This is a genomic window from Sinorhizobium fredii USDA 257, assembly GCF_000265205.3.
Lineage (GTDB): Bacteria > Pseudomonadota > Alphaproteobacteria > Rhizobiales > Rhizobiaceae > Sinorhizobium > Sinorhizobium fredii_B.
Map to the genome: position 1 here is coordinate 1 of NT_187163.1, position 56,709 is coordinate 56,709.

Consider the following 56,709-nt stretch of genomic DNA (forward strand, 5'->3'; position numbering starts at 1 on the left):
GTAACCATCCGGTCAGGACCGCAGTAGCCGAGGCTTTTTGCGATTTCTTTCTGCCACTGGTTTCGATGGCGGGTCGCCAATTCCGCGAAGATTGCGGATAATCTGTTGAAGGTTTTCGATCCCCACTTGGGTGAACAAGATGATGTGCTCGCTGAGCTCCGAGGCCGGATAGTCATCATATGCCCACAAGCAGCCATCTTCAGAGAACATCTCAATCGAACATTCTCGCAAGAAGTCTTCGTCCTCATCAAGCATCGCGGCGACATATTTCAGGGTGTAGAGGGCAGAGTTGCGGTAGCCCATGATGCCTCGTTCTGTGTTTTCAGATTTGGTCAGTGCTGCTGGTTTTGGCTCTTCGCAAATCCAGCTTTTCCAAGTGTCCGACGGCGGGCAATTTTAGCGACACGGTCTTGAATGATATCAACGCTTAAATCTTCTGGGTCGAAGCGGCCACCATACCAACGCACGAACTCTCGATGCTGCGCATGCCGTGGCTTCGCCATGACGTTCAGGAATTCCTCGAACCCCGAGGTGCTGCCAACATCTTCCGGCGGCGCTCTGCGCTCACCATCGATGAAGCGCGGATATTCGATGCTGGGGTTTCCATCCTCCACTGCCTCGACCGTGATAGTGTGCCGCCAGTTATCACCAAAGTCATAGGTGTAGCTAAAGGTCGCGATCCCACGCTCGATGAGTGCCGCTATGCGGACGTTGCGAGCAGCAAAGGTTTTGCGTTCGTAGAGGTCTTCTGGATCCGGCACATCGTAACATCGCCCACCAGCCTCGAACTCGAACAGATGATAATCCTCGAACAGCATCACGGCCTGAATGACATCGTGGAGCCCCTTCAAGCTCATCGTGAGTGGAACCTCGACCCTGCGCCAGATCAAAGGCTCGATATCGTCGAGTTGGATATGTAGCCTGGCGATGCGATCGACGGTCATGATGCCAAAGCCATCATAGGCCGCGGACCTGTCCAATTCCACGGCAGCAGCTCTGCAAGCTTTGTTGTCGGCGTGTCAGCGATACGCGCGAGAACGTCGGCAAGCCAAGCCTGCGGATCGACGTCGTTGAGCTTGGCCGTCATGATCATCGTCGCCATGAAGGCGGCGCGATCAGCACCACGATCAGAACCCGCAAACAGCCACGACTTCCTGCCGAGAGCGAAGCCGCGCAGAGCGCGTTCGGCGGCATTGTTGGTCAGGCAAATCCGACCGTCGCCCAGGAAGGACGTAAAGCCCTCCCAGCGCTTTAGCATGTAGTCGATCGGCTCGGCGACCGGAGAGCTGCGCGACAGCTTTGTCCGCTCGGCCCGCATCCAGGCCTCAAGCTCTTCGACAAGACGACGGCTGTCCCGCTGGCGTCGCGCCAGTCTTTCACTTGCAGCGAGACGATTGATGTCACGCTCGATATCGAACAGGGCATCGATCCGTTTCACGGCCTCGAGCGCCACCGGCGAGATCGGCGTGGCGTTCTTTCCCCGTTTGGCGTTGGTGGCGATGTCGGCAAGCACGAAGAACTTGCGACGCGAATGCGACCAGCACAATGCCTGGGTCAGCGGACCAGAATCGCGGTCCATTTTGAAGAGCGGGTTGTAGCCGCCATAGGCGTCGGCCTGCAGAATGCCGGTGAAGGTCTTTAGATGGCGCTCGGGATGTTCCTGCCGCCGATCGCGGGAGGCATAGTAGAGGGCGGCTGGCGGCGACGTTCCGCTGAACGGCCGATCGTCCCTGACATAGGTCCAAATCCGCCCGGTATCGGTCTTGCCCTTCGCCAGGATCGGCACGGTCGTGTCATCGCCATGTAGACGCTCGGCGGTCAGCACATGCGCCTCGATCAATCCGTGCAAGGGCTTCAAGACCGCGGCGCAAGCCCCCACCTGGTCGGCAAGCGTCGAGAGGCTGAGGTCGACACCCTCGCGGGCATAGCGTTCACTTTGCCGGTTCAGCGGTTGATGCTGGCCGAACTTCTCAAACAGGATCATCGCCAGCAGGTTTGGCCCTGCAAAACCGCGCGGCGTCACATGGAAAGGGGCCGGTGGCTGGGCGATCTTCTCGCATTCGCGGCAGGAGAACTTCTCGCGCACCGTCTGGATGACCTTCCACTGGCGCGGGATCACTTCCAGCGTCTCGGCAATGTCCTCGCCCAGTTTCGCCAGCTTGGCCGAGCCGCAGCATGGGCAGCTTGTTGGCGGAGCAATGACGACGCGTTCGCGCGGCAGGTGCTCCGGAAACGGCTTGCGCGATGGACGCTTGCGCTCGAAGGCCCGAACCGTCGAGGATCGTGCCGCCAGTTCAGCGGCCAATTCGTCCTGGCTGGCGTCCGCCTCCAACTCTTCGAGCTGCAATTCCATCTGCTCAAGAAGCCGCGCCTTGCGCTCCGAGCGGCTGCCATGAATGTCGCGCTTGAGCTTCTCGATCTCCAGCCTCAACCTGGCAATCAGCGCATCCGAATGCGAGTTCACTGCCTGGGCTCGGGCAGCAACGGCCTCGGCTTCACGGCGTGCCGCGCGCTCGGCGAGGATCATCGCATGCGCGCTGGCAAGGTCGTCGGGAAGCTGATCGGCCGCATCGGTCATGGCGAGATGGAATCATATTCGCTCCGACCTTTCCAGCCATTTCCACTATCCAGCAGAGCTCGGACGCCAGGTTTTTTGCGGCATTCGCCAGTCGATTCCTTCGAGCAGATAGCCGAGCTGCGCCGGCGTGATCACCACCGTGCCGTCGGCCGCTGACGGCCAGATAAAGCGGCCGCGCTCAAGCTTCTTCGTGAACAGGCAGGCACCCTGGCCGTCGTGCCAGATCACCTTGATTAGGCCGCCCTTCCTGCCGCGGAAGCAGAACAAATGGCCGCTATGCGGATCACGCTTCAGTGTCTCCTGCACCATCAGCGACAGGCCAGGAAATCCCCTCCGCATGTCCGTATAGCCCGTCGCCAGCCAGACCTTTACGCCGCTCGGAACCGGGATCATCGCCGTTCCACGACATCGAGGATGCGGCCCAGAGCTTCGGTGTCAACATCACTCTCCACTCGAATGCGCCGGCCGCGGCCAAGCTCGATCGTCACGATACTTGGCTTCTTGCGCGCCCGTGGTGCCGGTGTCGTCTCCAAAGGATCAGGCGCTGGCAACGCCGCGACGACCTCAATCGGAATGAATGGAGGCACGGACGGCGCTGACATTTGGCAGAGCTCTTTGCGCCACCGGAATAGCTGACTGACATGAATCCCGGCCGAGCGCGCCACATCCGAAACAACGGTTCCAGGCTCTAACGCCGCCGCTACCAGCCGTTCTTTCTCTTCGCGAGACCAATGCCGGCGACGCTCGACCGACGTGATCACCTCAATATGCTGCTTCGTCATAGGACTACTCCCAGTGCTACCACCAGGACTTCCAATGTTCGGCATCACATCACAAGACGGCCGTCACCGTGGGGATACATTCAGTTCCGCATCGATCTCATAAAACGCCCCAATGATACCTTCCCAAAGCAACGCGTAACACGGAGTGCCCTTCGGTACGTTAGACATCCCAAACGCGCACAGAAGGTGCGATCGTTCATGGGACGATGAGAAGAAATCGATGGTCTTTCCCAAGAAGCGCTTCTTGCTGACGATCACCTGATCGCTACCGCGGTAGTCAGCCGCTGCTTCACCTACGCGCGGAGAGTCGCCGGGCCACCAACCCCCTTCACATAGAACGTCGGGAACGGCATGTAGTTCGGCAAGTGCGTCGAATGCATCGAGGACAGATAACGACGAATGTCGGTACTTCGAACTCTTCTCGGCCTCGATGGAGAATACCAAGCGGCCTTCCTCGACATACGCAAATGCGCCATCATGGCCTGGGTTGTAAGAAAGTATTTTCATATTGAAAACCCGCTGATAGCTGCCTCGTTTGAATCTAGGAGAACCCTCTCGCTCTTATCGAGTACCAATGGGCCGTGGCCGGAAGCCTGCGGGTCTTAAGGCGGCCCGCAAGGTCGGAGGAGCGAGAGGCCAAGCGTTGAAATGCAGTTTCATCGGCAAATGGGGGATCGGGGTTGGGTTCCAAAGAACCCGCCGGTGGACCAGATCGTGTCCCGTGAGGTGGTGTAGCAGACGGCATTGGTCGCCGTGCTCTCCGGCATAGGCCGGGATGATCAGCGCGCCACGGCGGGCAGGCTGATGAGCGGATCATCGCTCATCTGGCTGATGGTTTCCAGATGCTATGGGGGAGCACCGCGTCATTGTACGCTGGTGCCTTTGATTAGTTCATGGAGATGCCCCATGCTGCAGCAGCGCGACATTGGCCGCTCGACGGCCGCCTTCGCTCCGGATGAGACGCTTGTCGTTGTCGTAGAGATGAGCCGTTCCACATGGCTCATCGCCGGACTCCTCCCGGGTGTTAATCGCCGTCCTCTGAAGAAGCTCAAACCAGACGAGAATGTTCTGATGCGCCTGCTGGAAGGCTGGCGCCAAGAAGCTCTTGCCGCTGGTCGGACGATCGCGCGCGTGGTGGTTGCCTACGAAGCGGGACGTGACGGCTTTTGGCTGGCCCGATGGCTGCGAGCCCACGGGATCGAGGCCCACGTGATCCACGCAACCAGTGTCACCGTGTCCCGCGATCGCCGGCGCGCCAAGACCGACCGACTCGACACCGCCCTTCTCATGCGTGTTCTTCTCGGCTGGCTTCGGGGCGAAGTAGGGCACTGCACGATGGCCGCCGTCCCGGAGATCAGCGAGGAGGATGCCAAGCGCCCGACAAGGGAACGCGAGAACCTCGTCGCCGAGCGCACTCGCCTGGTGAACCGGATGAAGGCAGCGCTTGCCCGCCTCGGCATTCGTGACGTCAACCCGGCCCTGCGCAAGACGGCGGGTCGTCTCGACACGCTACGGACTGCGGAGGGAACAAAGATCCCTGGCAATACCCTGGCGGAGATGCGCCGCGACATCGCGCGGCTGCGGCTCGTTGAAGATCAGATCGCCGAGATTGAGCGTGAGCGGCTACAGCGGCTTGCGAAGCTCAATCCGGAACGCAGCCGCGCCGCCGCTATGGTTCATATGCTTTCGCGCGTCGTCGGCCTCGGCGTGGAAACGGCCGACATGCTGGCACACGAGATCCTGCTTCGCGATCTGCGCGACCGTCGCGCTGTCGCCCGCTACGCTGGGCTCACTGGGTCGCCCGATGATAGCGGTGCTCGCCGACGTGAGCGCGGATTATCGCGCGCCGGGAATGCCCGGGTCCGCAGAGGCATGGTCCAACTGGCTTGGCGGTTCCTTGTCTTCCAGAAGGAAAGCGCCCTGGTTGCGTGGTACCGAGAGCGAGGGAGTGCGCGTTCGACCGCATGCCACGGCAGCTGCCGCATAGTCGCGAGAGGACAGGCGAAGAGTTCCGTCTGCCTGTTAGCGAGCCCGAGGTGGCGGGCGCCCGTTACATGACATGGTTCCAATACCGCTTTCCAGATGGGGACCGCCGCCCGGAGCCTGGTCGTCGATGCGGATGACTGCATCATGGTTCGGGCTTCCCTACGGCCCACCGAATACAAGGTCGCAGCGCACCTTGTGCGCCTCGCAAACCGGCTCCGCCTTTGACCACCTCGGCCCGTTCGACCCGAGATTGAAGCGCCGTGCTCAGGACCGTCAAGGACGCTTCGCGCTGCTGTGCAGTGCCCTGCGGGCCTCCTTGACCGCCCCTGCGCGCGGCGCTGGTGAGAAGTCAGGCCGGAACGAAGGAATGCCCGCCCCGGCCGAACAAGGAATGGAGGTAACGATGCAGGCGTCTTGACTTCGAGGTCCCCATACAAGCGTCATGTATCTGGCGCGCTGGACGGCCCATTCGTCGTTTTGCTCGAGCAGGAGCGCGCCGACGAGGCGGACAATGGCGTCATCGTTGGGGAAGATGCCGACGACCTCGGTCCGCCGCTTGATCTCACCGTTGAGCCGCTCGATCGGATTTGTCGAGTGCAGCTTGGCGCGATGCTCTCTGGGGAAGGTCATGTAGGCCAGCACGTCGGGCTCGGCGTCATCCATGATGGCGGCGAGCTTGGGCACCTTCGGCCGGATCTGATCGGCGACGGCGCGCCATTGTGTGCTCGCGGCTTGCGGCGTCTCCTGGGCGAAGGCCGTGGCGATGAAGGCGGAGACGACACGCCTGCCGCTCTTTCCGGCATGCGCCAGCACATTGCGCATGAAATGAACCCGGGGGCTGTTGAAGAACCAATCGTCGGCGGAGCTATGCGGAAGCCACCGACAAGCCAATTCCAAAAACTTTCCTTTGCCTGAAGGGATGTCGGGCTGAACTGGTAGCTTCTTGGCTGTACACGAACAGCAAAATTGACAGAAAAGCACTCGCCAGTCGTTTCAAGTTGACTGCCGCAGCCGTCAGATAGGCTTGGATTTTCATATTTATGAGGCCGCGCCGGATCGCTCTCGATAGCCCGTGCCAAGTCTTCGCTTCGCCGTGATATCCCTCTGAGCGCCAGCGGTGACGCTGGTACAAAGCTCGGTCCTCGTCCGACCATCGTTCTCTTCGGCGACGAGCTCGCAGGAGTGCCGGATAGTCATCGCCGAGCACTACCGCCTTGTTCACACGGCCATTGGAAAGGCAAAGTCGCGCCAGATCGCAGTGCCGACAGTCGGCCGCGCGAGATGTAAAGAAGCGCCCATGTTTAACGGCACGGCCCGCCTTCAGCATCTTGCCACGCGGACATTTAAGGGTGTCGTGCTTGGCGTCATAACGAAAGCGGCGCATAGGCACAGGGCTACGGATTGGCTCTGCCTTTGCCGGAATAACCGCTTCGATCGCGCGTTGCTCCATTCCTGCGAACACCTTAGCATACGCATAGCCGGCGTCGGCCGTTGCCGTTTTGATTATCGTGCCGGTCATCGCGGCGACCGCGTCGAGACGACTGAGTATGACTTGCCCCTCATTAATCTCGCCTGTGGTGACCTCCACATCTAAAATTACGCCGCAAGCATCATCCACCACGGCATGTTGCTTGTAGGCCGGCTCCAGTCTCCGATTACGCCCGTTGGTCGCCATGGACGCGTCAGGGTCGGTGACGCAGACTTTCTTGTATTTGCCTGTTTTGCGGCTTTTTCGTTCGCTCTCAGCGGCTTCGTTGGCGTCGGTGACCGCATCTATATGGCGGACCGCAAGACTTTCCCAACTGACGTCGGCCCGAATGAGTGAGGCGTCGACATGAACGACCTCACCCTTGGCGACTTTGGCCGCTACGCAGACCTTTACCGTCCGCTCAAAGATAGTTCGGAAACGTTCTGCACCCCAGCGCTGACGGATACGGGTCAACGACGAATGGTCCGGGAGAGCTTCGTGCAGACCGAAGCCGATAAACCAGCGAATAGCGATGTTTACCTGAGCCTCGCGCATCAGCCGACGGTCATGGACAATTCCGAGAAGAAAGCCTGCAAGCATCAGCCGGACTGCTACTTCCGGGTCGATGCCGGGTCGGCCGAAGCCCGCCGCATAAAGCTCAGCCACCTCCTCGTGTAGCCAGGAGAGGTCGAGAACTCGATCGACCTTTACCAATACGTGATCGTCAGGGACCAGATCCCGAAGCGAGCCGCACATGTACAGTTCAAGCTGATCGCGTTCCTTACGGCCGAGCATCGTGGAGGCTCCAGAGAATCAACGACTGCTCAATTGAATCAGATACATAGCACTTCTTCAACAGCCCCACCCGGCAACGTTGCCATGTGGCGCTGAGAACCTTGGTGACGGCCGCCTTGAGGCCTTCGTGCGCATCGGAGACGACGAGCTTGACGCCGCGCAGTCCGCGCCGGGTCAGCTTGCGCAGGAACTCGGTCCAGATCGGCTCGGCCTCCGAGGTGCCGATCTCCATGCCCAGCACCTCGCGCCGGCCGTCTGAGTTGACGCCGACGGCGATGATCACGGCGACCGAGACGATGCGGCCGCCCCGGCGGACCTTCAGGTAAGTGGCATCGATCCACAGATACGGCCAGTCGCCTTCGATCGGTCTTTCGAGGAACGCTTTGACCTTGCCGTCGATCTCCTCGCACAGCCGGCTGACCTGGCTCTTCGAAATACCGCTCATGCCCATGGCCTTAACCAGGTCGTCGACCGAGCGGGTCGAGATGCCCTGCACATAGGCTTCCTGGATGACCGCCGTCAGCGCCTTCTCGGCCATGCGCCGCGGCTCCAGGAACGAGGGGAAGTAGGAGCCTTTCCGGAGCTTCGGAATGCGCAGCTCGACCGTGCCGGCCCGCGTCTCCCAGTCGCGCTCGCGGTAGCCGTTGCGCTGGGCCAGCCGCAGCGGGGTCTTCTCGCCAAAGGCGGCGCCGGTGGCGGCCCCCACCTCAAGCTCCATCAGGCGCTCGGCGGCGAAGCCGATCATCTCGCGCAGGAGATCGCAATCCGGGGTCTTCTCCACGAGCGCGCGCAGGCTCATCATGTCGTCGGTCATCGATGGTTCCTTCGAATCAGGTTGGTGTCAGCAACCCGACCCTACCGGGGAACTTCGATGACCACCGCTACGCCGCTCGCTCGCTACGGCGCTATCGAGGGCGCGCTCGCGAGCGGCTTGGCTACCGCCCAGCTACACCACTGGTGGGGACGCGACCGAGTTGTCGGTCTAGACTTAAACCCTGGCATGCTTGCAGTGGCCCGAGCTGCGGCTGACTCGGAATTACCGATCGAATGGGTCGAAGGGAGTGCTCTTGGTCTTCCATTTCCCGGACGCCTCCTTCGATGTCGTCCTCTGCCAACTCGGACTCCAGTTCTTCCCGGACCGGTTGCGAGCCCTTCGCGAGATGAGGCGGGTACTGGTGGCCTCCGGTCGGCTTGCCCTCAGCGTCTACAGTGCCATCGAGCGCACGCCTGCGCGCATCTTGGCGCAGGAGCGTCAAACACGAAGCGCGCTGAACATATCTTTGCTGAGGCGGAGGAGCTGCGCACCCTAGTCTCAGGCGCAGGCTTCGATCAGGTGGAAATTCACACTGTCACCCAACAGGTTGCGTTCCCGTCTGTCCTCGACTATGTGCGGTTTCAATTGACGGCGACGCCGATGGCGGTGCTTTTGTCGGAGCGTTCTCAGTTCGACCGCGAAGCTGTGATAAACGCTATCGCTTCAGACGCTCAGTCCGTGTTGCTGGACTCATACGTGCTAGCAGATGGCCGGTTGCGATTTCCCCAGGAAGGGTATGTGGCAACTGCAGTGAGCGGCGGTTAGTCGGCGATTTGTCCGCTTTCCCCCCGATGCTGCCATTCCCCGCACAAAAACAAACCTAAACGCAGCGACACCTAGAGCTGACAGTATTTTGACCGTGAGCGCGGCCGTCTGAAGGATTAATATGGATCAAGGAGCGAATGTCTTTATCTTGACGAATCCGGGACGAGGAGGCTGTCCATGTCCACGAGCAATGTCGACCGTCCACTCTGTGCCGTACGGCAAAGTTCCCCCCCGATGCGGACCTTCGCGATATCTGGATGCTCACCATTGTTATCTGGCCACATCTCCCGCTTGCGTTCATCAAAGCCGAGGACGCGTTTGCTATCGGTCCACCGTGCGACCTCGCCCTCCATTCCATCCGGATCCCTGAAGGTAACGAGGCGGATGGCGCCGAAATCCGTAATGGTCCCATCCGACGCGCCAGCCTTCACCAGACGTCGTCTGACTTCTTGTAACCGCACTTCATCGTCTACGTTCAGCGCGAGATGATCTATGTGGCCTCTCTTCCCCATCTGCATCGAGCCGTCTTCATACCCCGTTGGTTCCGGCATTTGGAATGAATGGAGGGCGAAGCCTCCTCCAAGGTCGATAAGCGCGTGACGAACAGCGCCGCCACCGGGACCGGGCTCGGAGAGATCGAACTTGGTCTCTGCATCGAAGACTTCTTCGTAGAAGCGAATGAAACGGTCCATGTCGCGTGTGAACACCGTGAGATGGTGTGCACCGACGGTTACAGGAATACCGAGCCTCCCTTGCCGACATGCAGAACATAGCAAATCGCATCGAACCGGGCGACCTGAAGTCGCGACACGTCACCGACGCGAATGACCAATTTTGTCTGCAATAAGGCCATTGGGGGTTGTGGCTGCCAACTTCCGCTTCCCCCCGATAGTGTTGAAGAAGTCAGGCTTTTGGCCGGAAAGGTGGTTCGCTCATGACGTCGCAATTGAGGTCGACGTGACCTCCTCGCGCTAACTGGCCGGGATTACCGTCCGCCGGCTGCAGATCTTGGCCAACTTCCTCAGGTTCTGGGCAATGGCGGCGAGGTGGAACTCATCGCGGGCACCGCAGGGGCCGCGTAGTCGCAATCTATCGAGCTTCAGAATGCGTTTGAGGTGCGCGAAGAGCATCTCCACCTTCTTTCGCTGATAGCGTGACGTCTGGTACGCGTCGGTTTTGGCGATGTCGCGAGCCATGTCGCGAGCGCCCTCATAGATTGAACGCGTTACCTTGCGCGCCGGCGTCTTCGGACAACAGCGGGGCTTAAGTGCGCAGGCGTCACAATCATGCTTGCTCGCCAGATAACGTAGCGTGTTGTCCTTTCCCACACCGGTCCGCGGTGTCGAGAATCGCCGATGGTAGTGCTGAAGAAGCTTACCACCTGGGCAGCGGTAGGTATCGCTTGCATGGTCGTAGGCGAAGTCCTCACGCGAGAAGGTGCCGTCCTTGCGCTTGGACTTATCGAACACCGGGATATGCGGCTCGATCCCGCGCTCATGCACCAGCCAGTTCAGCATCTCGGCCGAGCCGTAGCCGGTGTCGGCAATCAGCCGTTCCGGCCACAGGCCGAGTTCGTCGTGAGTACGCTCGATCATGGTCTTTGCGGCCGTCACCTCGGCCTGACGCACGGCAGTCGAGGGCTCCACGTCCACGATGATGGCGTGCTCTACATCGATCAGGTAGTTGGTGCAGTAGGCGTAGACAGCCGGGCCGCCCCAAGAGGCGGTCCAGCGTGCCGCTGGGTCGACCGGCGAGATGAACTTGGGCTCCACCGGCGTGGCGGCTCCGAAGGCGGCATCATCCAGGGTGGCGAGATACTCTCCCACAGCCCACTTGGCTTTGGGGTCGAGCTCCTCGGCTGTCTCGATCCCGCGCTGACGATGCGCGTCCGCGACGATCAGGCTGGCATCAACGGCAAAGCCTTCGCCGCCGACGAGACCTTCTCTCATGCAGCGCCGCACGACGCTCTCAAACAGCTCACGCAGCAGATCGGCATCACGGAAGCGGCCATGGCGCGTCTTGGAGAAAGTCGAATGGTCCGGCACATCGCCCTCGAGGCCAAGCCGGCAGAACCACCGATAGGCCAGGTTCAGGTGGACTTCCTCGCACAGCCGCCGCTCCGAACGGATGCCGAAGCAGTAGCCGACAATCAGCATCCGGATCAGCAGTTCGGGGTCGATCGACGGGCGGCCGATCGGGCTGTAGTAGGGCGCGAGGTGCTGGCGGACACCGGAAAGGTCAACGAAGCGGTCGATGGCCCTGAGAAGGTGGTCCGCCGGCACGTGCCGTTCCAGACTGAAGCCATAGAAAAAGCTCCTCCTGCATCACACTTTGCTCGCCCATCATCGACTCAATCTCCTTCCGGTAAGAAGACTGAATCAGTGCTTCAGGACTGTTTCAAGCGGGACTTTTTCAACACTATCCCCCCTTTGCAGACGCTCGGCGGACCCGGCAAAGCCGCCGTGTCCGACACTTTTAATCCCACGCCTTGATGGGAATCGAACAGCAGACCCTGTGCCGCTGCCGCGGGCTTAATGCTTAAAGCAGTTTTCCCGGTGCCATCGAAGGAACTGCGGATGCGGCCTTTCGTGAGGCCGCTGCGGAACGATTGCACGTCCCGTTCTATTGATGAGCGACTGGATGCTTTCCGGATCGTTCACCTGTCGCGAAATCAGGATGTCCAGTTCGTCGGAGAGGCTGATCAGACCCCGGTCGAACATCCAGTGGGCGGTCCCGGAAAGCGCGATGCCATTGCTCAGGATATCAGGACCGTTTGTTTCCACCGAACGAATATGCGCAGCGTCCACTTCGGCACGGCCGCCGCCGTTAATCAGCTTCAGTCCGGTGATCGCGCATCGCTTGTCCTAAGCTTTGAGGACAAGCCGGCGGAAAAGACGATTGCGAACGATTCGAGACGTGAGCTGAGTGACGCGATCACGCTCCTGCTGAAAACTGAAGAGTGACTGCGGTTGCTCGCCAAATCCGCGCGCCTGATCGACGATCTCCGGCTCGCCGATCCGTGGCAATTCCGGCTCCCGTTCATCGAATCCAAGCGAGAGAATGCGATTGAAATCACCCGGAGAGATCGGCCTCACAGCGGCGCCCGTCCGGAAATGCGGCCGTCGTCATTCAGCACGCCGCGTTCGACCACCCCTTCGGCATTGCTGAAGGGAACCGCCTTGATGAAATCGAGATAGGTCCCCGGCTCAATCAGCGCGAGGTACATGCCGGGCGCATTGCGATCCGGAATGACCTCAGCGACCTTGGCGATGGCAAAATACCCACGTGTCGCGGCAACCTTCCTCGGCTAAGGATGGTGATGCCGCTTCTGACGCCGTTGGAAGGGCGTGTTGTCGAGACGGTCTTTACGAAGCTGTCTCCTCCGCCGGAAACACAGGAACCTGGTATTCCGCAGGCATCACCGACATTGAGACCGCCGCCGCCGAAGCGCTCATGTTGGACTTCTATCTCTGGGCTTTTACTCCGCACGAAACACCTCGTTTGCCCTGAAGACGCCCACACTCGTAGGTCAAGAACGCGTGGCGAATCCGGAACGAAGGATGATGCCACGGACTACGATCGTTCGGACAGCGCGTCGAGATACTTTGGCTTGAGGATGGGAATCACGAGTTAAAGTCCCGCAAGATGATCTCGGGGTTCTCCTCCCCTAATATGGCTGCCGCGGTGAGGGTCTGGGCTGGACCTTTCAGCCATATTTCCCCGCGCTATGCCGGGACTTTCGCGCCACACATGCCCTGGGAATTCAACTGCTTCGTTCAAGGCTTTGGAGAATCTGCCGCTGAACTTGCTCATCCTGGTCTCGTATCGCATCCGTCAACGCTTGTAGCTTGGAGCGCAGACCGTGGACCTGATCAACGAGTGCCATGATGACGTCGATACCCTCGTGGTTGACCCCCATGGTTTCGCTGAGATCGAGGATCAAGAGACCACGCGCCACGTCGGCGTCATGAAACTCTCCCCGTCCATCGTTTTTGGCCGGGACGACCCAGCCCTGTTCCATCCATATGCTGAGCGTTGAGTGCTCGATGCTAAGTCGTTCGCAAAACTCCGAATGTCTCATATCAACCTCCCCAAGCTCTGCGAGGATTTTGGGCCTCTCCCGCCGACCATGATGTGGCGAATGCTGCAAGGTCAGGGTCTGCGGGATCGGGAAGAATGACCTTGACGGTAATGTACTGGTCGCCGCTGCCGCCGCCCCGCTTGGTGACCCCCTTGCCCTTTAAGCGCAGCGTTTTCCCGGTGCTCGAATTGGGCGGCAGCGTCAGTGTCACATTGCCAGATATCGTTGGGACCAACACCTTTCCCCCGAGGATCGCTTCACGAAGGGAGATGGGCATCTCAATCCGGATGTCGTCACCATCGCGGGTGAAGATCGGGTGAGGCCGTACGTGAACTTCAATCAAGGCGTCACCAGCCGGCCCGCCGCCGGGGCCAGGTTCGCCTTTACCTCGAAGCCGAAGTGGCTGCCCGTCCTGAGTGCCTGGAGGGATCTGCAGGTCAAGCGTGGTTCTGTCCGGCAGCGTGATCTGCTTCTTCGCGCCGTTGACTGCTTCAAGGAAATCTACCTCCATGGCGAAATGAAGATCTCTTCCGCGCGCATGCGTTTGCCCATGGCCTCTTCGCGAAAAGAAGCTCGAAAAAATGTCGTCGGCCTCGCCAAAATCCGAGAAGCCGCTCGTACTTTGGTAGCGCGTGTCAGCACCCGGAGTCGCTGCATACTCCTTGTAGTAGTTTCGAGCGGCCTGCTCTGCCCCGGTCGCATCTATTTCGCCTTTGTCGAAGCGTGCGCGCTTCTCCTCGTCGCCCAGCAACGCATAGGCCGCGGACGCCTCCTTGAACCGGTCCTCCGCGTTCTTGTCGCCAGGATTCAGGTCAGGATGGAGTTTCTTCGCAAGCTTGCGATAGGCGCTCTGAATCTCTTTTTGAGTCGCGTTCTTTGCCACCCCGAGGGTTTCGTACGGATCGTTGGCCATTTACCTCCCGCCGCCACGTTATCAAGAACAGAGAAATAGATCAGGGGCCGTGTCCATCAAGCGCGATAGGGCATAACAGGCGTCACCTCCATCATCGTCGCCAGCCGGACAGCCCACTGGAAGCGCGCGGGCACCGTTCTCCTGCTGCCGGCTTCGCCAAGGGCTTACGGACACTCGACACATTCCTGGCAGATGCCGTACCCGTCGGGGTCGTCTCCCATTGGGCGCTGACAATACGAGCACCGCATGCTTCCCTTCACAGCGCATCTTTTGGGCTCAGGCGGGATTATCTCGACCGCCTCCTGATCCAATTCCACGGTGTCGGTTTCCATCTTTTTCCTCCGATGCGACCGGCAACGTTTACAGGCGCGCGAGCAGCAAGATATCGGTGCCGCCGGCGTTCGATCTCGACGCGTTCTCTTTTGCAGATGTCGCAGATGTCATCGAATTCGGCGCCGGCAATGCCGGCGACGCGGATTGTCTCGCGGTTGCGCACGACGGTCGGCTCGCTGCCGTCGATCACTGCCCCCATCGCGAGTTCCGGCTCCCGGGGTACCCCGATCTTGCGCACTAACTAGCAGAAGGTCGAGGGGGCGCGCCGAGATGGCTTGCGACCTCGGCCGCGACAGGCACGGCCCACGTGGCAGCGCGAGCACAACGACGTCTTCGCCCCGAAAATGTTCGAGCGCCTTCGCCAACTGTTTTCCAGCCTCAGTACGGTTCGAGAAACGCACGCGCCTATCTCCGTTCCTGTTCGACTTCGCGCTGACGGCAGTAGTGACCGAACCACTCCGCTGCGGCGGCGGCCACCGCATCGAGCGCTCCCGGTTCCGAGAACAGGTGGGAGGCGCCCGGAACAATCTGCAGCTTCTTGGAACCGGCAAGCATCGCCAAGGCTGCCCGGTTCAACCCGAGAATGTCACGATCCGATCCCCCCACGATTAGGAGCGTCGGCATCCTGACCTCTTCGAGCGCCCCCGCGAGGTCCGGGCGACCGCCTCGCGAGACCAGTGCAGACACCTGGTCGCCGAGCTCGGCCGCCGCTTGAAGAGCCGCAGCTGCGCCGGTGCTCGCGCCGAAAAGACCGATTGGCAGCCCTCGAGTCCAATTGGCAGTCGAGGCCCACTTGCATGCACTAACCGTCCTCTCGGCCAGAAGCGGGATATCGAAAACATTGGCGCGATTTTCAGCTTCCTCTTCACTGAGGAGGTCGAAAACCACGGTTGCAAACCCCTGCTCCCGCAACGCTTCCGCAACATAAACGTTGCGCGCGCTGTTGCGGCTGGAACCACTGCCATGAGCGAAAACGATGACTCCGCGCGGGTTTGGCGGAAGGCGAAGGCGACCCGGCAAGCCGTGCGGCGCGATCTCGATATCGATGACTTCGGATCTGTTGATTGTTGTCTGCGCAGTGCCGGATGTCATGGCTCGCCTCTTCAAGAAGGAAATGCGATGGCTTCACAGAAACAGTTGCAGTGTTGCACAACGTCGCAGAATGACTTTGATCCTGCTCAATCCACGTCGGCAACGGCTGCCAATACGAGGGCAAGGAACGGAGAGAGCCGCACAAGCCCATGTCGGCGCGTCGTAGCGATGCGCTCAGCAAGCCGCGACAGACGATCTTTGACCATAATCAATGCTGCCCGCCCGCATTCCGGTCATTCTTGGTTTGAGGAGAAGGAGGCGGTAATGGCAGCGGGTATCGACATCGGGAGTGACAAACAGCGGTCGTCGCCGAACCTTGCTGACTATGACGCAGTCCGGCATGGCTTTGTCTGGCCCACGCCGGAGGAGACTTTCGGTCGCCGCGTTGACGCGCCCGGCTGCTTCAATATCGGCTACGAAGCGACCGATCACCATGTTGCCGCTGGACGTGGCCGGCGTATTGCCGTGCGCTCGATCGCTGCGGAAGGTCTGGCGACGACATTGACGTATGCAAGGCTTGCGGAAGACAGTGCCCGTTTTGCCAATGCGCTCGCCGATCTGGGGATTGTGCCGGGCGAACGCGTCTTCACCCTTCTCGGTCGCGTGCCGGCACTTTACATCGCTGCCCTCGGAACCTGGAAAAGAGGTGCCGTGTTCAGTCCCCTTTTCTCCGCCTTCGGCCCGGAGCCGATCAGGGCGCGCATGCAGATAGCGGAAGCGAGGGCGCTTGTTACCACTGCGCGACTGTTCGAGCGTAAGGTGAAGCCGGTACTTGGTGACCTGCCGAGCCTGAAGACGATCATCCTGGTCGGCGGCGGCGATGGTGGGGTGGATTTCGATTTGGCGCTCGCCGGACAGCCGAACACTTGCGACATCGCCCCAACCCGTGCAAATGATCTCGCAGTCATCCATTTCACCAGCGGCACCACGGGGCGGCCGAAGGGAGCAATGCACGTGCACGGCGCGGCCGTCGCCCACAAGCTGACGGCGGCCTACGCGCTGGACCTGAAACCGGACGACATCTTTTGGTGCACCGCCGACCCCGGCTGGGTGACGGGCACCTCCTACGGCATCATTGCGCCGCTCCTGATCGGCTCTACGCTCATCTCAGACGAGGAGGAATTCGACGCTGAAAGATGGTACGTCAATCTCGAGCGTGAGCAGGTGACCGTCTGGTACACCGCCCCCACGGCGGTCCGCATGCTCATGAAAGCCGGCAACGACCTACCGCAGCGGTACGACCTCAGCCGCCTACGCCTGATCGCCAGCGTCGGCGAGCCGCTCAACCCCCAAGCGGTGATCTGGGGGCGCGATGTCCTGAAGCGGCCGATCCACGACAACTGGTGGCAGACCGAGACGGGCGGCATCATGATCTCCAATTTTCTGTCGATGCCGATCAGGCCGGGCTCCATGGGTCGGCCGGTTCCAGGAATTGAAGCGGCTGTGGTGAGGCGTGAGACCTCCGGTGCCGTGACTTTTGTCGAAACGCCGGGCGAGCAGGGTGAACTGGCGCTGAAGGCGGGATGGCCGTCGATGTTCACCGGCTACCTTCATGAGGAGGAACGCTATAAAAAGTGCTTCGTCGATGGCTGGTATCTCACGGGCGATCTCGTTAAGCGCGACACCGACGGCTATTACTGGTTCGTCGGTCGCGCGGACGACGTCATAAAGTCCGCCGGACATCTGATCGGCCCTTTCGAGGTCGAAAGTGCTTTGCTGGAGCATCCCGCCGTGGCCGAGGCCGGCGTGATCGGCATTCCGGATCCGGTTGCGATGGAGGTGGTCAAGGCGTTCGTGGCGCTTCGCCCCGGCTACACGCCCGACGAAACCTTGCACAAGAATCTGCTCGCCCATGCCCGCAAGCGGCTCGGGCCTGCCGTCGCGCCCCGCTATATCGACTTCTGCGGCAGCCTTCCGAAGACCCGGTCCGGAAAGGTGATGCGGCGGCTCCTGAAGGCTCGTGAGCTCGGCCTGCCTGAAGGCGACACCTCGACGCTTGAGGTGGAGAAATGAGGAACATAGCTGATGATCGCGTCCACCTGACCCGCGAGCATGCCTTCGAGCTGTTGCGCCAGATGACGCGCATCCGCCGTTTCGAGGAAAAGTGCGCCGAGCTCTATACGCAGGAGAAAATCCGGGGCTTCTTGCACCTCTACATCGGCGAGGAGGCAAATGCCGTCGGTGTGATCTCTACGCTTTCGGAAGACGAGGCCATCGTCGCAACCTATCGGGAGCATGGCCATGCCCTGGTGCGCGGCCTTCCGATGAACGAAGTGATGGCCGAAATGTTCGGAAAGGCGGCCGGCTCCAGCCGCGGCCGCGGCGGTTCCATGCATATCTTCTCCGCGCGCCACCGCTTTTTCGGCGGCAACGCGATTGTCGCAGGCGGGCTGCCGCTCGCCGTCGGCCTCGCACTCGCCGACAAGATGGTGGGAATCGAACGGGCGACCTGCTGCTTTTTCGGGGAGGGAGCGGCCGCGGAAGGCGAATTCCACGAGTCGCTGAACCTCGCAGCCCTTTGGCACCTACCGGTGCTCTTCGTCTGCGAGAACAATCTCTATGCCATGGGCACGGCCCTTGCCCGGTCGCAATCCAACCCTTCCATCAGCGAACGCGCCGCCGTCTACGGTATTGAATCGGAAGCGGTCGACGGGATGAATGTCGTGGATGTCGAAGCGGCGGCGCGCCGCGCCGTTCATGCTGTTCGCCGGGGCGAGGGTCCGCGCTTCATCGAAGCCATGACCTATCGCTTCCGCGCGCACTCGATGTTTGATCCAGATCTCTATCGCGAGAAGGCGGAGATCGAGGAATGGAAGAAGCGGGATCCAATCATGCTGTTCGCTGACTGGGCCTTGTCCGCCGGTATCCTTCACCAGGACGACCGACAGGAGATCGAGGCGGGTGTCGCGCAGGAAATCGACGCTGCCGTCGCTTTCGCCGAAGCGGCGGATTGGGAGCCGGTCGAGGACCTTGTGAAAGACGTCATCTCGCCGCCGGAGACCGTGCCATGACCACACGCCGCATGACCTATCGCGAAGCCGTGCGGGAAGCGCTGCGAGAGTCCCTCACCAGGGACAAGCGCGTCTTTCTCATGGGCGAGGACGTCAACCGCTATGGCGGCGCCTATGCCTGTTCGCTCGGTCTGCCCGCCGAGTTCGGCGACGAGCGCATTCGCGATGCGCCGCTCTCGGAATCCGCTTTCGTCGGCGCTGGTATCGGAGCCGCTCTCGGTGGCATGCGCCCGATCGTGGAAATCATGACGATCAATTTCAGCCTGCTGGCGCTCGACCAGATCGTCAACAGCGCCGCGACGCTCCGGCATATGTCGGGCGGACAATTCTCGGTGCCGATCGTCATCCGCATGGCGACGGGTGCCGGACGCCAGCTTGCGGCGCAGCACTCGCATAGCCTGGAGGGCTGGTACGGCCACATTCCCGGCATCCGGGTTCTGGCGCCGGCGACCGTCGCCGACGCGCGCGGCATGCTCTGGCCCGCCCTGATGAATCCCGATCCCGTGGTCATCATGGAACATGCGACGCTCTACAATGAAGAAGACGAACTCCCGACCGAAGGTGACATGTCCGTCGATATCGGCAAGGCGGCGAAGCGACGCGAGGGCGCCGATGCGACCGTGATCGCCCACAGCGCCTGCGTCAAGAAAGCACTGGACGCCGCGGACATGCTCGCCAGCGAAGGCATTAATTGCGAGGTGATCGACCTTAGAATCCTGCGTCCGCTCGATGATGAGACAATCATCGCCTCGGTCAGGAAGACGCATCGCGCCATCATCGTCGACGAAGCCTGGCGCAGCGGCAGTCTTGCGGCGGAGATTTCCAGCCGCATCACAGAGCAGGCCTTCTACGATCTCGATGCCCCGGTGGCGCGGGTCTGCGGCGCAGAGGTGCCGATCCCCTATCCGAGGCATCTCGAACTCGCGGCGCTTCCTCAGCCGCAGTCGATCGCCGCTGCCGTCAGAAAGGCGATGCGACGATGATCGAGTTCAAGATGCCGTCGCTTGGCGCCGATATGGAAGCCGCAACACTGGTCGAATGGTTCAAAGCGCCGGGCGATCGCGTCGAACGGGGCGACATCATCGCGCTCGTCGAGACGCAGAAGGGCGCGATCGAGATCGAGGTCTTCAATGAGGGCATCATCGGCGAGCAGCGGATTCAGCCGGGACGAAAGGTTCCTGTCGGCACCGTGCTTGCAACGATCGTTGGCCCCGCGGAAGAGGAAGCATCTATTCCCGCCGTGAAGACGACCAAGCCGGTCGAACCGAGACCACAAGAGCGACTCACGAGAGCTGAAGAGGCGCCGGCCCCGGCAACACCGCCTTCCTTGCGGATCACGCCCGCCGCACGTCGGCGAGCCGCCGCCCTCGGCATATCGCCAGAGAGCTTGGCCCCCGGGTCTGACGGCATCATCGGACTTGCACAGGTGCCCACGGGTCCTGAACGAGCGCACCGCCGTGGGGCAGGCCTCGACCTCGACGAGATGCGCAAGGCGATCGGTGCTGCCATGGTCCGCTCCCACCGCGATATTCCGCATTACTGGGTCATGCACGCGATCGACGCCACCCCGCTCTTCGAATGGCTCGAGACACAGAACGCCATTCGTCCGATGGAAAGACGGCTCCTTTACATCGCACCGCTGATGAAGGCAGTGGCACTGGCGCTGAAGCAAGTGCCGGAGCTTAATGGTCATTATAAGGATGGCGTCTTCCGGCCGTCGCCAGCTGTGCATATGGGGCTTGCGACCGCGTTGCGCGGCGGCGGGCTGATCGCACCGGCGATCCGCGACGCCGATTCAAGAACCGTCGACGAACTGATGGACGTGATCGCCGAGCTTGTGCCTCGGGCTCGGCTCGGCCGGCTGCGCAGCTCCGAGATGACCGACGGCACGGTCACCCTGAGCAATCTCGGCGAAGGTAATGCCGACAGTGTCTTTCCGCTCATCTACCCGAACCAGGTGGCGATTGTCGGCTGCGGGACAGCATGCCCTCGCCCCTGGGTCGTCGGCAATGCCGTAGCCATTCGCCAAGTAATCCAGGTGACGCTCGCCGGCGATCACAGAGTGAGCCACGGTCGGCATGCGGCTCAGTTCCTCACCCGCCTGTCCGAACTCCTTGCACATCCGGAGGGTCTATGACCGATGCCGAGCTCTCCGACCTCGTGGCGAGGTCCCTCTATGCAGTTGCTCCGGATGTCGAAGGCGAGCCCATAGATCCGAACAAGTCGTTTCGTGCGCAATTCGAGATCGACTCGATGGACTTCCTGAACTTCGTCATCGGTCTGCACAAGGCGACAGGCGTCGAGATCCTCGAACAGGATTATCCGGACCTGCAAACGCTTTCGGGCGCGGTGGCCTTTCTGCGTCAGAGGCTGCCGTGATCCGGTTCCAGCCTGCACTGGCACGCCAATCGTTTTTGACAAATCCTGGGCGTTCTACGCAGTCGGGTGCCGGTTGTCGCAACGGCATCGAGCAGGCGCGAGAGCCGCACCTCCCCTTCCGGCCCGTCAACCTCGGCGGCCACGCTGGCGGTCCCTCGCCCGGTACGAACGAACTGATCGTAAAATGACGCCAAGTCAATCTCGCGCATGCCTGCCCTGGCCGGCCGAGGCCCGATTTCATCCTCGACGGTTACGGTCAAGACCCAGCCGTCGGAGGCCGGTACCGGAGCGATTTCGAGCGTGGCAACAGTTGCGATTTCGGTCAGGTCCTCGCGCTCCTCATCTCCAAGGCGCGCGTCGTCAAGAGGGATCGCCCGGTGCTCGGACGTCCGGCTGGCGGCGATCCGGAACTTGCACGGTGTGGCGTGATCCTCGTCAGTGATCCAGCGGACGATCTGCTCCGGGTCGATATCGACGGCATAGGGCTCCATCTCCGATATCCTCCAATCAAGCGGGGGTTTTGCGACGGGGTCGTTCCCAACTCCTGTAGCATTTGCCACCTCCCCTATGAGACATCTTCAAAACGGTAGCAGGCCTCGGGCAAGGCTCAATGATGCGGCTCAAAGCTGAGCAGGTTCCATAAAGTGTCCCACGGTTTTGCGATCAGAACCTGCGGCAAACAAACGAATCCAAGCCGCCGACAAGCGCTACGATCCGACCTCGATCTCGTTGATGACGTCATCGACACTGAATACGAACCAGGCATCCGCCTCGGCGGCGGCGCGGATCGCTTCAGTTTTCGTCCATCCGGTCAGGCGAACGACGCGGCGGCGAACGCCGACCCGGACCTGCGCAGCATCGACCAGAGGGTCCTTCTCCAGCGCCAGACGCACGGCCTCTTCGACGAGGATCGGTGCATCCTGTTCCGGCGGCGTGACGGCAATTCCGTTGATGACGTCGCGACTACCCGGGATCCACCATGCCAACACGCCCGCGAGCCGCTTCGAGGCGAGGCTTGCGAGCGCCCGTTGAGCGTGACGACGCCATCCTGGACCTCGAACGCGATCTCGCCGTCTCTCGTGGCGCCGCGGACCTCCCTGGCGCCCTTGCCATCCCACTCGGTGATGCGCAGCCCCTCGAAAGCTGGCTCCCGTACCAACACCTTTCGCAGGTGATCGCGAATGCCGTTGTCGCTCATCGGGACCGCAGGCCGCACGCGAATCCGGTCGACGAGGCCGTTGAGGTCGGGTATCGCTGCAACGCGCTCGAGCGCTAGCCGCTTCTGCGCCACCGTTTCGACCTCTCCCTCAAGGAGTGCCGCCCCATCCGGCTCCATCCGAATGAGGTCGAGCTTGAAAGTGGGACCGAGGCGCGGTTCGCTGCGCAAGGCGGCAAGCGCACGCCGGACCAGCTCCGAATTCTCCATGGCATCCTCCCGGTTCAGCGCTCGTCCTCGCGCGCCCCAGCTCGTCGGACGTCAAATCCTCAGCTTTCGAGACGGCATTCATAGAGGGCCTTGACGAGCTGATCATGCAGATCCGGATTTTCCACGATCATTGCGACCAATTCGGCGATGTCGCGCGATTCAGCATCCGACAGGCCGCGCTCGAAGGTCTTCGCCGAGAGGTTCCCCTGCCCGACGCGCATCAGCGCGTAGAGCTCATAGAGCGCCGCCCCCGGAAGCCGGTTGATCGCAGCCTTGAGAAAATCGCGTTGCGACGTACCAACGGGAAGGTCCTCCAGGCCGAGGCTCGCCAATGTGTCGTGGTCGCCGCGCGACGGCTTTGGCTCAGCGAAATCCTCCTCGGGGACGTTGCCAAGCAGCGCGTCACTCTCTGTGCGAGCGGCTTTGGCCAGCAGGGCGATGAAGCGCACCTGGGAAAGGTTCAAGACCGTCAACATTGTTCCGTCCACCTGTAATCAGGAGCGTGGCAGCAGGGTAGCGTGCAGCTGATCGCTCGATTGGTTAGACCGGGACGCGTTCGGCAAGCCGTACGTACTTCATCCCGTCTTAATCACGTCGCGCGCCTTGCGGCCACAGGCTCCTCAAGGGCACTGGCAGTTGATCGATCACCTTTGCAACCGCGCCGGGGTCGAGTTCCTTGAAGATCACATCGAAAACGCCCGTCGCGACGGTTTTGGCATCCATCCCGAACTGAGGAGGAAGCTCCCGGGCTATACGCTCGCAAAATTCGTCAATGGAGTGCTCGTCCGTCGGCTTTCCCGCCAGTCGCCAGCCTTCGAAATAGAGTCCACGAATGACCATCGGGAACTGCGCGCCGAGATGGACGGCATCCTCCGGGGCCAGCCTGTCGCGCATCGCGTGAAGCGTAGCCCTGAGCGCGCTGTAAGCGTGTCGCCGTCCTTCGAAATGCAGGCGTTCAGCCACTGCCTTCAGCCACATATTGCCTTCCTGGATCGTATGATCGAAGCTCGGATGTCCGCTTGCCATGAGTTCCTCCTTTGCCCCAGGATTGGCGTGCTGTCATCGGGCCGGTCCAGACAATGGCTCGGATCATATGCCCGCCGCCCTTTTCGGAGCGACAAGGGTCAGGATGCAACGAATGCCGCCGCGCCGCATTGATGTGCGTCAACGGCGATCGAGCATTCGCCCGCCGGCTTGCGATTCAGCCGTGCGACGGGAAGACGCGGTCTCACCATCCGTGGTCGTCCTGGCTGTCTGGCCACCCGTCCGAAGTAGCGGGGGAAAGTCCTGCGCAGTGATGGTTTCGTGCTCGAGCAGCAGCATTGCTCCGGCCTTGAGCTCCCCCATGCACCCCTGCAGTATCGCCTTGGCTCCTTGGTAGGCGTCGTCGATCATGAAACGCACCGCAAGATCGATTTCGCGCGCGGTCGCTTCGGAATAATCCTTCTGCCGTGGCGCAACGGGACCATCGCCAAGCCATTGCAGCCTTTGCTCTTCGAGCACAACCTGACCAACCTGCGGGCTCATGCCAAAGCGCACGACGCTTTGCCGCGCCACATCGGTGGCCTTGGCAAGGTCATCCGCCGCACCGGTCGAGACCTCACCATAAATAAGCTCTTCAGCCGCCCGGCCGGCGAGCAGGGCTGCCATGCGCTCCTTAAGTTCACTCGACGTGATGAGGAAGCGGTCATCGGTGGGGCGCTGCAATGTGTAGCCAAGCGCCCCAATCGAGCGGGGAATGATCGACACTTTCTGCACCGGATCGGTCTTCGAGAGCTTCGAGGCGACCAATGCGTGACCCATTTCGTGATAGGCGACCCGCTCGCGTTCGTCGGGCTTCAGCACGCGGCTCTTGCGTTCCGAACCGGCGACGATGCGCTCGACCGCGTTGTTGAAGTCCTCGATCGCCACCCGCTCGGCGCCGCGTCGCGTCGCGACGATCGCGGCTTCGTTCACCAGGTTGGCAAGATCGGCGCCGGTGAATCCCGGCGTCATGCCGGCGATCTCCTCCACAAGCACACCGTCCGCGATCGCGATAGTAGCCATATGGACCTTAAGGATTGCTGCCCTGCCGTTTCGATCCGGGCGATCAATGACCACCTGCCGGTCGAAGCGGCCTGCGCGCAGAAGGGCTGGATCAAGGATCTCCGGACGATTGGTGGCAGCCAGAAGCACGATGCCGACGCGCGGGTCGAAGCCGTCGAGCTCGGCCAGCAATTGATTGAGCGTCTGCTCCTTCTCGTCGCCGCCGCCATAGCCGGCGAAGGGGCTGCGGGTGCGACCGAGCGCATCGAGTTCGTCAATGAAGATGATGCAGGGAGCGGCCTGTCGCGCCTGGTCGAAAAGGTCCCGCACGCGGGCGGCGCCGACGCCAACGAAGAGCTCGACGAATTCCGAGCCGGAAATCGAGAAGAAAGGCACCCCGGCCTCGCCTGCAACCGCGCGCGCCATCAGCGTTTTGCCCGTGCCGGGTGGCCCGACGAGGAGGATCCCTTTGGGAATATGCGCGCCGAGGCGGCTGTATTTCGCCTGGTCCTTCAGGAAGGCGACCACCTCCTGCAACTCAGCCTTCGCCTCGTCGACGCCAGCCACATCGTCAAAGGTCACACCCGTCTGCCGCTCGAGATAGACCTTGGCCCTTGACTTTCCGATATTGACGAGGCCGCCACGCTCGGCGACGCCCTGAAAGAGCACGAACCAAAGTCCCAGGAAGACAAACAACGGGAAGATCCAGGAAAGCAGCGTCATCGCCCAATTGCTGTCGGTCCCGCCGGACACCTTTGCACCGGCCTTCTCGAAGACCTCGGCCAGCGAAGGATCGACACGATGCGCGACGAAGTACTTCTTCCCCTCCTCCGGCTGCTTGAACTCTCCCTCAATCAAGGACTCTGTCACGACGACCGACGCGATCCTGCCGTCCTGCGCCGCCTGCAAGGCATCGGAATAGCTGAGCTGCGCGACGTCGCGATAGCTCAGCCAGAATTCAAAGGTTCCGATCAACAAGAGTGCGACGAGCACATAGCCGAGATTGAAAACCCATTTCCTATTCATCGGCCGGCTTCCGGTTTCGTTCGATGCAAACGAGCCTTTCATGCCTTACCGCGCGCCGCCTTGACCCGCGTCAAACTATGGACACGGCGCAAACTGGATCTGGGTCGCAGAGCTCTTTGACGAGCGTCAAGGCCTTCCACCGAGAATTGGCCGAGACTTTGCCAAAATGGAGCAAGTGCCATGACCAAGCACATTCTTGTCGCAACCGATGGATCCGACAAAGCCCGAGAAGCCGTGGCGATGGCGGCGAACATAGCCAAAGCTCTCGGAGCAAGACTCACGATCCTTCACGTCATCCTGCATGGGCTGAGGGCCGAGGAGGCGAGCCGCCTCGCCGAGCCAGAGCATCTCGTCCGCTGTGTGTCGGCCGTGACTATGCCGCAATTGGAGCGAGTTCCCAGCTCGATGGGCGAGTTTTTCCGTGCCTCGCAAGGCGACATCGGAGAAATGGTTTCGGTCTTGGGTGACCGTATTGCCGAGGATGCTGCGGATATTGCCCGAAGGATCGGCGTCAGCAGCGTGGAGACGCGCGTCGAGCCCGGCGTCTACGCTGAAACAATCCTTAAGGTCGCTGAGGACGTCGGTGCGGACATGATCGTCGTCGGAAGCCGTGGGCTCGGGCGGTTGAGGGGTATGCTGGTCGGAAGCGTGTCGCAAAAGATCATCCAGCATGCACATTGTTCCGTCATGGTGGTACGCTGAACATCCCGACCAGGCCCTGGAAGTTGGAAAACGATCACGAAGCCATAGCCATGGCTCCGTCGAGCGACTGACCGCAAAGTTATGAAGAGCTTCGTATCATGCCGGTAACCGCGCTTTTCACCGATCTCTATGAACTGACAATGTCGGACGCCTATCATTCGCTTGGCATGGACGAGATTGCCGTCTTCAGCCTGTTCGTGAGAAAGCTTCCACCGGAGAGAAATTTCCTTGTCGCCTGCGGGGTCGAAGAGCTTCTGGATGACATCGAGGGATTGCGCTTCGACGAGGATGATATCGCCCATCTCGCTTCACTTGGCAGGTTCAGGCCGGAGTTCCTGAATTGGCTAAGGTCCTTTCGCTTCAGTGGCGAGATTTTTGCTGTAGCTGAGGGCACCCCCGTATTTGCCAAGGAGCCGATCCTGGAGGTCATCGCCCCGATCGCGGAGGGACAGTTGCTCGAAACGCTCATCCTCAATCAGATCGGTTTTCAGACCGTGATCGCGTCGAAAGCAGCTAGGATCGTCGAGGCCGCGAACGGTCGGGCCGTCGTGGACTTCGGAAGCCGGCGCGCCCATGGTGTGGACGCCGCCGCGTGCTGCCTATCTTGCCGGAGTGTCGGCCACATCGAATGTGGAGGCAGGCCGGCGCTACGGCATACCGGTCGCTGGTACGGTCGCCCATAGTTTCGTTCAGGCTTTCCCAAACGAGATGGAGTCGTTTCGGTGCTTGGCCGAGCTCTTTCCTCAGACAACATTGCTCGTTGACACCTACGACACGATCGCTGGCGTCCGGACTGTCGTGGACCTTGCCAAGAGCATGAAGTCTACTTTCAAGGTGCAGGCCATAAGACTGGATTCCGGCGACCTGCTCGAACTGTCCCGACAATCAAGACAACTCCTAGATGAGGGCGGGCTGCAACACGTGCAGATCTTCGCCAGTGGTGGCCTCGATGAATGGAGCATCGAAGGTCTCTTGCGTGCCGGCGCGCCGATCAACGCGTTTGGTGTCGGCACGGACATGATGGTGTCGCCAGACGCGGCCGCCCTCGATATCGCCTACAAGTTGACGGAATATGCCGGCTTTGGCCGCATGAAGCTTTCTGCGAACAAGGTCACGCTCCCCGGGCGCAAGCAGGCCTTTCGTCACATACGCAACGGCGCCGCGGTTGGAGACACCATTGGCCGCAGCTATGAGGACTTGAGCGGACGACGGCTTCTTGCGCCTGTCATGACGGGAGGCCGGCGAATTAGCGCGCGCAAGTCATTGGCAGCCCTGGTGGATGAAACCCGCATTCGAGTCTGCGAGCTTCCGCCAGCCTTGCGTGCGCTGGAGCGGGCCGCGCCTCCCTACTCGATTCACATCAGCAGCGATCTCGCCGACCATGAAACGCAGACGCGCCGTCGTCTTGCTGCCTCGCGGTTGTTTCCACACCAACCACCAAAGCCGCAATACTTGTGTTGACGCCTTCCCGATCGGCGCTCAGTATGACCAGCTTCGAAAGAGCGCCTCGATGGGGTTGCCATGCACGCCTTTATCTTGCGCCACAACATCGCGCGATTTAAAGCACTCCTCGAAAAGGAAGGTCACGAAGCTGATCGTCGCATCCTTAGGGAACTGTTGGCGAAGGCTTTGCGCGATCAGGCTGTTCTTGAGTCACAGCACGAAGGCTTCCAAGCCGACCTGGACCTCACGCAAGCAGCCGTCCAACGTATGATTTTTCGAGACAAGGTTTGCCGCCTCTCGGGAGCCGTATTTGCTATTCGACCCTCGCAAAGGCCTGCACATCGTCGACATCAACGAGGCTTATGGAGCGGCCACCATGACATCCTCAGCGAAGATTGCTGGCTCTCCCCTGTTCGACGTCTTTCCGGATACCCCTGAAGACCCGATGGCTGACGGCGTCAGCCATCTCTTCGCATCACTAACGAAGGTCGCTGAACGCGGCATTGTCGACGCAATGCCTATCCAGCGCTACGACGCGCGGAACCCGGAAGGCTCATTCGTGACGAAATTCTGGGAAACCGGTCAACAGGCCGATTTTCGATACCGAGGGTAGATTGGTCTATCTGCTTCACCACGTAGAAGATGTCACGGCTTTGGTGCAATCGCGCACCGCCTGAAGGCGATGCGCGACCAACCTCAACGAAATCGATGCGGCACTAGACTGCTCTCACGGCGATCTTCTTTTCACTCTTTTGAGCCTCCGGTGTCTTCGGAAGCTTGAGCTTCAGCACGCCTTTGGTGAAAGTTGCCTCGATCTTGTCGGGATCGACGCCATGAGGAAGCTGGAATCGCCGTTGGAAAGAGCCGAAACGGCGTTCGGAAAGATAATAGTCCTTTTCCCGTTCCTCCTTTTCCTCCTTCTTTTCGCCCTTGATCGTCAGCGTTCCGTTTGACAGCTTGACCTCGATATTCTTCTCTTCCAGCCCCGGCAACTCGGCAGATATCTCGTATTCCGTATCCTTTTCGACGAGATCGACGGCCGGTGCGATCTGCCACTCTTTCCCTGTGAGTGACGGCATCTCGAATCCGAGCAACGAGCGACTGAAAGGAACACTCCACGCGGCCGGCCGAAAAGTCTCGAACAGCTTGTCGATCTCGCGGCGCAGACTTTCCAAGGGCGACCACATATCCTCTCTGGCAGCGGGCTCCCTCTTTTCGGTCTTCACGGGCAACTTGGTTTCAATTTTGGCCATAGTGAACTCCTCCCGGTGCATGGTGGCAACCACTCGCCGCCGGACGGTACCGGCCGGCAATGACTGATGAAACGCCGATCGTGGCGCAATCACATTGACGCGGATCAACGCCGCGTTTTTCCCGCCAACGGACGTGAGCTTCTTGGCGCTCGGCGACACGGAGACCAAACATTGATTCATATTAAGGACCGGGGGCGCTCCAATATGAGCCAGGCCGCCTGTGTTCCGTTTCGCGCGAACTTCGCGTCGGTTATCCGGCTCTCGCCAGCCGACACTCCCCGAAGGCTTTCGAGAGGAGCGCTCGAAAGCGGCAATTGACGCCACTCAATGCCGGTTGCGCGCTGCGGCATATCCTGCCGACAGCGAGAAAACGAGGGAAGTGCCGCTATGGCAGCGTTCATCATGTTGACGCGCCTCAGCCATCAAGCGATGCAGTCGCCGAAATTGCTCGAGAGCCTGAGTCACCAGATCGCCGAGCATATCCGCCGCGAATGCCCTCAGGTGCCTTGGAAGGCAAATTGTATTGTCCTCGGCCCCGCTGACTACCTCGACATCTTCGCGGCACCCGATAACGCCACTGCAACCAAGGTCGCGACTACCTTCGGCCACGCGACGACGGAAATCTGGGCCGCCACGGAATTGGAGCAATCCATTCAGCTTATACGCGAGCTGCCGCCGTCGTTTGTCGTGAGTCCCTGAAGGAGCGGGACACCGTGGAGTGAATTCGCCGCTCGTGACCTTCCCAGGCTACGCTCCTTGGCGGTTCCGGCTTTACCAGCTCACCGAGATCCGGCTCTCCGCAGCGGGCAAGCATGGAGATGCGTACTGCGTCGCGCAGCCGTAGAATGGACTCGAATCCCGAACCCGATGGCGCAATCGGCTCGCCGATCTCGATGCTCAGCGGCAAATGTCTTGGAAACCATTGGTCGGCGCGAAGCATCGATCTTGTTCCGCGGATAGCGCCGGGCAGAATCGCCAGACCGTCTTCCGCCGCCACCTTGAACGCCCCGAGGTAGAAGCCTGAGAGGCCGGCTCTACGGGTGAAGGTGCCCTCTGGAAAGAAAACCAGCACCCGGCCCTTACGCGCAAGCTCCGTCAATGCCTCGGCGTCCTGCAGGCTACCTGTAACGTCGTAGCGTTCCACGAACGGAATACCGAGGCGCCGCAACAGCGGCCCTGCGATGAATTGCTCGGCCAACTCTCTCTTGGCAACGATCGCCGGCTCGCCCGGAAGAACGGCAGCGAGGAGGAGCGCATCCACGTAACTCGAATGATTGAAGACGAGCATCGCGCCTCTGCCGGGGATGCGCTCCACTCCGTCTGTGGAGACCGACACGCCCATGGCGGCAAGCGCCGCACGCGCGATCCATCTGACGACTCGCCAACGCCAAGAAAGGCGCGGGACGATGAGCACAGCGAGAGACCCGGCCAGACATGCAACACTGAGAACCGTCCACCACCAAGCCGCATACAGCGTCTCCCGGAAGACTCGTGCCAGGCGTCGCGCCTGCGTGCTGGCACTCAAGAGCATGAGCCGCGTGTATTGCAACGGAACGGTGGGCCGAGCAGAGCCCATGCGGCCGCTCTCGTAGAGCGCTTTCGCGGCGCTGCGACGGATCTTGCCGCTCGATGTTTTTGGCACCGAGCGTGGCGGCACCAGCACGACTTCATCGGCCGGCGTGCCGGCAATGTCTGACGTCACCTCGATAATTCGTGCCTGCAGTGATGCTCGCGAAACCGGGTCGGTCTGTAGGGTCTCTGCAACGACGACGATGCGCTCGGTGCCCGAGACCCGATCCGACGTGCCGAAGGCGACGACCCCTCCCCTGCGGATTCCAGGGACAAGGGCAACTGCCTGCTCGATCTCGTGCGCATAGAGATGGCGACCAGCTCGAATAATGATGTCCTTGACGCGTCCGGTCACGAAAACATCACCTTTGGCCATGTACGCGCGATCGCCACTATCCAGCCAGCCGTCATGGAAGAGCGCGCGGGTCTTTTCATCGTTGCGGAAATAGCCGGCCGTTGTCGAGGGACCACGGAATTCAAGTCTTCCCTCGCGTCGGTCGCCGCACTCATGCCCCGCGTCGTCGACGATACGGATCTCGTGGCCGGGCAATGGCTGGCCACAGGCGACGATTTCAAGCGCCATGGCGTCTTGGGGGGTGGCGATCTCGGCCACGCCGTCGATGAGAGGCGGCCGCCCCAGAGGCGGAAACGCGAGACCAACTGAACATTCCGCAAGTCCATAGACTGGAGCCATCGCGGTTGCAGGAAAGCCGTAGCGGCCGAACCGCTCGACGAACCTCCACAGGGTTCTCGCGCTCACCGGCTCAGCACCATTGGCGACCATCCGTAGCGAGCTGAGATCGAGCCCCTCGACGTCAGCATCGGCAATCTTGTTGAGACAGATTTCGAAACCGAAATTGGGAGAAGCGGAGAAGGTCGCCCGGTAGTTGTGTATCGCCCACAGCCAGGCTTGCGCGCTTAGGCTGGTCACTTCATCCTGCAGTACGGTCAGATGCACGCGGTCGGGATGTCGTGCCGCATGCCACTCGAGGGCCTCCACCAGCGTCCGCGCCTCAGTGGCGGCCGGAACGGCAGGCAGAATTGCAGCCGCCCGGGCGCCGGGGAGGACCCGTTCCGCCATAGGTTGAGCCCGCTCTAGGGCCTCCGCAAGATCAAGAACGGTTTCGGCCTCGGCGACAGTTTGAGCGGATAGTCTGACGCGGAACGCCCGCTCGATCCGCAAGGCCAGCTCAGTGCGGCCGAGGCTGTCGATACCGAGATCGCGTTCGATGCTACTGGTGGCGCGAACGTTGATGAATCTGGCACGCTGAGGATACAATTCGCGTGCAAGGTCAGCCACGATCGCGATTACATCGCGAGTGCGCGAACCCTGCTCCTCAACTGAGGCGGGGGCTAAAGGCTGCCCAGTTTCCATGGACAAGGACAATAGCCTAACGCGCTGGCTTCGCATTGATGCATTTCAAAGTCGGACTTTGATTTGCCTCAAGGCTGGAAAGCCGGCCCCGGATCATCTTCATACAATGACGGTCCACAACGCCGATATCGCTGCTCTGTTCAATCGAATGGCAGACCTGCTCGAAATCGAGGCTGCCAATCCGTTCCGTATCCGCGCCTACAGGCGGGCGGCGTCCACCATCGAGGACCTTCCTGAGAATGTCGCACAGATGATGGCGGAAGGACGCTCCCTCTCGGACCTGCCCGGCATCGGCGAAGACCTTGCCGGCAAGATCGCCGAGTTCGTGGAGACCGGCCATTTGAAATCGCTGGAGGAGGTCGAGGCACGCACGCCCTCAGCTCTTGCCGCATTGACGGCGATACCCGGCCTCGGTCCCAAGCGAGTGCATGTGCTGCATCAAAGCCTCGGAATTACGACACTCGAGCAACTGGCAAAGGCGGCACGGGAGCACAGGGTCAGAGAACTACCCCGCTTCAGCGCTGCTATCGAAACCAAGATCCTCGATGAGATTGCAAAGCACCGAACCGCCGAAAAGCGCTTCAAGATCTCGACCGCCGAGGATTTCGCGAGAGGCTTGGTAGATTACCTGAGGTCCGCTCTGGGCATCACCCAGACCTTAGTGGCCGGCAGCTTTCGACGCCGGAAGGAGACCGTCGGCGATCTCGACGTCCTCGCCACCTGTGCCGATGGTCCAGCCGCGATCGAGCACTTCGTAGCTTACGACGAGGTCGAGACGGTGCTGTCGAAGGGCCCAACCCGATCGACAGTGCTCCTGAAGGCCGGCATTCAGGTCGACCTGAGGGTTGTTGCAGAGGAAAGCTATGGAGCGGCCTTGCACTATTTCACCGGCTCGAAAGCCCACAATATCGCCGTGCGGAAGAGGATCCAGGATAAAGGCTGGAAGCTGAACGAATATGGCATCTTCGACGGTGAGAAGAGAATTGGCGGCCGCACCGAAGAGGAAGTTTTCCGGGCTGCCGACCTGCCCTATATCGAGCCCGAACTGCGCGAAGACCGCGGCGAGATCGAGGCGGCCCTTGCCGGCAAATTGCCCCGCCTGGTCTGGCTGCAGGACATCAAAGGCGACCTGCACACCCATACGCGCGCCTCGGATGGCAAGAGCGAGCTTGCCGAAATGGCCGCGGCCGCTCAGGCCCTCGGCTACGAATATCTGGCCGTCAGCGACCATTCCAGACATGCCACCGTGGCACACGGGCTCGATCCGAAACGCCTGGCGGCTCAACTCGATGAGATTGACAAGCTCAATGACGGATATGATGGTTTCCGGCTGCTGAAGTCTTGCGAGGTCGACATTCTCGCCGACGGCAAGCTCGACCTGCCAGATAGTATCCTGAAACGACTCGACTTCACTGTCTGCGCCGTTCACTACCAGTTCAACCTTGGCATCGAGGAACAGACGCAGAGAATTCTCCGTGCGATGGACAACCGCTATTTCAATATCCTCGCACATCCGACCGGGCGGCTGCTCGGAGAACGGCCGGGCTATGCGGTGGATATGGACCGCATCATCTCGGCCGCCAGGGAGCGCGGCTGCTTTCTTGAGGTCAACGCGCATCCGACGCGCCTCGACCTTGATGACGTCCATTGCCGGCAAGCCAAGCAGATCGGCGTGAAGCTGGCGATCTCCACGGATGCGCACTCGACCATGGGTCTTCGCGCAATGCGCTACGGCGTCGACCAGGCGCGGCGAGGCTGGATCGAGGCGGACGACGTCCTGAACACGCGCTCCTGGGGAGAGCTTAAGAAGCTGCTGTCGAGAAGAGGCCTTTGAGGCTTCATCATTCCGCCGACTAGTTCCCGGCCATGTCGAAGTTCATTGATGCCGATCAACAAGCGCAAGCGGGTTGCGCGTAAAATCAGTGCAATTGCGAAGTAACCGAAGATTGAGGCACGGACTGTGGATGATACTGCACGCAGAGATCTCGTCGAAGGACTGTTGCCCCTTGTGAGGACGGCCGGAGCTGCCGTCCTGAGATCGCGAAACGCGGGTCTGGCAACACACCTCAAGCACGACAAGTCGCCCGTTACATCCGCGGACATCGGAAGCGAAGCAGTCATCCGACGGGGCTGCTCTCTTCTTTTCCCGGCTATTCCGATGATCAGTGAAGAGCGGGCGCCCGCTCTCGAATCGAGCTTTGAGATTCCACCCCTCTGCTTCCTCGTCGATCCACTGGATGGCACCAAGGAGTTCATCGCCGGGCGTAGCGAATTTACAGTCAACATAGCGCTCGTTGAAAACGGCGTAGCGACGGCCGGTGTGATCTTCGCCCCAGCCCTTGATCGGCTATATGTTGCCGCTGGTCCGCGCATGGCGTTCATGATCGATGAGAACGGCCGCCGCATCAGGCTCGACGGAATGCCCCACGATCACTCTCATCCGATTGTTCTCGCCAGCCGTTCTCATTTGGATGAACAGACCGCGGCGCTCGTTGCTCAATGGCAACCCTGTATTATCAAGCAGCTAGGCTCTTCCCTCAAATTTGCCTTAATCGCCGCCGGTGAGGCCGATGTTTACCCTCGACTTTCACCAACGATGATATGGGACAGTGCCGCTGGTCAGGCTTTGATCGAAGCTACCGGTGGCGTGGTGCTTCGTCCAAACGGTTCTCCGCTCGTCTATTGCGGCAGCCTTATAAATCGGGGCTTTGTTGCCGCACGGACGCGATCTCTCGCAGCAAAGGCGCTGGCGTCGATCGATTCCGAGCGACAGGCGAGATTGCCCGTTTCCAATCCCCTGACCGAGGAAAGTTCCAGACGATGAAAGCGAGGTAGACGATCATGTCAACAGCAACAATTGCGCACAACAGCTGGGTTCTTGTGTGCGACGGAGCCAAGGCCCTGATCCTTCGCAACAAGGGTGATCAAGAACTGCTCAATCTCGTTCCGGTCGAGATCTTTTCCGGACATCAACCGCCGACGCGGGATCTCGGAACGGACCGCCAAGGCCGCGTCTACCAGTCGCAAGGCGGCGCGCGAAGCTCGATGCAGGAAACGGACTGGCACGACGAGGCCGAAGTGACGTTTCTGGTGCAGGTCGCCGAAAAATTGAGTGGCTTGGTGCGCCATAAAGATATCGCGAACGTGGTTCTTGTCGCCCCGCCGCGCGTGCTTGGAATCCTGCGGAAGCGATTGGATCCCTCGACACGTGCAGCAGTAGCCACCGAAGTGGCCAAGGATCTGGTAAAGTTTCCAATTCCGGAGATCGAGCGCTATCTCTCGGAGTAGCATTGGCCAAATGTATTATCGCGGAGCGCACGCGCGAGGCGGCTATGCTATAAGGAATATCGCCATGCAGATGGGCCGATGACAGATGCGTCGTGCGGCTGAACCAGCGATAACCGGAGGTCTGCCCGCGCGGCGAACTGAAGAGTCTGGATAAGCACTCGATAGAGGCTGCAATCGGGAGACTTGGAGTTAATGGCAAATTCGGGTTCTCGCGTCACCGCGCGAGTCGGCCGCAGGATCGCTTGTGTGAAATGCGTCAGCGATGCTTGCCCTCAAAGACCTGCCTCAATTTATGGGCGCGGTTTCACACGCGCGGGACCGACGGGCCGAGTTGTCAGATTTGCCAAAGGAGTTTTTGTAACAGCACCGTCTGCAATAACGAGCACGCTGTCGTAGAACTCTTCGCCGCTTGCAGATTTCGGAGGCGTGGCATCGTGCATGACACTGATCACTGTGGCGCCGCGACAATGATCTCGGATGGCTTGGTGAAACGCGACCGTCGCCTCGCCATCGAGGGCGCTGGTCGGCTCGTCCAGAAACAAAAGCCCTGGGCGCAGCAGAAGGATCCGTGCCAGAACGAGCCGTTGCTTCTGACCGCCAGAAAGAAGCTGGTCCCAGCTTTGATTGTCCCGCCCCTCCATGGCGAGGTCGCTGACGAAATCCGCAAGGCCGGCTCTACTCAGCGCTGCGGCGGCTTCCGCTTCCGAATGAGCTTCAATGGCATCGGACAGGCATATCAGTGCCTTCAGCGATACTGGCGGCAGATGAATATCTTGCGCGGCATAGAGCGTTCGCACGTTCCTCGGCATCACGATCGCGCCACGGCCATGCGGCCAGAGACCGTTGATAGCTTTGAGCAACGATGACTTGCCGCTCCCCGAGTCGCCAACGAGAAGAGTCCATTCGCCGCATTTGACGTGGAGGTTCCCGGCGGTGACGAAGGGTTCGTCATCGCCGGGGTGCATAAGTTCAAGCTGCTGGATCGTCAAACCGAACTGTGGATCCTGCTGGTCGTAACGCAACTCGGAGTGGCCGGTACGGGCATAGAACTCGCGCGGTTGCTGCGCGTCTTCGATCGCCTTTGCCAGGTCGGTTATGCGTGTTGCGTTTGCCCTCAGTCTCGCGATGTCCGGCATGACGTGTATGAACCACGAGCAATCGTTGATGATCGCGTTGGCCAGCTCGGCGCCGGTGATGTAGGCCTGTAGGCTGATCCTGTTCTCTACATAGGGGAGAAGCCCGGGCGCGTAGGCGACGAGGCGCGAGCCGAAGAAGTTGTAGACAAGCTCGAAACCCATATAGATCGCCGTCAGGATGTTGAGATTCGCCCAGGTGTGGTCGACGTCGAGGTAGCGCCGCCGATGGAGACCTCTTTGTGCTCCCTCCCCCTTGGCTGCAGCGACGTGGAAGCTGCGGTGGAGAAGCGTCGCCAGGTCGCGACGGTAACTGCCCTCCGCCGATTGCATTCTGACATCCAGCCTCTGTTGGATCTCTCCGAGCTTCGCTGCCAGCAACGTGCTGATGGGGACGTAGGCGACGACGGCAGCAACAGTCAGACAGGCGCTGCCATAACTGCCGAGGAACTCCAATCCGCTGACCTCGGTCGAGGTCTCGATGATCTTGCCGCCGACAAAGAACAGCGACAGGGCCACGCCGGCGACACCTATGGCGAGGCCGATAGCGCCTCCGGTCATCCCTTTGATCGACTCCTGGATGCGCTGATCGATATTGTCTGGCACGGCAACCTTCGTCGGGACGGCCTCCGCCGCACCCTGCTGGAGGTGAAAATGCGTGTGATTGCTATCGAGCAGCGCATCGTTGAAGCGCCGATCGAGCCACGCGCGCCACTTGCGATGCAAGGTCGTCGAGAACAAGTGGCGGAAAGCAGTGAATCCCACTTCCCTGACCACGACGATCGTGGCCAAGCTTGCCGCGCTCGACAGAATGGTCTTAAGCGTCGTCGGGTTTTCCGGATGATGAAGAAAGGCGATCGCGCTCACAAGTTCGCCCGACGCTTCGGCGAACCAGACGCTGGCCATTGCCGACAAGGCGGTAAGCACGACAATGATCGCCGCCAGCCCCCAAGCCTCCTGCCATCGGTCGGAACGCCAATAGGCGAACATCAATCCCCAGAAGCTGCGCATTGAGGAGACAGAGGTTGAATGCGGCTGCTCGTCCAACTTGCGGCTCGACCAAAGCAACGCGTCCTCCCGAGGCGGTCTATCATGAAGAGCATATCTATTTTCCAAACGATTGTAGTGTGTATCACGCGGGTCGACGGAGAAATTGATGCGGCTCAATCGGAAGCGATAGTAAAATGGACGAATTAGCCTTCCTTGCCTGACAAGATCTTTCGCTACTGTCACCGCCAGGGCGGCCAACGTGCAGGGCATGGAAGATCGGTCGCGGAAACGCCGACTGAGGTGTGCCGAAAAGGAACCGCGGATGCGGAAGATGAATTGCACAATCCCCATACTGCCGAGGAACTCGCGGCTGCTTTCGGTCTCTCGGATGAGCACGCCGACCTCCGTCCCCGCCCGTCTTGATATTCCTCAATGACTGACGGTCGGAAGATCGCCGATAATAAACCTGCGAGTTTTCGAAGGGCGCGTTTGCGCCAAGGGGGAGACGATGAACGACGACATCCGTCTGCGTCAGGACATTCTGAACGAACTTGAATACGAACCGAGCCTAGATGCCGCGAATATCGGTGTCATTGCCGAGGATGGCATCGTGACCTTAACGGGTCACGTGCTCAGCTATTCGGAAAGGCAAGCCGCGGTCGAGGCAGTCCAGAGGATAAGGGGCGTGCGCGCTATCGCGGACGATATCGAGGTACGGCTGCCGGAACACAAGAAGACTGCCGACGACGAGATCGCCAGCCGCGTCCTGAAAATCCTCGCCTGGCGAGCATCTATCACAGAGCCGAACGAGATCCAGGTCAAGGTGCGAAAGGGCCTGGTCACTTTGAGCGGCATGGTCGACCGGCACTTCCAGCGTTCGGCGGCCGAGAAGGCGGTGCGTGAACTCTCCGGGGTGACGGGCATAGTCAACCAGCTCAAGCTCCGCCCCCCTCGCGTGGAGGCCTCTGAGATCAGGCGCGGCATAGAAGAGGCGTTCAAACGCAATGCCGAGATCGAGGCTGAGAATATCGAGGTGGATGTTTCAGACGGTCACGTCACATTGCGCGGAAGGGTGCAGAATCTGCGGGCGCAGGTGATGGCGAAACGAGCCGCTTGGTCGGCGCCCGGTGTGACTGCCGTCGATGATCAGTTGAGCGTGGTCGGCAACTGAATGTGAGATTTCATTGGGTAGTCATCCGGTCCGGGCTGGGAAAGCTGTGGTTGTCAAGCTGCAGTGATTGTCGGAGAGGAATGGCTGACAAGATTATTGAGGCCGGTGTTCCAAGGCCCATGCGACGACTGAGTGGTGCTTCGCCCGGACGGTTCTCTCCTCGTCTTTTCGGGCAGTCGCAAGAATGAGGATTCCTTGCGGCACCAACTCAGTCTCTCCAGATCGCTCTGGCATTCATTGATGCGAAGCGATGAATTCACGGGGTGGTGCGATTCGCATGCTCGCCGCCGAAGGAAACAGTAGCGGCTGCGTGGCGCAGAATGAAGCGGTCCAGCCGCCCCGATCCTATGACACCGTTAGCTGATCTTCGACCTCCCTGACCCCCGGCGCCGACCACGCCGCCCGCTCGGCCGCACTGCGCTCAACCCAGGCATTCACCTTGCCCTTCAGAATGACTTTGTCGTTGAGGACGTCGACGCGGATCGCTTGAGCCTCAAGTTCGGCATTGCGCTTCAATGCATCTTCGATGCGCTTCTTCACATCCGAGGCTGACGCAGGTGGCTTTACTTCGATGCTATTGTTTACGCCGACGACGCCTGCGAGGTTACGCACGGCATCCGCAGCCGCGGTCCTTTGGTAGTGCCAGCCGACCTTCCCCGTCAACGTGACCCATCCCTGCCGGACCTTTACCTGCACGGAGTCTTTCGGCACCGCGGTGTTCCAGCTGATGGTGTTGAGCGCCCGCTTCGCGATCTCGTCGTCGGCTGTCCTATTGGCGCCGAAGGGCCGGACCTCAATTTCCTGGGCGATGCCTCTGACCCCCTTGACCCTTCGGACGACATCTTCGGCGGTGGCCCTCTGGGCATAGGTCGGCACGTGTCCCGTGAGTGTGACGACCCCGTCTTCGACAGCGACGCCGATATTGGCGGCATCGATGCTCGGCTCGAATTCGAGTTCATCAATGATGTCTTGTCTCAAAATGATGTCGTCCATGTCGTAACCTCCTCTTGGCGACTTGACGTCCCAATCGTAGCGGCGTCGAGATTTCACGCATTGACGCGCATCAATTGCTGGACCGGCAGGCGATAGACACTGTGACATCCCTGTCGCAAAACCTGAGAAATATCGATGCGAACGATCGCCCCACGCGCCATTAGGGCCGAACGCGGCGACGGCGCCCCCCCGCCCATCCGAACCACAACCCAAGGAGCCTGGCCTCCTGTCTCTTTAAATCACTCTGCAGCTCGAGTATCACGCGGGCAATCTCATGCGCATCTCGATCAGCATCGATCCGTTGCCATGTGATGCCGTCCGTGTCGGCGACAAGCTGTCGCGCGAGTACCTCCAAGTCGGCATCGGAGGGACTGACAGTCCTTGAGGCCACGCGCCGGCGCAGTAGTGACGCTTTCGCGTCGAGCCAGACCGCCGTGCATGGCACGCCGGCTTCACGCGCGACGGCCTCTATGCGCGCCCGGTTGGCCTCTCTGTCGAACACCGCATCGGCGACGACTGAGCCGCCGGCGCGCAGAATCGCGAGGGTGCGGCGCGCCATCTCGCCATAAACTTTCTCTGAGACTTCCGGGCGATAGGCGGCTGGCCCAAGCCTTTCCTCGGCTTGAACGCCGTGCATTGCCTTGCGAATGCCGTCGCTTTCGACGATCCGCGCTCCAGGTGGCGACCCAGAACGTGGGGCCAACATCTCTGCCACCGTCGTTTTGCCTGAACCGCTGAGGCCGCCGATCACGATCAAACGCGCCGGCTTCATCACGATCAGAGAACGAGCGAGGTCGAAATAGGAGCGCGCCTCGGCGGCAAGTTTGTCCGTGGCCGCGGCGCTGCTTTCCTCGACCTGCGTGGCGATGACGTGGGCCCTCACCGCCGCGCGTATGGCCATAAAATAGGGCAACAGCACGAAGCCCTCATCGTCATCCGTTGCATCAAGATATCGGTTGGCCACCAGATTTGCGAACTCGGGGAAGCCACGGTGCCACAGGTCCATGAGAAGAAAGGCAAGGTCGTAAAGCGTATCGACGGTGGCGATCTGATCGTTGAACTCGATGCAGTCGAAGAGCCGGGGCTCGTGGTTGATCATGCAAATGTTGCGCAGATGCAGATCGCCATGGCACCTCCTGACCTTGCCGGCGACCTCGCGAGCATCGAGCAGCGATGCGTCAGCCGTGAGCCTCTTCTCGAACGCACGGTTGAAATCCTCAAGCTCGTGGGCTCCGAAGACCCGGCTGGTTGCAAAGCCGGCAGCGTTGATGCGAAGTACGCCGGCAATGTTCGCAGAACCGGAGCCCTGGTGAATGGTCGGAGCACCGCGATGAAAACGGGCGATCATGCGGGCTGCTCGGGTTATGAGCTCGGCGGTAAGACGACCGTCAACGGCCACCGCGCGCTTCATCTTAAATGCACGGTCACCGATCAGGAAAACATAGGAGATGTGCGTCTCGATCCTCTCGACCGCAGTAGCACCGCGAAGGTCCTGCAGAAACGTGATGACCTCCGATTGATCTTCGGCAAGCATGTTCTCGCCTCATCGTTCTTGGCGTGGGGACATTGCCTCGCGAACTCGAATTGCTGCCACTTCGACTGTGCCAGTTCTTTACCGAATTTTGATCATCATGAATCCCATCAGATACCGCTTCATTGATGCGAATCAACGAATGGGGGTGCGGTGACGGTAAGATGAGTGTTTGTCCGGCTGCTCTCGCGATTAGCCAATCGTGCCCATCGGACAGCGAAGTCCGGAGATTCAGAATGGAGAATTGGAGACTTGGAGATGAGTGAGGCCTGGAACCTGTCGATTTCGCCGGAGATGGTGTGTTACCTCATCGGCCGGTTCTTGCTTGGCCGGATAATGGTAGGGAAAAAATGCAACCGGTGCAGTCAACTTGCATTGATGTGCGTCAACGCAGGTCGCGCATTCGCGTGTCAGACCTCGATCAACCGAACGGCCCCGAGAAATCGTCTCTTTTGCCAGGTCCCGGCGGCAGCCGACGTTGAAGAGTCCGCCTCGAGTTCGTCGGCTCTTCCGGTTTCGTATGCTTCCAGGCCCGTCCATTGGCCTTCGAGATCTGCAATTGATCGCACAGGGGCAACAGTGGTCGCATGAAACCGTCCCGAACAGACACCTTGGGCAGCCCATCATGGCAAGATCTCCCCCTCCGTATAGGCCATGATCCCGCAGGTTGTTTCGATGTCAAAAAGTGTACCGGCGATATCCCGCGTACGTTCGCCGAACACACGAGCACTTGGCGCACGATCTCGCCCAGCACCTTTTGCCCACTCGGACGACGCAACGTTGATGTTCATCAAAGTGGAAAGCGCAAAGATGCTGCACAGTGCGGTAAGCAGGGAGAGCTAGGAGGACGTGGTGAGCAAATCTACACACGACGCGGTCGTCGCAGATATAGGTGAGACGCATATGCGCTTTGCTGTCGCCAATAGCGACAAGCTGTCGATTGACCATTATGTGCAGTTCGTCAACTATGCGTTTGCCTCCGTGGCCCAAGCTCTGACTGCGTACCTCAAGTCCATTCCCAGCTCTCCCCCGGCGCTTGCCATCGCAATTACCAACGGCGCACCGACCCTTAGCGCCGAGCTCGAGCGCACACTGATTGCCACACGCATCAAAAGCGATGTCACACCGCGCGTCACAATCGTCGACCCGCTCGATGCGCTTTCACTCGCGCTACCCGATTTGGGTCCGCACGACATCGAACGCATCGGCGGAGAAAATGCCGATGTCGGCGCACCGAAGGCCGTCATCAGTGTCGGCAACGCGCTCGGGGTTGCGACTGCGAGCCAAGCCAATGGCGCCTGGGCGGCATTCCACGGTCATGCAGGAAACATATCCTTTGCGCCTCAGACGCAAGAGGAGCTCGATATTCTCAAGCGAATCCGGGGCAATACGGATTATGTTTCGGTCGAACATCTGCTGTCGGCCCCGGGGCTCAGCCATCTCTATGAACTACTGCTCGAAATTTCCGGCCAGATTGCGCGTTCCATTCCGGCGACAGAAATCGTCGATGCCGCCGGTGAGGGCGACACCATTGCCGCGGACGCGCTGAACCACTTCACAACCTGGCTTGGCAGGTTTGCAAGCGACGTCGCGCTGATCTACGACGCCCGCGGCGGCATCTATCTCTGGGGGGCCCATCCTGCGGAGAATGGAAAGTGTGCTCAGGCACGATCACTTCCGCGCCGCCTTCGTCGCCAAAGGAAAACGCTTACCCTGGCTGGAGGGGATACCGGCTTTCCTCATTCGCAGCGAAGACGCCATATTACGGGGCGCAGCGATGGCGCTCTCCCGGCAGAGAGGCTGAGATGCGCGACGTATCGCTTTACAATTCGAGAGCTAGTCCGCGCAAGCACGCTTCAGCGCCGCTTTTTTCACACTACAAGTGGCACTTCATGCGCAGCCGGCACGCTATGGCCGAAACTCAGTACTCGTCTGCCTGCCGGTGAGCGCACTGCTCTTGCTCAGGAGGTCGCTGAGGAGCGACGCAATCATCAGCGCGATGACGCGGGATTTGCTGGGCTTCGTCATTCTGGGGTCCACGGACACCTTCATCGTTACCGAGACCGATGACCGCCGCGCGCCACGAGAAGCATAGACCAGTGCGCTGGCCGTCGTAAAAACGAAGACGGGCAGTTTCTCAACCCGCCTTCGCTTTTGACGCGGATCAATAAGGCGCATCATGGGGAGCACGAGATCGATGCTCGACGACGCGAGAACCCCGTTTTGATGGCGCGGTGAGCGCGACACGATCGAAAACATCGTAGATTCAAGAAAGGTGGACATCATGGTGGCGACGAGAATTCCCCATGGCAGTTGGTTCCTGATTTGCGATGGGGCCAAGGCCCTCATCCTGCGCAACCAGGGCGATGCAGAACTGCTCAATCTTGTTCCGGTCGACGTCCTGTCCGAGCATCAACCGCCGACGCGGGATCTCGGAACGGATCGTCAGGGTCGCTATCAGGCGCAAGGCGGTGCGCGAAGCGCGATGCAGGAAACGGACTGGCACGATCAGGCCGAGAAAGCATTTCTTGCGCAGATCGCCGGGCAACTGGGCGATTCGATGCGCGACAATGGCGTTACCAAACTTGTTCTCGTTGCGCCGCCGCGCGTGCTCGGCATCCTGCGCAAGCGCTTGGACCCATCGACACGTGCCGCGGTAAGCGCCGAAGTGGCAAGGGATCTGGTAAAGTTCCCGATTCCGGAAATCGAGCACTATCTCTCGGCATGAGATTTGCGCCAGGCGAGTGAGGGTCGTCGCGATCTCGGCGAGGCCTCACAAAGCCGGCACCGGCCTCAACGTTGCCTCGACCGGTATTGGCGCAGGCTGGCGAAACGAAAGTCTTCGACGGCCGCGCGGAGCATCAGCATCTCCCCGATCGTCTCGTAGTTCATCATGCCCACGAGGCGTCGGTCACGGTTGATGACTGCCGCGGCAGGCGCATTTCCGCTCTGCATAATGCGCAAGCTCTCATCGACCGGGGTCCCTTCGTCAATTGTCGGGATGTCCTTGCGCATGACGGTCCGCACGGGTGTTTCCGGACCGTTTTCCTTCATGGCACCGATGATTCCGTCACGTGTCAGCAGCCCCTCGAACTGCCCATCCCGGTCGACCACCGGAAATTCATTCTGGCTGGTCGCAAGCAGCATCTCGACCGCCTCGTCGACGCGCGCTGCTGTATCAAGCACCGTAAATTCCGTCACCATCACGTCGCCCACAGTGACGCCGCCGGAAATCGCCTGTAACTCGCTGCTCTGCGCTTCCGCTTCCGCCGCGAGATAGACGAAGATCGCAATGAGGATGAGCAGCGGATTGTAGAACAGCCCAGCAAGGCCCATCGCGAAGGCGGCTGCCTGCCCGATCGCGGCGGCAACTCTCGTGGCGCGCACCCTGGACCAGCGCCAGGCCAGAACAGCGCGCAAGACGCGGCCACCATCCATTGGAAAGGCCGGGATCATGTTGAACAGAACGATGAAGATATTGACGCCGGCAAGCCTCGCAAAGAAGTCGACGCGGGGGTCCTGTGGCTTGGCAAGTTCATCGAGGCCGACGGCGCCTCCAATGACCATGATGAGCAAGGCGGCGATCACGACATTGACCAGGGGACCTGCGATCGCAATCACCAGTTCCTGGGATGGCTTGCTCGGATTGCGCTCCAGTCGCGCCACGCCGCCGATCGGCAAGAGAGTTATGTCAGGCGTCTTGATGCCGTATCGGCGCGCAGCGGCGATGTGCCCGAATTCGTGCAGGACCACGCATGCGAAGACGCTGACGATGAATGCGACGCCTTCCCAGGCTGCGGGCGCCCCACCGATCTGGTAGTGCATCAGCCAGACCCAGATGAGCAGGAGCACGAACGTCATATGCACACGGATTTCGGTTCCCGCGACAGTCCCAAGCTTCACTGACCATTCCATGTCATCTCACTCGCTGATGACCGAAGCAGCGGAAGCCCGTTGACCCATGACGTGCGACGGGCACGAAACGGGCAGGTCGCCCGACACGCAAGCGGTTCTTGCTTTTATTCGACTTCAAAATTCCTGCGCGCAGGATATCGACGGATACCCCCTCGGCAACTTCCAGCACGTCTCGGATTTGACAGGCAGATGTGGCGGCCCCGCCGTTGATCGCCGTCAGATAATCGCCCGTCCTCAGGCCGATTAAGTGGGCGAGACTGCCAGTCGCAACGTCGACCAAGACCGGCCCTGTCGGCGCGCAAGCCGCTGAGACCGTCGGTGATGGGAAGCCAATGGTAACTGACTCGAGGATGCCCTCGTCTACGCTAAGTCGATCGTCTTCGCCTGGATCGGAAGACGTCAAATTGAGCATCTGCGACTTTTCTCCACGGCGGATATCGAGCGTGATGCGGGCGCCGGCCGGAAGCAAGCTGATTGCGTTCCTGAAGGCGGCCTCCGTCCGGAGCGTACGGCCATCGAGCGCCACGATGAAGTCGCCAAGCCGCAGGGCTTGCCGTTCCGCGGCCGAGTCGCAAGCGAGCTCGTTCACGACAAGCCTTAGCGCCTCAGCGGTCCCTCCGCCCTCGGCGTCCATCGCGGTCGTCACGGAAAGGTCGAGCCGACCACGCTTGTATTCTCCGTAAGCGATCAGCTCGCGCACGATTTGCACTGCTATGTCCAAGGGGATCGCGAAGGCTATGCCGGTGCTTGCTTCGCTGGGCGCGGGAATTCCGCGCGTGATGCCTATGATCTCACCGGAGGAGTTGACGAGCGCGCCGCCCGAGCTCCCGGGATTAACGGGCGCACTCAGGCCCGGTTCACTTCCGACCGCTTCAGCGGGAGGGCCAATGGCACCGAATATAACGGCAATCACCAGCAGCCTTGAGATCTCTTGCATGTTCGCGCTCCAACCAGCGCCAGGATTTCAGCCGCCTTTGCATTCCAATGCATTGACCCGCATCAATTCGGGCTTCTGCGGCAGCCCGGCGGCGCTGGCAACACGGCGGATCGGCCCGATTTTGACGGGCATCAAAGACACCTTGCGACGCTTAGCGGAATGTACGCTTCAAATGCCAATCTGCGTTCAGGGATTGGACCTTCTTGGAGGGATCGCCGCAGCGGCGCGGTAACCCAGCGAGCTCGAGATGCGCACCGCGAATGCCTGAGCACATGATCCGCCGGAGCGAGCATGGCCATGGCCTATTCCGTCAACCTCATCAAGCCCCCTCAGGTCGACCAAACCTATCGATTGATAGAAGCCGTCGGCTACGGGGTCGACGTGGCCGGATGGCGTGAACTCTGTGCGACGACTTTTGCGAGAAAATATATAACGCCCTACTCCGAGGAGATCATAACGGTCGAAAACTCACGCGGTTACATCGCAGGTGTCTGCCTGATGCGCACCACACACCACGTATTGTACGGACGGCTTCTCGACGTGCCGGTCTTCATCATCATAAGTGCCGGAGACACGCCGGGCGTCTGTGATGCCCTTCTCGAATATTTGACGACGGCGGCTTGCGACAAACAGTGCGGCTTCATTCGCGTCGCAAGTCCTGACCCTGCCAATTGGCCCGGCCCGCCCGGCGGACCGCGGCGGCAGGACCGCGGAATCCTCATACCGGTGCAATGAACCATTGATCCTAATCTAAGGTCAATGCGGGGCGTCGAAAATGCCTAGACGTCCTGCCGAATCGCCCTTGCGCTGAAGACATATCCGACGCCTCTCACGGTTTTTATGAGCGCCGGGTTGCCAGGGTCTCGCTCGATCTTGCGGCGCGGCCGGGCGATCTGGGCATCGATGGTTCGATCGAAGGCTTCGAGGTTCCGGCCTCGGGTGAGATCCATCAATAGCTCGCGCTGCAACACACGGCCAGCATGGTTCACAAGCACACAGAGCATATCGAACTCGCCCGTCGTCAGAGAGATCTCCTTCCCGTCGTCAGCCAGCAATTGTCGGCGACCGACGTCAAGACGCCACCCCTCGAAGCTGTAGATTTCCGTTTGCGGCTCGCTGCTGCGGTTCAGCGATGCTCCTGGCTGCCGGCGCCGAAGGGCGCATTTCAGGCGCGCCAATACCTCGCGAAGATGGAAAGGCTTCGTGATGTAGTCGTCGGCGCCGAGCTCCAGCCCGACGATCCGATCGACGACGTCGTTGCGCCCGGTCAGCATGATAATCGGTATGTCAGAGGAGGCCCTTATGTCGCGCGCAAGTGCCAAGCCGTCCTCTCCGGGTAGGACTAGATCGAGCAGAATGATGTCGATTGGCAACTTCTACAGGCAACTGCGCATCTGCTGGCCATCGCCTGCCACGTTGACACAGTATCCCTCTTCTTCGAAATACCGAGCGAGCATCTCTTGGATTCTCGGGTCATCGTCGACGACGAGGATATGTTCGGGCGGCTTGGCCATGCAGTCCCTCGAGACGCTTCAGCCAACGCAGTTACAGTCGGTTCCAAAATCGAACGAATTGTAACACATCCGTCGCCGCACAGCGTTCAAATTCTTCGGTCTGGATCAAAGGCAGGGAGACGCCATGAGCCTTCCAGCCAGTGCCGTGCAACAGGCGCGCCGCATGCTCGCCTTCAGCCGGCGGCACACACTGCCTTGATGTCCCCAATGACCGACGATCGAATGATCGGCGATACTACGGCTGCGGTCTTTCAGATGCCTTGCGTCACGGGAGGAGATGATGATCGATGACATGCGACCGCGCCAGGACATCCTGAACGAACTTGAGTACAAGCCGACCATAGATGCTGCAAACATCGGTGTCATTATCGAGGACGGCATCGTGACCTTAATGGGTCATGTGCTCAGCTATGCGGAAAAACACGCCGCGGAGCCCGTAGTCCAAAGGATAAAGGGCGTGCGGGCTATCGCGGAGGATATCGAGGTACGACTGCCGGAACACAGGAAGACCGCTGACGATGAAATTGCCAGCCCGTCCTGAAAATCCTCGCCTGGCGCGCCTCCGAACGAGATTCAGGGTCAAGGTGCGGAAGGGGCTTGTCACCCTGAGTGGTGTGGTCGACCGGCGTTTTCAACGTTCGGCGGCGGAAAGCGCGGTGCGGGAACTCTCCGGCGTGAAGGGCATAATCAACCAGCTCAAGATCCGGCCTGCCCGCGTGGATGTCTCTGACCTCCGGCACGGCATCGAAGAGGCACTCGAACGCAACGCCGAGATTGAGGCCGAGAATATCGACGTCGACGTTTCCGGCGGTCATGTGACATTACGCGGAAAGGTGCAGAGCCTGCGGGTACGGGTGATGGTGGAACGCGCCGCTTGGTCGGCGCCTGGAGTGACCGCCGTCGAGGATCATCTGAGCGTGGCCGACGCTCAGGAACGCCTGAGTCCGTGAAAACAGCCGCGCGCCAATGTCATCCGGGGCGAGCATCCGCAGGAGACAGACTCCTATCGCCTCATTCGAGGCGATCTGTCGATTGCCATCGCAGCAATTCGAGGTCGCGCCACGATCTGTCTCCCATGTAGAGAAAGGTCGCAGACAAGATCGGTGAGGGCCGTCAGGCAAATGTCGCACGCATTCGTCCACCTGCCTCCGCTGCAGACCTCAAACATGATGAATTCCATCCATCGGGTAGGACCTCATTGATGCGAATCAACGAGTATCGACACAGATGTTGGTATGATCGCGGGTGCGCGACTTTCCGAATGGTCCCGCAGAGCGAACCAATGGAATCTGGAGAACCGAGATGAGTGAGGCTTGGAACCTGTCGATCTCGCCCGAGAAAGTATGCTACCTCATCATCAAGGCACGCGAGTTCGATGCCAAAGATGCGGTCACGGAGCCCGATCCGGCATCCAATGCCAGCGACGACATGATGGTATCGGTGCTTGAAGATCAGCCGGACGACCCTGTGGAAGTTGAGCTCGAGAGCCTGATCTCGGACCTGAACGAGGACGAGCAGATCGACCTCGTGGCGCTGTCCTGGCTCGGCCGTGGCGATGGCAACGTCGACGACTGGGAGAGCATTCGCGCCGAAGCCGCTGCTGCCCACAATGACCGGACCACGTCATACCTGCTCGGTACACCTTTATTGGCGGACTATCTGGAGGAAGCCATGGCACAATTCGGCGAGTCCTGCCAGGAATATGAGATGGTCCGCCTCTAGATTCCGCAGTTGAAGATGGGACGGAAAATCGCACACTCCATCTCGCTCTAAGCCACGCGATCGCCAAGGCATCAGGCGATAGACACCCCAGAGGCATAGGGCCCTTTCTCGCCTTCGTGCTCGGCAAAGCGCACCTCCGTCCCGACTTTCAACTGCTTCCACTGATCGTCGGACCCCATGCCTTCGCGGCGGAAGAAGAACTCGCGCCCGTCCGCTGTCGTGATGAAACCGAAGCCTTCCTCGGGCACGAGCCGCGCGACCTCGCCGTGGAGCGTCTCCGGATGCGGTTTCACCCGGTAGCCGCTCATCTCGCGCACGGCATCCTCAAGCCGCCGTTGCGCAGCGTTGAAACTGTCGCGGATCGCCACGAGCACATCTTCATGGGCGTGATTTTCCTCCCGCTCTCGCCCGACGACGATCTCGCGTCCTGGCACGGTGATGTCGACGCGGACATGGTAGATGGAGCCTTTGCGGCCGTGGCGATGGGGTGCCTCGACGATCACGTTGCAGGAGGTGATTCTTTTGTGGAAACGCTCGAGCCGCGCGATCCGCTCGCGCACCGCAGCCTCCACCGAGGCGGATGGTTCCATTCCGCGAAACCGGATTTGAGGGATGATTTCCATGGTTCCTGCCCTTAAAGTTTATTCCAACCACAAGCCTGCCTGCAGTTGACCGGCGCCGCATTGACCCCGCGCAACGACAGGTGCTTTTTGCGGTTGAATAATGGTTCAAACGGCGGACGTCTTGTATGGCGCTTATGACCGAGAAACATATCAGGCACCTGCCTGTCCTGGAAAACGGATGCCTGGTCGGCATTATCTCCATCGGCGACCTTACGAAATCTGTGATCGCTGATCGGGAATTCGACATCGAGCAACTCGTGCAATACGTGCGTGGCTGAGCGCTGCATACGGGTGATCGCCCGCTCGGCAGGCGTACCCCTGCCGGAAAAGAGTCGGCCGCTCCGCTGTCTCCATGTGTGCCCACCGCTATACTGCAGGGCATGGAAGAACGGTCACGCGCGCTCTCAGCTCGGAAACCCGGTTGATGCGTGCCGAGTGCTGGCAAGGAGCCTCGGATGCGGAAGCTGATTGCAGAAACTCCATACTGCCCAAGGGCTCGCGGCCGCTCGGTCTCTCGGCTGAGGACACCGTCCGCCGCCTTGATATTCCTCAATGACTGACGGTTGGAGGATCGGCTATGAGGCGGGTCCCACCGGTTACGGCCTTTACCGTCGACGCGTCCTTTTCCAATGATGCGCCGCTCCCCGGTGTCGAGGTAGTGCCGTAGGTAACTGTCATGAGCGCTTCGGTCCGGCTCCGGCATCAGAACGTTGACGTTCTTCCCGGAGACTTCACTCGCGGTGAAACCAAAGAGCTTCTCCGCCGTGGCGCTGAACGACTGTATTCTTCCTCGGCTGTCGATCACCACCATTGCGCTTGGCACGGTTGCCAGAATGGAGCGTAGGTGAGCCTCACGCCGCTGCGCCTCGGTGGCTGCTGCCGCGAGAACTCGCCCGACCGAGTTGATCTCGCGTACCGGCGTGGCCACGGGCGAGACATGTTCATTTTTCTCGAGTTCGAGGCCGGCGTTTTGGAGGGCGCCGACGGCGCGCGTGAGATGAGACGCCGCCCAAGATGCGAGAGCGACCGATAAAGACAGAAGTAGGACCCCAATCGCCGAAAGCGTTGCAAGCGCCTTCCAGATCGGCGCGTTAAGAAGCGAAATAGGGACTGTCACGGTGGCGAACCAATTCGTGTCGCCGGGGCGGGCGTAGGCAGCAACGACCTCAACGTTCTGCAGGTTGTGGCCCCGCCAAAGGCCTTCCGGGCCGGTAACCTGCGATATCCAATCGGAGGGTGCCTGTTTCCCGACAAAAGCCTCTGGGTCAACCGAACGTGCTGCAATCATACCCCTCGAGTCGACAATGGCTGCCAGCCATCCCTCGTCAAGGCTCACATCGCTGAACACGGGTTGCAGTCTTTCGACCGGTATGCCGACGGCGAGCAGATAGATCACCTCGTCTTCTCGCAAGACTGGTACAATCACCGTGGCAAGCAGACGCTTCTGCTGGCCCACGATGATGTTCGTTATGACGGGCCTTTTTTGCTGAGGCACCCGCTGATCGAATTCAGCGATCGCAGGATTCGGGCGCGGCAATGGCGTTCCCCAGGGCACGGAAGTATTGAGCAGCTGTCGCGGCTGTCCAGGAGCCCGCACGACGATCGTGAGGCCAAGCGAGTCGGCAACGGCTGCTGCGGTAGGGTGGAATGCCTGCAAATCTCCTCTTCGCAGCTCCTCCGAGGTAGCCAATGCTTCCATAACCAGGCGTGGTCCGGCCAGTTCGCGGTCGACCGCAGCCGACAGTTCGTGCGCCAGTGCCTGCGCCCTCTCGACGGCCCGCTCTTTTTCGGCCTGCACATACGTCCAGGCGGTCAGGGTACCGAACAGCAAGACCGGGAGCACGAGAGCCGCCGCGAAGATCAGAAAGAAGGCGGAAGCGGGCCTTTCCCGCCCCAGGATCGAAACGAAGCGCGCAACGGGTGAACGATAGACACCGGTCGCGATGGCGCGTTTCAGCTCGGATTTGTTCATAATGAAGACCTTCCGCCACGCGCGACGTTAGCGCTCCATTCCTTTAGCCGAAAAATCGTCTGTCGAAATTGATGTCGCGCAAGACCGTCATTCGGCGCCTCAATATGCACATGCCACTTGGCCACCGGATAGATGCTGATCCGTTCGGACGCAAGAAAGGTCCTGCCATCCGAGGCTATTTGCCAAGCAACAGCTTGATATAGCGCCCGACGATAAGCGCGGCCGGATAGAGGACTTCCTCTTCAGTCCTGGCGTGCAGGATCAGCTTCTCGGCGAAGTCCACATATTTCGGCTTGTTTTCGGCCTTCGCCGCCGCGACCAGCTCGCCGAGCGCTGCTACGATCTGCTGGTGCTCGGCCAGCATTGATGGCAGTTCGGCCTCCAGCCTGTCCGTCAGAGTGACGACGTCAGTCATCCCGGGAATTAACGTTCCCTTCGCCAACGCTCCAAGCAGGCTGAGCGGTGGGAGTGCGAATTCTTCTTCGCGAATGAAATGCGGGTGCAAGAGTCTTGCGACTTCTTTTGCCGCCGCCCCGACACGGCCGCCTTGTTTTGTCGCGTCGACCAGTTCCGAGTGAAGTGCCGAGTGCTCCGTCTTGAGCGGTTCAGGGATCCTCAATTCCATGGCTTGCTCCTTTGAGGCGGCGCCGAGCCACAGGACATCATAGGGCGCCGGATTCGATGCCGGGAAAACGGCAGTTCCATTACCGCCGTCATAGACGCTCCCGGAGAATGGGCAATCTGGTGTAAATCCATCGTGCGTGGTCTCGGCGACAGGCTCCGCGTTCCACCACCAAGCTCGGCCTTGTTCGTACGATTATGCAAATGAGAACGCTCCAAGACACGTGTCCCCGCCGGCCCCGCTAGCAGAGGCCCGAGACGTGAAAGTCGCAGTCGTTACGCCATGGCGTGGCGACGGCGGTACGCTTCCTGAAACGACGGGTTCTCCAGTTCGCCACCGGCAAGCGCGACCAGCGCGTTCATGGTCAGGAGAGCAATGGAATGACGCCCGACCGTCGCGATAACACCGCAGCCAGCGAGCTTGGTGATGGTCCGTGAGACGGTCTCGATCGTCATGCCGAGATAGTCGGCTATATCCAGCCTCGTCATCGGTAGTTCGATGATCATGCCGCGCTTCTGCACTTGGCCGCGCGCCATCAGCAAGAAAAAGCCGGCTAGCTTTTCCTCTGCACTCCTTCGCGAAAGCAGCACCATCTGATCCTGGGCCGCAGCCATCTCGTCGCAGAGTTTCGAGAAGAGCTGCTCATTGAGGTGCGGTTCGCGCTCGCTCAGGCTGTCGAAGCGGTGTTTCGGTAGGCGACGGACTTCGACGGGCGTGATCGCCTCAACTGTGTAAAGGTAATGCCCCCTCAGCGAAACGCCGAGCAGATCACCCGCGCGGACGAAACCGAGAATGACGCGGCGGCCGTCGTTGAGAATCCTGTAAGCCCTGAGCGTGCCTTCAACGACCTCAAAGATGTTTTTAGCTGCGTCGCCCTCCCAGAAAACGGCGGAACCCGGAGCGATTCTCTCGATCGACTGCCTGCAGAAAAGCGACGAAAGTGTCGGTTTGTCTGCCGCGGTTGACGCTGCTGCCGCTGGGTTAGTCGACTGACCGACAACTAGCTGAAGGCTCATGGTAACTCTCCCCCTAGGGTTAATGGGTAAGTTGACCGCCTATGCGTGACTGCAGAATAACTACACAGTAACAGTGTTTAAGAAATTGTAACAGTTTGTAACAGTGAACGCCGGAACTCGAGTGGCGGCGGCAAATACTCTCCAAACGGGCGACATTACCCCTATACATCTTCGATAGTACGAAGCATTTCTTATATTTATTTCTCTTCTTTGATTCACATCAAAGACGGCCATCGACTCACACGGAATCAATTCACCTGCATTTTTCGATGAGCCGAGGTCGTTCCATGGCAACAAAGAACTTTGCGGCAAGACGCAATCATTGCCCTTCATTTAGTCCGCTGGGCTCCGACCTGGCAGCGATTGATATAGAACGGCATTTGCGGGGCTTCGGGCGCGTCAAGCGCTTCGGGGCTGCCTCCGTGCTTTCCGGGAATGGCAAGAGGCCCTTCTTCCTCGGAATAGTCGACGGCGTGGTGGCGATCCGTCGGCTAGGCAGAGACGGCAACAACCGCATTCTGCAAATCCTCGGACCCAATGACATCGTCTATCCAACGGTTTCCCGCCACCCGGACATTGAATTCGAGACGCTGACCCCGGCGACAGTCCGTTGCATCGATCCGGCGCAACTGACAGCTGCGCTCCGAAACGATCCGGAGCTGGCGAACGCCATTTTGAACGCCGCAACCTCGCAGTTGCAATGCTGCCTCCACCAGATCGCTTGCATGAGCGAGCGCCCGATCGATCGTCTCGGCTTTTTTCTCCTGCGTGTCATCTATCGTCCGTTCGACCACGATCGAACGGTCGTCTCGATAAAGCGCAATCCGATTGCTGTCGTGACGATAAATCGCACTGCATTGGCAGCACACATCGGCATCACGACGACGAGCCTTGCCCATCTGCTTCTGGCGTTACAGGAGGAGGGCATCATCCGTGCCCTTACGCCGCGGCGCTTTGAGATACTCGAAGAAGCACGGCTTGCCGCGTCCTGCAAGCGCCTTCGGGCAAGGGAACATCTGACCACCAGTCTCTAATCGGTTACAAATCAGGAGGAGCGTGAATATGGCCCATGCAGATCGAGCTTTTGCGCCTGCCACGGCAAATACCGTGGAACTAAGCGAGCCAGCCTCTAGCGATGCGGATTTCCGCGTCGAGAGAAAGGAGGCGCAAAACTGGCGGATCTGCCTGCTCTCTGCACGCGCGAGCCATTGGTTCGAGGCAAATTTCGCTGGTGATAGCCAAAACGCCCGCATCCTCGAGACAAATCTTGCCGGGGCGAATGCCTTTATCCGGAAGGCGCGGACGCATGGCTTCAGAACCGAATACATCGGGCCGCTCGCTCGGTCCTATTTCTAGTCAGGAACAATTGCGCTGGCGCCCGTTTCGCGGTGGATGACAGGAAATCAAGCACGGACGTGCATGGAGGAAGCCGCCATTCATCCAGGAATGCTATCCGCGTCCGATTTGTGGCGGCCCCGTCCAGACAAATCCGATGCGCAAGATGCAGGCAAAACATTGAAACATGCTGAGAGGCGTTTCGTAGCTATTGGGATGAGTTACGCGCGCCGCGATCGAGACTTATTCATTTATGTTATCCCTTCTCTGATGGTTTTCTGGGGGATCGGGATCGAGCAATCCATTTTCGCGCCTCCTCACTGACCAGCATGGCCGCCGCAAACGGTCCTACAAACAACCATGCCTGCCATCCCAAAGGCGCAGTGCCGAAGAGGGCATTGCCCGGCTGCGTGTACACGACTGCGAGGATCATCCCGATCTCGAAGGCGATCCCGACGAAGATCAGCGGATTGCCCAAAGACGTTTGTGCAAACAGCGAGATCCGTTCATCCCGACAGAGAAACACGTTAACGATCTGTAGAAGGACGATGGCCACCAGGCATGCAGTCGTTGCCTGCAGGTAGAGAGCCGCGTGAGCTGCCAGCGGCTCGCCAAACGCCCAACCTCCTTGCCAGAGGACAAAGGAGTACGCCGTCATTCCCGCCGCCGCCTCGAACAGGCCCAGGAATCCGTAGGCCCGCAGAAGCAAGCGATGATCCAACAGCCGTTCCGTACGGGGGCGCGGCGGTCTCGCCATTATATCAGGGTGCGGCTTTTCCGCTCCCAGCGCAAGTGCAGGCAACAAATCGGTGCCCAGATCGACGGCGAGTATCTGGATGATGGTCAGCGGCAGCGGAATGCCAAAGAGAACGAAGGCGAGATAGGGGACGAATTCGGCGACGTTCGAGGTGAGTACATAGGTCAAGAATTTGCGGACATTGTCGAAGACTGCGCGGCCCTCCTCGATACCATCGACAATGCTGACGAAGTTATCGTCGACAAGGACCATGTCGGCTGCTGCGCGGGCGACATCGCTTCCGGTCCTGCCCATGGCAATGCCGATGTCCGCCTCCTTGAGCGCCGGCGCGTCGTTCACGCCGTGGCCGGTCACTGCAGTGACATGCCCCTTGGCTCTCAGAGCGCGAACAATGCGCAATTTCTGATCGGCAGCGAGGCGTGCGAAGATCGGACAGGGCGCATCGAGAGCGGTCCGCAGTTGTGAGTCGGACAGATCGTGTAGACGCTCGCCTGTCACCACCTGCGGCATCTCCTCTTCCCTGACCAGCCCGATCTGACGGCCGATAGCGATGGTGGTATCGGGATGATCGCCTGTCGCGATGACAATCTTGATGCCTGCCTGTCGAGCGCTTCGCACCGCTTCAGCGACACCCTCGCGCGGGGGATCTTCGAAAGCGACCAGCCCGAGAAAGACGAGGCCCACCTCACTCGTCGGCAGGGGCGCCTCTGGCTCCAGGCGCCGGTAGGCAAGGGCGAGCACGCGCAAGCCCTTTTTCGCAAAGGCTTCCTCCGCTTCCTTGAGGCGCTGGCGCAATTTCCGCGTCAAAGGCGCAACCCCTTTATTGGCCTCCAGGTCCGTGCAGAGGGGGGATCACCGTTTCGGGTGCGCCCTTTGTATACATAGCCCTCCCCTCTACGGTCTCGTGAAGGGTCGACATGCGCTTCCGATCGGCATCGAAGGGAATTTCGCTGACGAGCTGAACGCTGGCCGAGGCAAGTCCTGCCCGCCCCGCCATCTCGACCAGAGCCATCTCCATGGGGTCGCCCAGCCACCCGCCGTCCTTCGCTCGCTGGACCGTCTGGCACCATCGTGCGACTTCGCAGAGCCGCCGGTCGGCTTTGTTCACCTCCGGCTTGAGGTCCGCCGGATAGGCGGGCGCCAAAGTGCGCGACAGAAAGAGTTCTCTAATGGCCATGCGATTTTCAGTCAGTGTTCCTGTCTTGTCGGTGCAGATGACCGTGACCGAACCGAGGGTCTCGGCGGCTGGTAGATGGCGGACAAGAACCTTGCGGCGCGCCATGCGCCGGGCTCCCATGGCCAATGTGAGCGTTATCGTCGGCAGGAGCCCTTCGGGGACATTCGCGACAATCGTTCCTATGCCGAACATCGATG

General features: G+C 60.3%; 49 protein-coding genes and 11 pseudogenes (1 of these 60 only partly in view). 25 read left to right on the forward strand and 35 right to left on the reverse strand.

Annotation, left to right across the window (positions count from 1 at the left end):
* Positions 1-12 precede the first annotated feature (12 nt).
* The 6 genes from USDA257_RS30365 to USDA257_RS30390 form a co-directional block, all read right to left on the reverse strand.
* Positions 13-303, reverse strand: a complete 291-nt coding sequence (locus USDA257_RS30365) for a hypothetical protein (RefSeq protein WP_014330935.1) — start codon at positions 301-303, stop codon at positions 13-15.
* Between the two features lie 29 nt (positions 304-332).
* Entirely contained in the window at positions 333-944 is a 612-nt protein-coding gene (locus USDA257_RS30370) for a plasmid pRiA4b ORF-3 family protein (RefSeq protein ID WP_014857805.1), read from the reverse strand.
* Positions 941-2,578, reverse strand: coding sequence for an IS66 family transposase (tnpC, locus tag USDA257_RS30375; RefSeq protein WP_014330937.1), 1,638 nt, complete (start codon positions 2,576-2,578; stop codon positions 941-943). The genes USDA257_RS30370 and tnpC overlap by 4 nt, the downstream gene beginning before the upstream one ends.
* Before the next feature lie 45 nt (positions 2,579-2,623).
* Entirely contained in the window at positions 2,624-2,971 is a 348-nt protein-coding gene (gene tnpB, locus USDA257_RS30380; protein ID WP_014330938.1) for an IS66 family insertion sequence element accessory protein TnpB, read from the reverse strand.
* A complete protein-coding gene (gene tnpA, locus USDA257_RS30385; RefSeq protein ID WP_014330939.1) occupies positions 2,968-3,360 on the reverse strand; it encodes an IS66-like element accessory protein TnpA in 393 nt (130 codons plus the stop codon). The genes tnpB and tnpA overlap by 4 nt, the downstream gene beginning before the upstream one ends.
* Positions 3,361-3,423: 63 nt before the next feature.
* Positions 3,424-3,867 (reverse strand): hypothetical protein, encoded by a 444-nt coding sequence (locus tag USDA257_RS30390; protein WP_015633501.1) that lies wholly within the window; start codon positions 3,865-3,867, stop codon positions 3,424-3,426.
* 399 nt (positions 3,868-4,266) lie between these two features.
* Here USDA257_RS30390 and USDA257_RS30395 point away from each other — a divergent pair, with 399 nt between their 5' ends.
* On the forward strand, positions 4,267-5,418 hold the full coding sequence (locus USDA257_RS30395; RefSeq protein WP_014857807.1) for an IS110 family transposase: 1,152 nt from the start codon (positions 4,267-4,269) through the stop codon (positions 5,416-5,418).
* A gap of 363 nt (positions 5,419-5,781) precedes the next feature.
* On the opposite strand, the pseudogene USDA257_RS35715 reads toward USDA257_RS30395, so the two are convergent.
* The 3 genes and pseudogenes from USDA257_RS35715 to USDA257_RS30410 all read right to left on the reverse strand — a co-directional run.
* Positions 5,782-6,180 (reverse strand): annotated as a pseudogene (locus tag USDA257_RS35715) (IS256 family transposase); the annotation flags it as partial.
* Positions 6,181-6,211: 31 nt separating this feature from the next.
* On the reverse strand, positions 6,212-7,609 hold the full coding sequence (locus USDA257_RS30405) for an IS1182 family transposase (protein WP_014328799.1): 1,398 nt from the start codon (positions 7,607-7,609) through the stop codon (positions 6,212-6,214).
* A 55-nt stretch (positions 7,610-7,664) separates the two neighbouring features.
* Positions 7,665-8,423 (reverse strand): annotated as a pseudogene (locus USDA257_RS30410) (IS256 family transposase); the annotation flags it as partial.
* Between the two features lie 57 nt (positions 8,424-8,480).
* Here USDA257_RS30410 and USDA257_RS38615 point away from each other — a divergent pair.
* Positions 8,481-8,636, forward strand: a pseudogene (locus USDA257_RS38615) (class I SAM-dependent methyltransferase); the annotation flags it as partial.
* A 34-nt stretch (positions 8,637-8,670) separates the two neighbouring features.
* A complete protein-coding gene (locus tag USDA257_RS34720; RefSeq protein WP_064244302.1) occupies positions 8,671-8,919 on the forward strand; it encodes a class I SAM-dependent methyltransferase in 249 nt (82 codons plus the stop codon).
* Positions 8,920-9,331: 412 nt separating this feature from the next.
* Here USDA257_RS34720 and USDA257_RS30420 read toward each other — a convergent pair whose 3' ends face one another.
* From USDA257_RS30420 to USDA257_RS30450, 6 genes and pseudogenes are all read right to left on the reverse strand, one after another.
* On the reverse strand, positions 9,332-9,964 hold the full coding sequence (locus tag USDA257_RS30420) for a VOC family protein (protein WP_223843481.1): 633 nt from the start codon (positions 9,962-9,964) through the stop codon (positions 9,332-9,334).
* A 195-nt stretch (positions 9,965-10,159) separates the two neighbouring features.
* Positions 10,160-11,534, reverse strand: a pseudogene (locus tag USDA257_RS30425) (transposase).
* Positions 11,535-11,719: 185 nt separating this feature from the next.
* Positions 11,720-12,495 (reverse strand): annotated as a pseudogene (locus USDA257_RS36825) (HNH endonuclease); the annotation flags it as partial.
* A gap of 456 nt (positions 12,496-12,951) precedes the next feature.
* Positions 12,952-13,269, reverse strand: coding sequence for a chaperone modulator CbpM (locus tag USDA257_RS30435; RefSeq protein WP_014857820.1), 318 nt, complete (start codon positions 13,267-13,269; stop codon positions 12,952-12,954).
* A gap of 1 nt (position 13,270) precedes the next feature.
* Positions 13,271-14,182 carry a DnaJ C-terminal domain-containing protein gene (locus USDA257_RS30440; protein ID WP_014857821.1) on the reverse strand — a complete coding sequence of 304 codons (912 nt, stop codon included), beginning with the start codon at positions 14,180-14,182 and terminating at the stop codon, positions 13,271-13,273.
* 738 nt (positions 14,183-14,920) lie between these two features.
* A complete protein-coding gene (locus USDA257_RS30450; RefSeq protein ID WP_014857823.1) occupies positions 14,921-15,607 on the reverse strand; it encodes a dienelactone hydrolase family protein in 687 nt (228 codons plus the stop codon).
* A 264-nt stretch (positions 15,608-15,871) separates the two neighbouring features.
* Between USDA257_RS30450 and acsA the strand changes: the two genes are divergently transcribed.
* Genes acsA through USDA257_RS30475 form a run of 5 tightly spaced genes read left to right on the forward strand, consistent with a single transcriptional unit; the run spans position 15,872 to position 20,997 of the window.
* Positions 15,872-17,620 (forward strand): acetate--CoA ligase, encoded by a 1,749-nt coding sequence (gene acsA / locus USDA257_RS30455; RefSeq protein WP_014857825.1) that lies wholly within the window; start codon positions 15,872-15,874, stop codon positions 17,618-17,620.
* Positions 17,617-18,618 (forward strand): pyruvate dehydrogenase (acetyl-transferring) E1 component subunit alpha, encoded by a 1,002-nt coding sequence (gene pdhA, locus USDA257_RS30460; RefSeq protein WP_014857826.1) that lies wholly within the window; start codon positions 17,617-17,619, stop codon positions 18,616-18,618. Before acsA ends, pdhA begins: the two co-directional genes overlap by 4 nt.
* Complete coding sequence (locus tag USDA257_RS30465; RefSeq protein ID WP_014857827.1) at positions 18,615-19,601, forward strand: alpha-ketoacid dehydrogenase subunit beta; 987 nt, start codon at positions 18,615-18,617, stop codon at positions 19,599-19,601. The genes pdhA and USDA257_RS30465 overlap by 4 nt, the downstream gene beginning before the upstream one ends.
* Positions 19,598-20,755, forward strand: coding sequence for a dihydrolipoamide acetyltransferase family protein (locus tag USDA257_RS30470; protein ID WP_014857828.1), 1,158 nt, complete (start codon positions 19,598-19,600; stop codon positions 20,753-20,755). Before USDA257_RS30465 ends, USDA257_RS30470 begins: the two co-directional genes overlap by 4 nt.
* Positions 20,752-20,997, forward strand: coding sequence for an acyl carrier protein (locus tag USDA257_RS30475; protein ID WP_014857829.1), 246 nt, complete (start codon positions 20,752-20,754; stop codon positions 20,995-20,997). Before USDA257_RS30470 ends, USDA257_RS30475 begins: the two co-directional genes overlap by 4 nt.
* On the opposite strand, the gene USDA257_RS30480 is transcribed toward USDA257_RS30475, so the two are convergent.
* Complete coding sequence (locus USDA257_RS30480) at positions 20,982-21,488, reverse strand: hypothetical protein (protein ID WP_014857830.1); 507 nt, start codon at positions 21,486-21,488, stop codon at positions 20,982-20,984. The genes USDA257_RS30475 and USDA257_RS30480 overlap by 16 nt on opposite strands.
* A 216-nt stretch (positions 21,489-21,704) precedes the next feature.
* Positions 21,705-21,983, reverse strand: a complete 279-nt coding sequence (locus USDA257_RS38125; protein WP_048655417.1) for a BON domain-containing protein — start codon at positions 21,981-21,983, stop codon at positions 21,705-21,707.
* 29 nt (positions 21,984-22,012) lie between these two features.
* Between USDA257_RS38125 and USDA257_RS38315 the strand changes: the two genes are divergently transcribed.
* Complete coding sequence (locus USDA257_RS38315; RefSeq protein WP_048655418.1) at positions 22,013-22,273, forward strand: hypothetical protein; 261 nt, start codon at positions 22,013-22,015, stop codon at positions 22,271-22,273.
* Here USDA257_RS38315 and USDA257_RS38620 read toward each other — a convergent pair.
* From USDA257_RS38620 to ftsH, 4 genes and pseudogenes are all read right to left on the reverse strand, one after another.
* A pseudogene (locus USDA257_RS38620) lies at positions 22,262-22,423 on the reverse strand (BON domain-containing protein); the annotation flags it as partial. The gene USDA257_RS38315 and the pseudogene USDA257_RS38620 sit on opposite strands and share 12 nt — an antisense overlap.
* A gap of 59 nt (positions 22,424-22,482) precedes the next feature.
* Entirely contained in the window at positions 22,483-22,899 is a 417-nt protein-coding gene (locus USDA257_RS30490) for a DUF3775 domain-containing protein (RefSeq protein WP_014857832.1), read from the reverse strand.
* Positions 22,900-23,008: 109 nt separating this feature from the next.
* The gene (locus USDA257_RS30495) at positions 23,009-23,449 is read right to left on the reverse strand and encodes a DUF2267 domain-containing protein (protein WP_014857833.1); all 441 of its coding nucleotides are present in this window, start codon (positions 23,447-23,449) and stop codon (positions 23,009-23,011) included.
* A gap of 138 nt (positions 23,450-23,587) precedes the next feature.
* Positions 23,588-25,474 (reverse strand): ATP-dependent zinc metalloprotease FtsH, encoded by a 1,887-nt coding sequence (gene ftsH, locus USDA257_RS30500; protein WP_080579809.1) that lies wholly within the window; start codon positions 25,472-25,474, stop codon positions 23,588-23,590.
* A 180-nt stretch (positions 25,475-25,654) separates the two neighbouring features.
* On the opposite strand from ftsH, the gene USDA257_RS30505 reads away from it, so the two are divergent.
* The 3 genes and pseudogenes from USDA257_RS30505 (at position 25,655) to USDA257_RS30515 (ending at position 28,232) form a co-directional block, all read left to right on the forward strand.
* Positions 25,655-26,176: a universal stress protein gene (locus USDA257_RS30505; protein ID WP_014857837.1), complete on the forward strand. Its 522-nt coding sequence runs from the start codon at positions 25,655-25,657 to the stop codon at positions 26,174-26,176.
* A gap of 98 nt (positions 26,177-26,274) precedes the next feature.
* Positions 26,275-27,637, forward strand: a pseudogene (locus USDA257_RS30510) (nicotinate phosphoribosyltransferase).
* A 292-nt stretch (positions 27,638-27,929) separates the two neighbouring features.
* A complete protein-coding gene (locus USDA257_RS30515; RefSeq protein ID WP_014857838.1) occupies positions 27,930-28,232 on the forward strand; it encodes a hypothetical protein in 303 nt (100 codons plus the stop codon).
* Positions 28,233-28,335: 103 nt separating this feature from the next.
* Here USDA257_RS30515 and USDA257_RS38880 read toward each other — a convergent pair whose 3' ends face one another.
* Entirely contained in the window at positions 28,336-28,872 is a 537-nt protein-coding gene (locus USDA257_RS38880) for an Hsp20/alpha crystallin family protein (protein ID WP_014857839.1), read from the reverse strand.
* Positions 28,873-29,259: 387 nt separating this feature from the next.
* Here USDA257_RS38880 and USDA257_RS30525 point away from each other — a divergent pair, with 387 nt between their 5' ends.
* Entirely contained in the window at positions 29,260-29,571 is a 312-nt protein-coding gene (locus USDA257_RS30525; protein WP_015633514.1) for a GYD domain-containing protein, read from the forward strand.
* On the opposite strand, the gene USDA257_RS30530 is transcribed toward USDA257_RS30525, so the two are convergent.
* Entirely contained in the window at positions 29,531-31,741 is a 2,211-nt protein-coding gene (locus USDA257_RS30530) for a 1-acyl-sn-glycerol-3-phosphate acyltransferase (protein WP_223843482.1), read from the reverse strand. The genes USDA257_RS30525 and USDA257_RS30530 overlap by 41 nt on opposite strands.
* A 181-nt stretch (positions 31,742-31,922) precedes the next feature.
* On the opposite strand from USDA257_RS30530, the gene polX reads away from it, so the two are divergent.
* The 3 genes from polX (at position 31,923) to USDA257_RS30545 (ending at position 35,104) form a co-directional block, all read left to right on the forward strand.
* Positions 31,923-33,650 (forward strand): DNA polymerase/3'-5' exonuclease PolX, encoded by a 1,728-nt coding sequence (polX, locus tag USDA257_RS30535; RefSeq protein ID WP_037456668.1) that lies wholly within the window; start codon positions 31,923-31,925, stop codon positions 33,648-33,650.
* A gap of 174 nt (positions 33,651-33,824) precedes the next feature.
* Complete coding sequence (locus tag USDA257_RS30540; RefSeq protein WP_015633515.1) at positions 33,825-34,640, forward strand: 3'(2'),5'-bisphosphate nucleotidase CysQ family protein; 816 nt, start codon at positions 33,825-33,827, stop codon at positions 34,638-34,640.
* Positions 34,641-34,657: 17 nt separating this feature from the next.
* Positions 34,658-35,104, forward strand: a complete 447-nt coding sequence (locus USDA257_RS30545; protein WP_014857844.1) for a host attachment protein — start codon at positions 34,658-34,660, stop codon at positions 35,102-35,104.
* Between the two features lie 290 nt (positions 35,105-35,394).
* On the opposite strand, the gene USDA257_RS30550 is transcribed toward USDA257_RS30545, so the two are convergent.
* Complete coding sequence (locus USDA257_RS30550) at positions 35,395-37,248, reverse strand: ABC transporter ATP-binding protein/permease (RefSeq protein ID WP_037456670.1); 1,854 nt, start codon at positions 37,246-37,248, stop codon at positions 35,395-35,397.
* Between the two features lie 487 nt (positions 37,249-37,735).
* Here USDA257_RS30550 and USDA257_RS30555 point away from each other — a divergent pair, with 487 nt between their 5' ends.
* Positions 37,736-38,398, forward strand: a complete 663-nt coding sequence (locus tag USDA257_RS30555) for a BON domain-containing protein (RefSeq protein WP_014857846.1) — start codon at positions 37,736-37,738, stop codon at positions 38,396-38,398.
* Positions 38,399-38,743: 345 nt separating this feature from the next.
* Here USDA257_RS30555 and USDA257_RS30560 read toward each other — a convergent pair whose 3' ends face one another.
* Both USDA257_RS30560 and USDA257_RS30565 read right to left on the reverse strand, forming a co-directional pair.
* A complete protein-coding gene (locus tag USDA257_RS30560) occupies positions 38,744-39,391 on the reverse strand; it encodes a BON domain-containing protein (RefSeq protein ID WP_037456673.1) in 648 nt (215 codons plus the stop codon).
* A gap of 160 nt (positions 39,392-39,551) precedes the next feature.
* On the reverse strand, positions 39,552-40,925 hold the full coding sequence (locus tag USDA257_RS30565) for a bifunctional aminoglycoside phosphotransferase/ATP-binding protein (RefSeq protein ID WP_014857849.1): 1,374 nt from the start codon (positions 40,923-40,925) through the stop codon (positions 39,552-39,554).
* An 849-nt stretch (positions 40,926-41,774) separates the two neighbouring features.
* On the opposite strand from USDA257_RS30565, the gene USDA257_RS30570 reads away from it, so the two are divergent.
* Both USDA257_RS30570 and USDA257_RS30575 read left to right on the forward strand, forming a co-directional pair.
* On the forward strand, positions 41,775-42,992 hold the full coding sequence (locus USDA257_RS30570; protein ID WP_422663601.1) for a glucokinase: 1,218 nt from the start codon (positions 41,775-41,777) through the stop codon (positions 42,990-42,992).
* Between the two features lie 214 nt (positions 42,993-43,206).
* Positions 43,207-43,650 (forward strand): baeRF12 domain-containing protein, encoded by a 444-nt coding sequence (locus tag USDA257_RS30575; protein WP_014857854.1) that lies wholly within the window; start codon positions 43,207-43,209, stop codon positions 43,648-43,650.
* 65 nt (positions 43,651-43,715) lie between these two features.
* Here USDA257_RS30575 and USDA257_RS30580 read toward each other — a convergent pair whose 3' ends face one another.
* Complete coding sequence (locus tag USDA257_RS30580; RefSeq protein WP_014857855.1) at positions 43,716-44,837, reverse strand: site-2 protease family protein; 1,122 nt, start codon at positions 44,835-44,837, stop codon at positions 43,716-43,718.
* 1 nt (position 44,838) lies between these two features.
* On the reverse strand, positions 44,839-45,774 hold the full coding sequence (locus USDA257_RS30585) for a PDZ domain-containing protein (protein ID WP_014857856.1): 936 nt from the start codon (positions 45,772-45,774) through the stop codon (positions 44,839-44,841).
* Between the two features lie 291 nt (positions 45,775-46,065).
* Between USDA257_RS30585 and USDA257_RS30590 the strand changes: the two genes are divergently transcribed.
* Positions 46,066-46,509: a hypothetical protein gene (locus USDA257_RS30590; RefSeq protein WP_014857858.1), complete on the forward strand. Its 444-nt coding sequence runs from the start codon at positions 46,066-46,068 to the stop codon at positions 46,507-46,509.
* Between the two features lie 44 nt (positions 46,510-46,553).
* Here the strand turns inward: USDA257_RS30590 and USDA257_RS30595 are convergent.
* Positions 46,554-47,288, reverse strand: a pseudogene (locus USDA257_RS30595) (response regulator).
* 280 nt (positions 47,289-47,568) lie between these two features.
* Here USDA257_RS30595 and USDA257_RS34755 point away from each other — a divergent pair.
* Together USDA257_RS34755 and USDA257_RS30610 are read left to right on the forward strand one after the other, a co-directional pair.
* A pseudogene (locus tag USDA257_RS34755) lies at positions 47,569-48,238 on the forward strand (BON domain-containing protein).
* 352 nt (positions 48,239-48,590) lie between these two features.
* Positions 48,591-49,010 (forward strand): DUF3775 domain-containing protein, encoded by a 420-nt coding sequence (locus USDA257_RS30610; protein ID WP_014857865.1) that lies wholly within the window; start codon positions 48,591-48,593, stop codon positions 49,008-49,010.
* 71 nt (positions 49,011-49,081) lie between these two features.
* On the opposite strand, the gene USDA257_RS30615 is transcribed toward USDA257_RS30610, so the two are convergent.
* Positions 49,082-49,633 (reverse strand): HPF/RaiA family ribosome-associated protein, encoded by a 552-nt coding sequence (locus USDA257_RS30615; protein WP_014857866.1) that lies wholly within the window; start codon positions 49,631-49,633, stop codon positions 49,082-49,084.
* Between the two features lie 122 nt (positions 49,634-49,755).
* Here USDA257_RS30615 and USDA257_RS34760 point away from each other — a divergent pair.
* Positions 49,756-49,911 (forward strand): annotated as a pseudogene (locus tag USDA257_RS34760) (CBS domain-containing protein); the annotation flags it as partial.
* Between the two features lie 323 nt (positions 49,912-50,234).
* Here USDA257_RS34760 and USDA257_RS38470 read toward each other — a convergent pair.
* Positions 50,235-50,921, reverse strand: a pseudogene (locus tag USDA257_RS38470) (PAS domain S-box protein); the annotation flags it as partial.
* A 63-nt stretch (positions 50,922-50,984) separates the two neighbouring features.
* Here USDA257_RS38470 and USDA257_RS30620 point away from each other — a divergent pair.
* A complete protein-coding gene (locus tag USDA257_RS30620) occupies positions 50,985-51,557 on the forward strand; it encodes a hypothetical protein (protein WP_037456699.1) in 573 nt (190 codons plus the stop codon).
* A 223-nt stretch (positions 51,558-51,780) separates the two neighbouring features.
* On the opposite strand, the gene USDA257_RS30625 is transcribed toward USDA257_RS30620, so the two are convergent.
* Together USDA257_RS30625 and USDA257_RS30630 are read right to left on the reverse strand one after the other, a co-directional pair.
* Positions 51,781-52,230, reverse strand: coding sequence for a hemerythrin domain-containing protein (locus tag USDA257_RS30625; protein ID WP_014857869.1), 450 nt, complete (start codon positions 52,228-52,230; stop codon positions 51,781-51,783).
* A 272-nt stretch (positions 52,231-52,502) separates the two neighbouring features.
* On the reverse strand, positions 52,503-53,243 hold the full coding sequence (locus tag USDA257_RS30630) for a Crp/Fnr family transcriptional regulator (protein ID WP_014857870.1): 741 nt from the start codon (positions 53,241-53,243) through the stop codon (positions 52,503-52,505).
* Between the two features lie 287 nt (positions 53,244-53,530).
* Here USDA257_RS30630 and USDA257_RS30635 point away from each other — a divergent pair, with 287 nt between their 5' ends.
* The gene (locus USDA257_RS30635) at positions 53,531-54,277 is read left to right on the forward strand and encodes a Crp/Fnr family transcriptional regulator (RefSeq protein ID WP_014857871.1); all 747 of its coding nucleotides are present in this window, start codon (positions 53,531-53,533) and stop codon (positions 54,275-54,277) included.
* Positions 54,278-54,834: 557 nt separating this feature from the next.
* Here the strand turns inward: USDA257_RS30635 and USDA257_RS38640 are convergent.
* Positions 54,835-56,130, reverse strand: coding sequence for a cation-translocating P-type ATPase (locus USDA257_RS38640; protein WP_332908282.1), 1,296 nt, complete (start codon positions 56,128-56,130; stop codon positions 54,835-54,837).
* Positions 56,131-56,155: 25 nt separating this feature from the next.
* A protein-coding gene (locus USDA257_RS38645) for an HAD-IC family P-type ATPase (protein WP_332908283.1) crosses the window boundary here: on the reverse strand, positions 56,156-56,709 show its 3' portion. Its footprint extends 436 nt past the window's final position; 554 of the gene's 990 nt are visible here — the last part of the coding sequence; its start codon lies off the right edge, out of view; the stop codon is at positions 56,156-56,158.

Bases quoted from the DNA above. Each gene is read 5' to 3' on its own strand.
- USDA257_RS30390 (WP_015633501.1), bottom strand. From the start codon at position 3,867: ATGAAAATACTTTCTTACAACCCAGGCCATGATGGCGCATTTGCGTAT.
- USDA257_RS30470 (WP_014857828.1), top strand. From the start codon at position 19,598: ATGATCGAGTTCAAGATGCCGTCGCTTGGCGCCGATATGGAAGCCGCA.
- tnpC (WP_014330937.1), bottom strand. From the start codon at position 2,578: ATGACCGATGCGGCCGATCAGCTTCCCGACGACCTTGCCAGCGCGCAT.
- polX (WP_037456668.1), top strand. From the start codon at position 31,923: ATGACGGTCCACAACGCCGATATCGCTGCTCTGTTCAATCGAATGGCA.
- pdhA (WP_014857826.1), top strand. From the start codon at position 17,617: ATGAGGAACATAGCTGATGATCGCGTCCACCTGACCCGCGAGCATGCC.
- USDA257_RS30365 (WP_014330935.1), bottom strand. From the start codon at position 303: ATGGGCTACCGCAACTCTGCCCTCTACACCCTGAAATATGTCGCCGCG.
- USDA257_RS30625 (WP_014857869.1), bottom strand. From the start codon at position 52,230: ATGGAATTGAGGATCCCTGAACCGCTCAAGACGGAGCACTCGGCACTT.
- USDA257_RS30475 (WP_014857829.1), top strand. From the start codon at position 20,752: ATGACCGATGCCGAGCTCTCCGACCTCGTGGCGAGGTCCCTCTATGCA.
- USDA257_RS30370 (WP_014857805.1), bottom strand. From the start codon at position 944: ATGACCGTCGATCGCATCGCCAGGCTACATATCCAACTCGACGATATC.
- USDA257_RS30395 (WP_014857807.1), top strand. From the start codon at position 4,267: ATGCTGCAGCAGCGCGACATTGGCCGCTCGACGGCCGCCTTCGCTCCG.
- USDA257_RS30580 (WP_014857855.1), bottom strand. From the start codon at position 44,837: ATGGAATGGTCAGTGAAGCTTGGGACTGTCGCGGGAACCGAAATCCGT.
- USDA257_RS30575 (WP_014857854.1), top strand. From the start codon at position 43,207: ATGGTGGCGACGAGAATTCCCCATGGCAGTTGGTTCCTGATTTGCGAT.
- USDA257_RS30495 (WP_014857833.1), bottom strand. From the start codon at position 23,449: ATGGCAAGCGGACATCCGAGCTTCGATCATACGATCCAGGAAGGCAAT.
- USDA257_RS30630 (WP_014857870.1), bottom strand. From the start codon at position 53,243: ATGAGCCTTCAGCTAGTTGTCGGTCAGTCGACTAACCCAGCGGCAGCA.
- USDA257_RS30545 (WP_014857844.1), top strand. From the start codon at position 34,658: ATGTCAACAGCAACAATTGCGCACAACAGCTGGGTTCTTGTGTGCGAC.
- USDA257_RS30405 (WP_014328799.1), bottom strand. From the start codon at position 7,609: ATGCTCGGCCGTAAGGAACGCGATCAGCTTGAACTGTACATGTGCGGC.
- ftsH (WP_080579809.1), bottom strand. From the start codon at position 25,474: ATGAATAGGAAATGGGTTTTCAATCTCGGCTATGTGCTCGTCGCACTC.
- USDA257_RS30490 (WP_014857832.1), bottom strand. From the start codon at position 22,899: ATGTTGACGGTCTTGAACCTTTCCCAGGTGCGCTTCATCGCCCTGCTG.
- USDA257_RS30550 (WP_037456670.1), bottom strand. From the start codon at position 37,248: ATGCGCAGCTTCTGGGGATTGATGTTCGCCTATTGGCGTTCCGACCGA.
- tnpA (WP_014330939.1), bottom strand. From the start codon at position 3,360: ATGACGAAGCAGCATATTGAGGTGATCACGTCGGTCGAGCGTCGCCGG.
- USDA257_RS30465 (WP_014857827.1), top strand. From the start codon at position 18,615: ATGACCACACGCCGCATGACCTATCGCGAAGCCGTGCGGGAAGCGCTG.
- USDA257_RS30635 (WP_014857871.1), top strand. From the start codon at position 53,531: ATGGCAACAAAGAACTTTGCGGCAAGACGCAATCATTGCCCTTCATTT.
- USDA257_RS30440 (WP_014857821.1), bottom strand. From the start codon at position 14,182: ATGGCCAACGATCCGTACGAAACCCTCGGGGTGGCAAAGAACGCGACT.
- USDA257_RS30565 (WP_014857849.1), bottom strand. From the start codon at position 40,925: ATGCTTGCCGAAGATCAATCGGAGGTCATCACGTTTCTGCAGGACCTT.
- USDA257_RS30480 (WP_014857830.1), bottom strand. From the start codon at position 21,488: ATGGAGCCCTATGCCGTCGATATCGACCCGGAGCAGATCGTCCGCTGG.
- USDA257_RS30615 (WP_014857866.1), bottom strand. From the start codon at position 49,633: ATGGAAATCATCCCTCAAATCCGGTTTCGCGGAATGGAACCATCCGCC.
- USDA257_RS30450 (WP_014857823.1), bottom strand. From the start codon at position 15,607: ATGACATCCGGCACTGCGCAGACAACAATCAACAGATCCGAAGTCATC.
- acsA (WP_014857825.1), top strand. From the start codon at position 15,872: ATGGCAGCGGGTATCGACATCGGGAGTGACAAACAGCGGTCGTCGCCG.
- USDA257_RS30555 (WP_014857846.1), top strand. From the start codon at position 37,736: ATGAACGACGACATCCGTCTGCGTCAGGACATTCTGAACGAACTTGAA.
- USDA257_RS38880 (WP_014857839.1), bottom strand. From the start codon at position 28,872: ATGGCCAAAATTGAAACCAAGTTGCCCGTGAAGACCGAAAAGAGGGAG.
- USDA257_RS30610 (WP_014857865.1), top strand. From the start codon at position 48,591: ATGAGTGAGGCTTGGAACCTGTCGATCTCGCCCGAGAAAGTATGCTAC.
- USDA257_RS30435 (WP_014857820.1), bottom strand. From the start codon at position 13,269: ATGAGACATTCGGAGTTTTGCGAACGACTTAGCATCGAGCACTCAACG.
- USDA257_RS30560 (WP_037456673.1), bottom strand. From the start codon at position 39,391: ATGGACGACATCATTTTGAGACAAGACATCATTGATGAACTCGAATTC.
- USDA257_RS30525 (WP_015633514.1), top strand. From the start codon at position 29,260: ATGGCAGCGTTCATCATGTTGACGCGCCTCAGCCATCAAGCGATGCAG.
- USDA257_RS30585 (WP_014857856.1), bottom strand. From the start codon at position 45,774: ATGCAAGAGATCTCAAGGCTGCTGGTGATTGCCGTTATATTCGGTGCC.
- tnpB (WP_014330938.1), bottom strand. From the start codon at position 2,971: ATGATCCCGGTTCCGAGCGGCGTAAAGGTCTGGCTGGCGACGGGCTAT.
- USDA257_RS30590 (WP_014857858.1), top strand. From the start codon at position 46,066: ATGGCCATGGCCTATTCCGTCAACCTCATCAAGCCCCCTCAGGTCGAC.
- USDA257_RS30505 (WP_014857837.1), top strand. From the start codon at position 25,655: ATGACCAAGCACATTCTTGTCGCAACCGATGGATCCGACAAAGCCCGA.